Annotated in this window: 58 protein-coding genes, 1 tRNA gene and 1 other annotated feature (1 of these 60 cut by a window edge); of the genes, 19 read left to right on the forward strand and 40 right to left on the reverse strand. The window is 45.8% G+C overall.

What is annotated here, in order from left to right:
• Both pflA and abc-f read left to right on the forward strand, forming a co-directional pair.
• A protein-coding gene (gene pflA / locus EXG77_RS13050; RefSeq protein ID WP_035398794.1) for a pyruvate formate-lyase-activating protein crosses the window boundary here: on the forward strand, window positions 1–651 show its 3' portion. 69 nt of this gene lie to the left of the window's left edge; only the last 651 of its 720 coding nucleotides appear in the window; its start codon lies beyond the left edge, outside the window; its stop codon occupies window positions 649–651.
• Between the two features lie 274 nt (window positions 652–925).
• Window positions 926–2,626 carry a ribosomal protection-like ABC-F family protein gene (abc-f, locus tag EXG77_RS13055; RefSeq protein WP_052017201.1) on the forward strand — a complete coding sequence of 567 codons (1,701 nt, stop codon included), beginning with the start codon at window positions 926–928 and terminating at the stop codon, window positions 2,624–2,626.
• 72 nt (window positions 2,627–2,698) lie between these two features.
• Here the strand turns inward: abc-f and rsgA are convergent, their stop codons facing one another.
• Window positions 2,699–3,748, reverse strand: coding sequence for a ribosome small subunit-dependent GTPase A (gene rsgA, locus EXG77_RS13060; protein WP_035398795.1), 1,050 nt, complete (start codon window positions 3,746–3,748; stop codon window positions 2,699–2,701).
• A 273-nt stretch (window positions 3,749–4,021) separates the two neighbouring features.
• Between rsgA and EXG77_RS13065 the strand changes: the two genes are divergently transcribed.
• Genes EXG77_RS13065 through EXG77_RS13085 form a run of 5 tightly spaced genes read left to right on the forward strand, consistent with a single transcriptional unit; the run spans window position 4,022 to window position 7,494 of the window.
• The gene (locus EXG77_RS13065; RefSeq protein WP_023467260.1) at window positions 4,022–4,399 is read left to right on the forward strand and encodes a hypothetical protein; all 378 of its coding nucleotides are present in this window, start codon (window positions 4,022–4,024) and stop codon (window positions 4,397–4,399) included.
• Window positions 4,400–4,449: 50 nt separating this feature from the next.
• Window positions 4,450–5,067 carry a hypothetical protein gene (locus EXG77_RS13070; RefSeq protein WP_023467259.1) on the forward strand — a complete coding sequence of 206 codons (618 nt, stop codon included), beginning with the start codon at window positions 4,450–4,452 and terminating at the stop codon, window positions 5,065–5,067.
• A 59-nt stretch (window positions 5,068–5,126) separates the two neighbouring features.
• Window positions 5,127–5,846: a cell wall-active antibiotics response protein LiaF gene (liaF, locus tag EXG77_RS13075; RefSeq protein WP_023467258.1), complete on the forward strand. Its 720-nt coding sequence runs from the start codon at window positions 5,127–5,129 to the stop codon at window positions 5,844–5,846.
• Window positions 5,843–6,868 (forward strand): sensor histidine kinase, encoded by a 1,026-nt coding sequence (locus tag EXG77_RS13080; RefSeq protein WP_035398797.1) that lies wholly within the window; start codon window positions 5,843–5,845, stop codon window positions 6,866–6,868. Before liaF ends, EXG77_RS13080 begins: the two co-directional genes overlap by 4 nt.
• The gene (locus tag EXG77_RS13085; RefSeq protein ID WP_023467256.1) at window positions 6,865–7,494 is read left to right on the forward strand and encodes a response regulator transcription factor; all 630 of its coding nucleotides are present in this window, start codon (window positions 6,865–6,867) and stop codon (window positions 7,492–7,494) included. Before EXG77_RS13080 ends, EXG77_RS13085 begins: the two co-directional genes overlap by 4 nt.
• Before the next feature lie 298 nt (window positions 7,495–7,792).
• On the opposite strand, the gene EXG77_RS13090 is transcribed toward EXG77_RS13085, so the two are convergent.
• The 11 genes from EXG77_RS13090 to EXG77_RS13140 all read right to left on the reverse strand — a co-directional run bounded on the left by EXG77_RS13090 (window position 7,793) and on the right by EXG77_RS13140 (window position 18,693).
• The gene (locus tag EXG77_RS13090) at window positions 7,793–9,484 is read right to left on the reverse strand and encodes a b(o/a)3-type cytochrome-c oxidase subunit 1 (RefSeq protein ID WP_023467255.1); all 1,692 of its coding nucleotides are present in this window, start codon (window positions 9,482–9,484) and stop codon (window positions 7,793–7,795) included.
• A 1-nt stretch (window position 9,485) separates the two neighbouring features.
• Window positions 9,486–9,956: a cytochrome c oxidase subunit II gene (locus tag EXG77_RS13095; protein WP_035398799.1), complete on the reverse strand. Its 471-nt coding sequence runs from the start codon at window positions 9,954–9,956 to the stop codon at window positions 9,486–9,488.
• A gap of 12 nt (window positions 9,957–9,968) precedes the next feature.
• Window positions 9,969–10,082 (reverse strand): hypothetical protein, encoded by a 114-nt coding sequence (locus EXG77_RS13100; RefSeq protein WP_023467253.1) that lies wholly within the window; start codon window positions 10,080–10,082, stop codon window positions 9,969–9,971.
• A 221-nt stretch (window positions 10,083–10,303) separates the two neighbouring features.
• Window positions 10,304–11,017, reverse strand: a complete 714-nt coding sequence (locus EXG77_RS13105; RefSeq protein WP_023467252.1) for a Crp/Fnr family transcriptional regulator — start codon at window positions 11,015–11,017, stop codon at window positions 10,304–10,306.
• 158 nt (window positions 11,018–11,175) lie between these two features.
• Window positions 11,176–12,369, reverse strand: coding sequence for a CDP-glycerol glycerophosphotransferase family protein (locus EXG77_RS13110; RefSeq protein WP_336449562.1), 1,194 nt, complete (start codon window positions 12,367–12,369; stop codon window positions 11,176–11,178).
• A gap of 3 nt (window positions 12,370–12,372) precedes the next feature.
• Entirely contained in the window at window positions 12,373–12,762 is a 390-nt protein-coding gene (gene tagD / locus EXG77_RS13115; RefSeq protein WP_023467250.1) for a glycerol-3-phosphate cytidylyltransferase, read from the reverse strand.
• A 17-nt stretch (window positions 12,763–12,779) separates the two neighbouring features.
• Window positions 12,780–13,949: a CDP-glycerol--glycerophosphate glycerophosphotransferase gene (locus tag EXG77_RS13120; RefSeq protein ID WP_035398867.1), complete on the reverse strand. Its 1,170-nt coding sequence runs from the start codon at window positions 13,947–13,949 to the stop codon at window positions 12,780–12,782.
• A gap of 64 nt (window positions 13,950–14,013) precedes the next feature.
• Window positions 14,014–15,396 carry an aldehyde dehydrogenase gene (locus EXG77_RS13125; RefSeq protein ID WP_035398803.1) on the reverse strand — a complete coding sequence of 461 codons (1,383 nt, stop codon included), beginning with the start codon at window positions 15,394–15,396 and terminating at the stop codon, window positions 14,014–14,016.
• Between the two features lie 100 nt (window positions 15,397–15,496).
• The gene (gene deoD, locus EXG77_RS13130; RefSeq protein ID WP_023467244.1) at window positions 15,497–16,204 is read right to left on the reverse strand and encodes a purine-nucleoside phosphorylase; all 708 of its coding nucleotides are present in this window, start codon (window positions 16,202–16,204) and stop codon (window positions 15,497–15,499) included.
• A 24-nt stretch (window positions 16,205–16,228) separates the two neighbouring features.
• Window positions 16,229–16,933 carry a helix-turn-helix domain-containing protein gene (locus EXG77_RS13135; protein WP_035398805.1) on the reverse strand — a complete coding sequence of 235 codons (705 nt, stop codon included), beginning with the start codon at window positions 16,931–16,933 and terminating at the stop codon, window positions 16,229–16,231.
• On the reverse strand, window positions 16,930–18,693 hold the full coding sequence (locus EXG77_RS13140) for a sensor histidine kinase (RefSeq protein ID WP_023467241.1): 1,764 nt from the start codon (window positions 18,691–18,693) through the stop codon (window positions 16,930–16,932). The genes EXG77_RS13135 and EXG77_RS13140 overlap by 4 nt, the downstream gene beginning before the upstream one ends.
• Window positions 18,694–18,890: 197 nt before the next feature.
• Here EXG77_RS13140 and EXG77_RS13145 point away from each other — a divergent pair, with 197 nt between their 5' ends.
• A complete protein-coding gene (locus tag EXG77_RS13145) occupies window positions 18,891–20,180 on the forward strand; it encodes an NCS2 family permease (protein ID WP_035398807.1) in 1,290 nt (429 codons plus the stop codon).
• Between the two features lie 58 nt (window positions 20,181–20,238).
• Here the strand turns inward: EXG77_RS13145 and EXG77_RS13150 are convergent, their stop codons facing one another.
• Window positions 20,239–21,519 carry an ABC transporter substrate-binding protein gene (locus tag EXG77_RS13150; protein WP_023467238.1) on the reverse strand — a complete coding sequence of 427 codons (1,281 nt, stop codon included), beginning with the start codon at window positions 21,517–21,519 and terminating at the stop codon, window positions 20,239–20,241.
• A gap of 188 nt (window positions 21,520–21,707) precedes the next feature.
• Between EXG77_RS13150 and EXG77_RS13155 the strand changes: the two genes are divergently transcribed.
• A complete protein-coding gene (locus tag EXG77_RS13155; RefSeq protein WP_023467237.1) occupies window positions 21,708–23,168 on the forward strand; it encodes a potassium/proton antiporter in 1,461 nt (486 codons plus the stop codon).
• A 65-nt stretch (window positions 23,169–23,233) separates the two neighbouring features.
• On the opposite strand, the gene EXG77_RS13160 is transcribed toward EXG77_RS13155, so the two are convergent.
• The 5 genes from EXG77_RS13160 to EXG77_RS13180 form a co-directional block, all read right to left on the reverse strand.
• Entirely contained in the window at window positions 23,234–23,857 is a 624-nt protein-coding gene (locus tag EXG77_RS13160; protein ID WP_023467236.1) for a DedA family protein, read from the reverse strand.
• 16 nt (window positions 23,858–23,873) lie between these two features.
• Complete coding sequence (locus EXG77_RS13165) at window positions 23,874–24,095, reverse strand: hypothetical protein (RefSeq protein ID WP_023467235.1); 222 nt, start codon at window positions 24,093–24,095, stop codon at window positions 23,874–23,876.
• A gap of 166 nt (window positions 24,096–24,261) precedes the next feature.
• The gene (gene asnA, locus EXG77_RS13170; RefSeq protein ID WP_035398809.1) at window positions 24,262–25,236 is read right to left on the reverse strand and encodes an aspartate--ammonia ligase; all 975 of its coding nucleotides are present in this window, start codon (window positions 25,234–25,236) and stop codon (window positions 24,262–24,264) included.
• A gap of 66 nt (window positions 25,237–25,302) precedes the next feature.
• Window positions 25,303–25,550: a binding site (T-box leader), on the reverse strand.
• Between the two features lie 145 nt (window positions 25,551–25,695).
• Entirely contained in the window at window positions 25,696–26,583 is an 888-nt protein-coding gene (locus EXG77_RS13175) for a carbohydrate ABC transporter permease (RefSeq protein WP_035398812.1), read from the reverse strand.
• Window positions 26,580–27,467 (reverse strand): carbohydrate ABC transporter permease, encoded by an 888-nt coding sequence (locus tag EXG77_RS13180; RefSeq protein ID WP_023467232.1) that lies wholly within the window; start codon window positions 27,465–27,467, stop codon window positions 26,580–26,582. Before EXG77_RS13180 ends, EXG77_RS13175 begins: the two co-directional genes overlap by 4 nt.
• A 166-nt stretch (window positions 27,468–27,633) precedes the next feature.
• On the opposite strand from EXG77_RS13180, the gene EXG77_RS13185 reads away from it, so the two are divergent.
• Window positions 27,634–29,313, forward strand: coding sequence for a formate--tetrahydrofolate ligase (locus EXG77_RS13185; RefSeq protein WP_023467231.1), 1,680 nt, complete (start codon window positions 27,634–27,636; stop codon window positions 29,311–29,313).
• Between the two features lie 16 nt (window positions 29,314–29,329).
• A complete protein-coding gene (locus tag EXG77_RS13190; protein ID WP_035398814.1) occupies window positions 29,330–30,286 on the forward strand; it encodes an alpha/beta fold hydrolase in 957 nt (318 codons plus the stop codon).
• 73 nt (window positions 30,287–30,359) lie between these two features.
• Here EXG77_RS13190 and EXG77_RS13195 read toward each other — a convergent pair whose 3' ends face one another.
• Both EXG77_RS13195 and EXG77_RS13200 read right to left on the reverse strand, forming a co-directional pair.
• Window positions 30,360–30,779: a hypothetical protein gene (locus tag EXG77_RS13195; protein ID WP_023467229.1), complete on the reverse strand. Its 420-nt coding sequence runs from the start codon at window positions 30,777–30,779 to the stop codon at window positions 30,360–30,362.
• Complete coding sequence (locus EXG77_RS13200) at window positions 30,776–31,321, reverse strand: hypothetical protein (RefSeq protein ID WP_023467228.1); 546 nt, start codon at window positions 31,319–31,321, stop codon at window positions 30,776–30,778. The genes EXG77_RS13195 and EXG77_RS13200 overlap by 4 nt, the downstream gene beginning before the upstream one ends.
• Window positions 31,322–31,490: 169 nt before the next feature.
• Here EXG77_RS13200 and EXG77_RS13205 point away from each other — a divergent pair.
• Window positions 31,491–31,564: transfer RNA gene (locus EXG77_RS13205), tRNA-Gly, on the forward strand.
• 152 nt (window positions 31,565–31,716) lie between these two features.
• On the forward strand, window positions 31,717–32,526 hold the full coding sequence (locus EXG77_RS13210; protein WP_023467227.1) for an MBL fold metallo-hydrolase: 810 nt from the start codon (window positions 31,717–31,719) through the stop codon (window positions 32,524–32,526).
• A gap of 53 nt (window positions 32,527–32,579) precedes the next feature.
• Here the strand turns inward: EXG77_RS13210 and argF are convergent, their stop codons facing one another.
• From argF to argC, 7 genes are read right to left on the reverse strand one after another with little or no spacing between them, the layout of a single operon-like run.
• Window positions 32,580–33,509: an ornithine carbamoyltransferase gene (gene argF / locus EXG77_RS13215; RefSeq protein WP_035398816.1), complete on the reverse strand. Its 930-nt coding sequence runs from the start codon at window positions 33,507–33,509 to the stop codon at window positions 32,580–32,582.
• Entirely contained in the window at window positions 33,506–36,538 is a 3,033-nt protein-coding gene (gene carB, locus EXG77_RS13220) for a carbamoyl-phosphate synthase (glutamine-hydrolyzing) large subunit (protein WP_035398817.1), read from the reverse strand. The genes argF and carB overlap by 4 nt, the downstream gene beginning before the upstream one ends.
• Window positions 36,528–37,586: a carbamoyl phosphate synthase small subunit gene (locus EXG77_RS13225; RefSeq protein ID WP_035398818.1), complete on the reverse strand. Its 1,059-nt coding sequence runs from the start codon at window positions 37,584–37,586 to the stop codon at window positions 36,528–36,530. Before EXG77_RS13225 ends, carB begins: the two co-directional genes overlap by 11 nt.
• Window positions 37,583–38,728 carry an acetylornithine transaminase gene (locus EXG77_RS13230; RefSeq protein WP_035398820.1) on the reverse strand — a complete coding sequence of 382 codons (1,146 nt, stop codon included), beginning with the start codon at window positions 38,726–38,728 and terminating at the stop codon, window positions 37,583–37,585. The genes EXG77_RS13225 and EXG77_RS13230 overlap by 4 nt, the downstream gene beginning before the upstream one ends.
• Window positions 38,694–39,467, reverse strand: a complete 774-nt coding sequence (gene argB / locus EXG77_RS13235) for an acetylglutamate kinase (RefSeq protein ID WP_023467220.1) — start codon at window positions 39,465–39,467, stop codon at window positions 38,694–38,696. Before argB ends, EXG77_RS13230 begins: the two co-directional genes overlap by 35 nt.
• Window positions 39,464–40,681 carry a bifunctional glutamate N-acetyltransferase/amino-acid acetyltransferase ArgJ gene (argJ, locus tag EXG77_RS13240; protein WP_035398822.1) on the reverse strand — a complete coding sequence of 406 codons (1,218 nt, stop codon included), beginning with the start codon at window positions 40,679–40,681 and terminating at the stop codon, window positions 39,464–39,466. The genes argB and argJ overlap by 4 nt, the downstream gene beginning before the upstream one ends.
• A 30-nt stretch (window positions 40,682–40,711) precedes the next feature.
• Window positions 40,712–41,743 carry an N-acetyl-gamma-glutamyl-phosphate reductase gene (argC, locus tag EXG77_RS13245; RefSeq protein WP_023467217.1) on the reverse strand — a complete coding sequence of 344 codons (1,032 nt, stop codon included), beginning with the start codon at window positions 41,741–41,743 and terminating at the stop codon, window positions 40,712–40,714.
• Window positions 41,744–42,250: 507 nt separating this feature from the next.
• On the opposite strand from argC, the gene nhaC reads away from it, so the two are divergent.
• Window positions 42,251–43,627, forward strand: coding sequence for a Na+/H+ antiporter NhaC (gene nhaC / locus EXG77_RS13250; protein ID WP_023467215.1), 1,377 nt, complete (start codon window positions 42,251–42,253; stop codon window positions 43,625–43,627).
• 259 nt (window positions 43,628–43,886) lie between these two features.
• Entirely contained in the window at window positions 43,887–44,096 is a 210-nt protein-coding gene (locus EXG77_RS13255; protein WP_023467214.1) for a DUF3006 domain-containing protein, read from the forward strand.
• A gap of 91 nt (window positions 44,097–44,187) precedes the next feature.
• Here the strand turns inward: EXG77_RS13255 and EXG77_RS13260 are convergent, their stop codons facing one another.
• From EXG77_RS13260 to nfsA, 5 genes are all read right to left on the reverse strand, one after another.
• On the reverse strand, window positions 44,188–44,640 hold the full coding sequence (locus EXG77_RS13260; RefSeq protein WP_023467213.1) for a hypothetical protein: 453 nt from the start codon (window positions 44,638–44,640) through the stop codon (window positions 44,188–44,190).
• Window positions 44,641–44,642: 2 nt separating this feature from the next.
• Window positions 44,643–45,188, reverse strand: coding sequence for a TlpA disulfide reductase family protein (locus tag EXG77_RS13265; RefSeq protein ID WP_035398824.1), 546 nt, complete (start codon window positions 45,186–45,188; stop codon window positions 44,643–44,645).
• A gap of 148 nt (window positions 45,189–45,336) precedes the next feature.
• Window positions 45,337–46,047 (reverse strand): NAD(P)H-binding protein, encoded by a 711-nt coding sequence (locus tag EXG77_RS13270; RefSeq protein ID WP_023467211.1) that lies wholly within the window; start codon window positions 46,045–46,047, stop codon window positions 45,337–45,339.
• A gap of 156 nt (window positions 46,048–46,203) precedes the next feature.
• Entirely contained in the window at window positions 46,204–47,445 is a 1,242-nt protein-coding gene (locus EXG77_RS13275) for an LCP family protein (protein ID WP_035398826.1), read from the reverse strand.
• Window positions 47,446–47,460: 15 nt separating this feature from the next.
• Window positions 47,461–48,207: an oxygen-insensitive NADPH nitroreductase gene (gene nfsA, locus EXG77_RS13280; RefSeq protein WP_023467208.1), complete on the reverse strand. Its 747-nt coding sequence runs from the start codon at window positions 48,205–48,207 to the stop codon at window positions 47,461–47,463.
• Window positions 48,208–48,351: 144 nt separating this feature from the next.
• On the opposite strand from nfsA, the gene EXG77_RS13285 reads away from it, so the two are divergent.
• Window positions 48,352–49,263 (forward strand): hypothetical protein, encoded by a 912-nt coding sequence (locus EXG77_RS13285; RefSeq protein ID WP_035398827.1) that lies wholly within the window; start codon window positions 48,352–48,354, stop codon window positions 49,261–49,263.
• Between the two features lie 88 nt (window positions 49,264–49,351).
• Here EXG77_RS13285 and EXG77_RS13290 read toward each other — a convergent pair whose 3' ends face one another.
• Entirely contained in the window at window positions 49,352–49,615 is a 264-nt protein-coding gene (locus EXG77_RS13290; RefSeq protein WP_023467206.1) for a hypothetical protein, read from the reverse strand.
• Between the two features lie 128 nt (window positions 49,616–49,743).
• Here EXG77_RS13290 and EXG77_RS13295 point away from each other — a divergent pair, with 128 nt between their 5' ends.
• Window positions 49,744–50,583, forward strand: coding sequence for a GNAT family N-acetyltransferase (locus tag EXG77_RS13295; protein WP_035398871.1), 840 nt, complete (start codon window positions 49,744–49,746; stop codon window positions 50,581–50,583).
• Here the strand turns inward: EXG77_RS13295 and EXG77_RS13300 are convergent.
• From EXG77_RS13300 to EXG77_RS13315, 4 genes are all read right to left on the reverse strand, one after another.
• The gene (locus tag EXG77_RS13300; protein WP_035398829.1) at window positions 50,572–51,507 is read right to left on the reverse strand and encodes a hypothetical protein; all 936 of its coding nucleotides are present in this window, start codon (window positions 51,505–51,507) and stop codon (window positions 50,572–50,574) included. The genes EXG77_RS13295 and EXG77_RS13300 overlap by 12 nt on opposite strands.
• Window positions 51,508–51,619: 112 nt before the next feature.
• Window positions 51,620–51,979 carry a hypothetical protein gene (locus EXG77_RS13305; RefSeq protein ID WP_035398831.1) on the reverse strand — a complete coding sequence of 120 codons (360 nt, stop codon included), beginning with the start codon at window positions 51,977–51,979 and terminating at the stop codon, window positions 51,620–51,622.
• A 28-nt stretch (window positions 51,980–52,007) separates the two neighbouring features.
• Complete coding sequence (locus EXG77_RS13310; RefSeq protein WP_238987954.1) at window positions 52,008–52,460, reverse strand: GNAT family N-acetyltransferase; 453 nt, start codon at window positions 52,458–52,460, stop codon at window positions 52,008–52,010.
• Between the two features lie 47 nt (window positions 52,461–52,507).
• Window positions 52,508–53,023 (reverse strand): GNAT family N-acetyltransferase, encoded by a 516-nt coding sequence (locus EXG77_RS13315; RefSeq protein WP_035398833.1) that lies wholly within the window; start codon window positions 53,021–53,023, stop codon window positions 52,508–52,510.
• Window positions 53,024–53,270: 247 nt separating this feature from the next.
• Between EXG77_RS13315 and murB the strand changes: the two genes are divergently transcribed.
• Window positions 53,271–54,182, forward strand: coding sequence for a UDP-N-acetylmuramate dehydrogenase (murB, locus tag EXG77_RS13320; protein ID WP_035398835.1), 912 nt, complete (start codon window positions 53,271–53,273; stop codon window positions 54,180–54,182).
• 55 nt (window positions 54,183–54,237) lie between these two features.
• Here murB and EXG77_RS13325 read toward each other — a convergent pair whose 3' ends face one another.
• The gene (locus tag EXG77_RS13325) at window positions 54,238–55,461 is read right to left on the reverse strand and encodes an aminopeptidase (RefSeq protein ID WP_035398837.1); all 1,224 of its coding nucleotides are present in this window, start codon (window positions 55,459–55,461) and stop codon (window positions 54,238–54,240) included.
• Between the two features lie 98 nt (window positions 55,462–55,559).
• Here EXG77_RS13325 and EXG77_RS13330 point away from each other — a divergent pair, with 98 nt between their 5' ends.
• Complete coding sequence (locus tag EXG77_RS13330; RefSeq protein WP_023467198.1) at window positions 55,560–55,979, forward strand: YkvA family protein; 420 nt, start codon at window positions 55,560–55,562, stop codon at window positions 55,977–55,979.
• 36 nt (window positions 55,980–56,015) lie between these two features.
• Here EXG77_RS13330 and EXG77_RS13335 read toward each other — a convergent pair whose 3' ends face one another.
• Together EXG77_RS13335 and EXG77_RS13340 are read right to left on the reverse strand one after the other, a co-directional pair.
• Window positions 56,016–56,852 carry a formate/nitrite transporter family protein gene (locus EXG77_RS13335; RefSeq protein ID WP_035398839.1) on the reverse strand — a complete coding sequence of 279 codons (837 nt, stop codon included), beginning with the start codon at window positions 56,850–56,852 and terminating at the stop codon, window positions 56,016–56,018.
• 183 nt (window positions 56,853–57,035) lie between these two features.
• The gene (locus EXG77_RS13340) at window positions 57,036–57,638 is read right to left on the reverse strand and encodes a hypothetical protein (RefSeq protein ID WP_035398841.1); all 603 of its coding nucleotides are present in this window, start codon (window positions 57,636–57,638) and stop codon (window positions 57,036–57,038) included.
• Between the last annotated feature and the right edge of the window lie 33 nt (window positions 57,639–57,671).

Consider the following 57,671-nt stretch of genomic DNA (forward strand, 5'->3'; position numbering starts at 1 on the left):
GTCTTTACGCAAGGATGTCCACTACGATGTCAATACTGTCATAACGTGGATACATGGGAGTTCGGTTGCGGACGGCGTGTCTCAGCAGACGAAGTCGTAAAAGAAGCGATCAGCTATCGCTCCTTTTTCGAGGCCACGGGTGGCGGAATCACCTTCTCTGGAGGTGAACCGCTCGCTCAGCCAGAATTCTTGGAGGCTGCTTTAACAGAAGCAAAACGCCATGGACTGCATACGGTCATCGATACCGCGGGATCCGTCGTCCCGAAAAACATCGATGCGATTCTCGATGCGACGGATCTAGTACTACTCGATGTCAAACATATCGACGATGCCGCTTGTCGCGTCTTGACTGGACGGAGTAACGCCAATACACTCGCCTTCGCAAAACGCCTAGCCGAGCGAAACATTCCCGTCTGGATTCGCCACGTCCTCGTTCCAGGTATTACGATGTCAGAACATTTCCTCCGTCAGACCGGCGAGTTCATCCGGACGCTCGGAAACGTCGAGCGCGTCGAAGTACTCCCTTATCATCAACTCGGTGTCTATAAGTGGGAAAACCTCGGTCTCGCATATCCGTTAACTGATGTGCTTCCCCCTTCATCAGAAGAAACGGATACTGCGCAAACCTTACTTGAATCGTACTTGTTTTAACGTTTCCATTTTGTTATAATGACGGCATAGACTATGAACAGGAGGTACAACACCGAAATGAAGCAATCACTCGTACACGTCGCTTGATGAATGAAATCATCTCTTTCGCAATGCAGTTGCGGATGCCTGACGCTACGAGTCTGCTCTTTTTCGGTGTGACCAACCTCTGGCCAGCACCTTCTTTGAGTTACACTCCGGCACACCATCCGCTCGCTTCGGATGGTGTGTTTTTCATTTCATCTTATCGGAAATGAACACTAAAGGAGCTGCTTTTATGCCTACTGAAACACTTACGATCCAACACCTATCGATGGACTACGACGAACGACGTCTTTTCTCGGACGTTTCTTTTCATATTCATACCGGTGAACATGTCGCCTTAATCGGTCCGAACGGCATCGGAAAAACGACACTGTTACACTTGATCGCTGACCAACTTCAGCCGACTGACGGTTCGATCAAGCGTCATTACAAAAAACTCGGTCTACTATCACAACACTTCGTAGCGGGCGATCACACCGTTCTTGATGTCGTCGAACGAGCGGATGCGGTTCGTTATCAACTTCGCGCTAATGCCATGAATGGTGACTTGACGATCTATCAACAAGCACTCGATCAGGACGCCTTCTCGCTTGAAGCAGATGCAGCACGCGTCTTAAAAGAAGTCAAATTAGAGGAAGCACTCTGGACACACAAAGCATCCAGTTTAAGCGGTGGTGAACAGACGCGCCTCCAACTTGCCTGTCTGCTTCTATCACGACCTGATTTCATCATTCTCGATGAACCGACGAATCATCTGGATCAAGAGACACTCGAGTGGCTCACGGAATGGGTCAACATGTCACGGACCTCGATTCTCTATGTCTCACACGAACGATTCTTCATCGACGCAACGGCTGATGCCGTCATTGAATTATCCGAATCAGGGGCAACGCGATACAGCGGAAACTATCAGTCCTATAAAGAACAAAAGGAACATCAAGCTCTGTCGCAACAACGAGCGTACGAAAAACAAGAACGCACCCGTAAAGAGCTGACACGCATGATTCAAGGATACCGGCAATGGCATCAAAAAGCCTCGAATCAAGCGAGTGAACGGGATCCGTATGCGAAAAAGAAGGCTGCTAAACATGCGACGAAGGTCAAGGCAAAAGAGCAGCAACTCGAGCGTCTACTCGAGGATCGTGTAAAAAAACCACAAGTTGCACCGACTGTTCACGTCGCATTCGAACATGAAGCGATTCGTGCGAAACGACTGATTTCGTTTGAACGTGTCTCTTTCATGCATGAGACGAAACCGATCCTAAAGGATGTTTCGTTTACGGTAGAACATGGTGACCGAATTGCTGTCATCGGACCGAATGGAAGCGGAAAAACGACCTTACTGCGTCTCATCGAGGGCGAATATGCTCCTCATCAAGGGAACATAATCCGTCATCCTCGATTGAAGACCGGCTATTTTTCACAAGCCCTTTCCCACTTACCGACATCAGGTACGTTGTTAGAGGCATTACTTGAGTACGGCACGATGAGTGAAACGGACGCCCGGACGTTACTCGCCTGTTTTTTATTCCGTCGCGATGATGTTTACCGGTCGATTTCCGACGCCAGTATGGGTGAGAAATGTCGGATTGCTTTCTTACGCCTGTATTTTTCTGGTGCTCACTTGCTTATTCTCGATGAACCAACGAACTATTTGGACCTTGCGACTCGTGAACAAATCGAAGCCGCCCTCGATGTTTTCCCTGGTGAGCTCCTCTTCGTCTCCCACGATCGTTATTTTACTGATCGGCTGTCGAATCGGACGTTTGATTTAACGACTGGATTCAACGATCATCCGGTCGGAACGGCCACGGTACGAAACGCGCGCCGAAGTGACCCTGAAGCGATTCAATCCGACTTACATCGTCTTGATGCGTTGACGGGTAACGTGCCGTTCCATATAGAACCAAATGAATTCCTTTCAAAAGAATAACGAGAAAAAAGCATCTGCATAGAAAAAGAGACTCCTTTTTCCGTTGCAGATGCTTTTCATATTTCAGTCGTATTATCGCTTTTGATACTTCACTTTCGTATGCGCTTGGGCCTGCTTGTGGATTTTTTTCCACTTTTCTTTCTCCGCCGCCTGCAACGCCACATTTTGCTTGCGTTCCGCATAAGCGATTTCTCGTTTTAGCTTGACGAAGCTATTCCAGCGTTCAGCAGTTAGTGTGCCATCTTCTAAAGCTGTCCGAACGGCACAGCCCGGTTCCTTATCATGTTTACAGTCTCGGAAACGACAGTTTTCAGCAAGCTCCTCAATATCGGAAAACGTCGACGATAGTCCGTCACTTCCATCCCATAAGGCCAATTCTCGCATCCCCGGTGTATCAACGAGCAGTAGACCGTTCGATAGTCGTTTCAGTTCGCGATGCGTCGTCGTGTGACGTCCACGTTCATCGTCTTCTCGTACGCCACCCGTCTCCATTAACTGTTCTCCAGCTAAAGCATTGACGAGCGTCGACTTCCCGACGCCGGACGATCCGACTAACACGATCGTCTGCTTGATTTGTAACTGTTCACGCAACTCCTCTAATCCGTCCCCGGTCAAAGAATCAACGGCAAGGATTGGTGTTCCGAACGCGATCGCTTCGACAGCCTGCAGTTCCGTTTCAATCGACGGCATCAGACTTTTTTTCGTCAGGACGATGATTGGTGTCACCCCTGCATCCCAAGCAACCGTTAAATAACGTTCCAGTCGACGGACGTTGAAGTCATGTCCAAAAGCCATGACGAGCAAGGCAACGTCGACATTCGCGCAGATGATTTGTTCCTCGGTCTCCGTTCCTGCCGCTTTTCGGGAAAATTGAGAAGATCGTGGCAAGACACGTTCGATCCGTCCCTTCCCCGGTTCTCGCTCTGTTTGGATGATCCAGTCACCAACCGCTGGCAATTCAGCTTTCGTTCCCGATTGAAAACGCAATTTACCAGACAGTTCGCTCAGCGATTCTCCTGTTTCCGTCATGACGCGATAATGTGTTTGATAGACGGCTATGATCCGTCCTAATCGTTCTGTTCCTGTCGTTTCGTAGACAGGTGGTGTACCCCATTCGTTCAAATGGTTTCCTCCTCTGATTTAAGAGAGGGAAACCCCTCCCTGGTTTCCGACACATGTTACTTGGTTTACGTTGATTGTTGCACTCATCAACATCACTCCTCTCGATTCGATTCCCTTATAGAGTATCACATGAATCATTGGTGCTGATAGCGCTTCCCTTAAAGTCAGACCTTCTCTCCGCCTTAAGCCCGAGAGCAAATACGGTCCAAAGAGTGTCGTAGGAATAGAAGGACTCCCGTATCATAAAGGTATCAACACAAGGGAGGCTTCCTCATGAAGCAATCGAAAGGAAAACAATTGGTGATGATTCTCGCCGGACTGGCGTTACTTGCCGTCGTCATCGGAACATTACCGCATATGATCGGACTTGGCTTAGGGGCGTTACTCGCGTTCTATTCGATCAGTAAGTTCATGCAATCGAACAAATGGCCAGCGAAACTCGGCTTCGGATTCCTAGCAGCCATCGGAATCGGACTTGCCCTTTCGAACATCTGGGCAGTCATTGGAATCGCAGCAGCCATCGCATTGTATGTCGGTTACATGCGTATGAAACTACAACGTGTCAATGTTCAAGATCTCTTTAACCGTCGCCGTACATCAACGACACATTTCGAAGCAGACTGGAAAGACCTAGACGAAAAACGTTTCTAATCAAAATGTGTGACCCGATATCATTCGCCATTTCCAAGGAGGAATTTTTCATGAAAAACGTATTTGATCAACTCAACGATTTTGCGACACAAATGATGACAGAAGTCAAAAAAGCAGCCGAACAGGGTGAAGTACCTGCTAAAAAGCTCGTTCGTCATATTCGATCTACAGAAGCTGATTTAAAAGAGATTGATCGACTACTCGAGCGTCAACGGACATTGCTGCTGGAACTGACACAAAAACAGGAAGAAGCGAAGGATTTAGCCGATAAACGCTTCAAGCAAGTCGAAATCGCGAACGAAGCCGGTGAACAACAACTGGCTGAGCGTGCAGCCATCGAATCGAAGCATTACGGGGAGCAGTACCGGTTCTTTGAAGAACTCGTCGCTGAGACGAAACGCGAGCTGAACGAATTGGAACGTGAAGCCCTCGAATTGAAGTTAAAGCTCGAAGATCTACAAAACAAACGGTACGAATGGATGATGCGCGAAAACGTCTCGAACTTAAAAAACAAGATGAACCAGGTGCTAGATCGCGAACCAAATGCTACTATAAAAGAAGAAGCACATCCGTTCACGGCAGAAGAGCCTGAAGCAAAACAACCAGCCGTTGATGAAGATGATATCGATGCGCGTATCGCTGAACTCGAACGCCGCATTCACCAATAAGCAGTCAATGATGAAGGAGGCGTATGCCTCCCTTTGTCATGTTAGAAAGGAGATTGATCGTGCGACGATTAAGTACGAAACAACTGGTCGGTTACGTATCGATCCTGTTCGCCCTCGGTCTGTTCTATGACCTATTGTCCGGTGCAGGAAATGTATTGTTTGGTGTCTTATTTCCGTTCCTGCTGTATTATGTCGGGATTCATTTCCGGCGACGCAATCATGAAAAATTAGCAATCCTCTTCTACATCGTCGGTACGATCATTCTTGCTGGCGTCGTCCTTAGTTCGGCTGCCATCGGTTTTGTCATTGCTGGTATCTTGCTCTATCTTGGGATCATTCTCGTGACACGACATTCTGTCCGCGAATTTTTATTTTCACGGATTGCTCCGCATCAATATGAAGAGGAAGGGATCAAGATTCAACCCGCTTATTCCTTCTCGACTCAAGCCGATGTACCGTACGTCTTACAGGATTTGAGCGAACAGTTCATCGTCAAGGATTTAGAAATCGATTTGACGCACGCCTATGTTCCAGAAGGCGAGACCTTGATCGTCGTCAGTGGTGTCGTCGGGGACGTCCGAATTCTTTTACCGTCCGGCTACGACTATACACTCGACACGTCAATCGGCTTCGGAAGCGTCAAGACAGATATCCGCCGGATTCCGACCTTCTTTAATCGACGCATTCAATTCCGGGCACCGGAATACGGCGAAGCGACGCGGAAGGTTCGCATTCATGTCATGCTCGGTATTGGCAACGTGGAGGTGTCTTCGATATGAAGCGTGATCAATTCCCGCTTGGTGTCATTGCACTCCAAGTCATGACGGGCTTTTTGACTGCCGTCATGACGACGTTGTTATTCTTAAGTACACGACAAGTCGATTGGCATGTCCTATTCGTCCGTCAACAAGATTTCCCTGTCCTTCTACTCGTCATCGGACTCTCGTTATTACTACCGCTTGCCATCGGTAGCATGCATTACTTTTTCTTGCGACGTGACTTCAAACGTGTCACGACTGCCATCATTGAACTGGAACAAGGAAAAGATGTGACGATCGTTCCGGGTCCCTACTTTCATACGTTGACGCGCTTGTCGCGGATTGGAAAACGTATCGACGAACAAGTCGAGACCGTCCAAAAAATCAGTACACGTCCGCAACACGTTGAACAAGTAAGAGTTCAAGCCGTCACGGAGGAACGAAAGCGACTCGCACGTGATTTACACGACTCCGTTTCGCAACAGCTCTATGCCATCTCCATGATGACGACAGCAGCTAAACAGACGATTCTGTCTCAACCTGAAGCTGCAGCCAAACAGATCGAGATGGTCGAGACGATGGCGCAAACGGCGCAGTCTGAAATGCGCTCCCTCTTACTTCAGCTTCGCCCTGTCGAACTAGAAGGGATGACGTTACAACAAGGACTTTCGCAACTGCTCGAAGAATTATCTAGAAAGCAGTCCACACAGTTGAGTTGGAAGTTAGAAGAGATGACACTTCCACGACAAATCGAAAACGAGTTGTTCCGGATCGTCCAAGAAGGATTGACGAATGCATTACGTCACGCGAAAGCGTCTCATATGGATATCGAGCTCCGACAATTCAACGAAACGATCATTCTGAGCATGAATGATGATGGTGTTGGATTCGTCGTTGATGAAAAAAAACTTGCCTCTTATGGCATTAATTCGATGCGGGAACGAACGGCTGAGATGGGCGGAACGATTCGTCTCGTCAGTGTTCCAGGACAAGGAACCCAAATCGAAGTCAAACTTAGAAAAGATCGGATGGTGCAAGTATGATACGCGTATTATTAGTAGATGATCACGAGATGGTCCGGGCCGGTGTGTCTGCTTTCCTTTCCACACAACCAGACATCGAGGTCGTCGCCGAAGCGTCGGATGGTCAAGCAGGAGCCTTGCTTGCGCTTGAACACCGACCGGATGTCATCTTGATGGATTTAGTGATGGAGCCAGTCGATGGCGTCGAAGGAACGCGACTGATTCGCAAAGACTGGCCGGAAGCAAAAATTCTCGTCGTGACGAGTTTTCTTGATGATGAGAAAGTTTATCCTGTCATTGAAGCCGGTGCGATGAGTTATGTCTTAAAAACGGCTAGCGCCTTTGACATCGCAGAAGCGATTCGCAAGACGGCAAACGGTCAATCTGTCATGGCAGCACAAGTGACCGGTAAAATGATGGAACGTCTTCGTCGTCCTACGACACACTTGCATGACGATTTGACGGAACGTGAGCAGGAAGTTCTTCAATTGATGGCTCGTGGTATGGCGAACCAAGAAATCGCAGACGAATTATTCATTTCCTTAAAAACCGTTAAGACACACGTCTCGAACATCTTATCGAAACTCGATGTCGTAGACCGTACACAAGCTGTCGTCTATGCCTTCAAGCATAATCTCGTCAAATAAGATTTAGCCCTTCATTACTTATTCCTTAAGCTCACGCAAATAAGGGGCTGACTCAAAAAGTCAGTCTCTACAAAGATAAGGGAGGCAGATTGATGATCTGCCTCCCTTATCTCGTAATAAAAAGAATGACGCGTCACACGCAACTCCTACAGGAAAAGCGCATTTATGCGTTGTCAGAGACAAACAAGCCCCCCTTTCTTGCTTAAATGAAGTAGGAAAGGGGGGCTTTGTCTCGCCTGAGGAAATGGTGTGTAATGACGCGTCATTCTTTTTTTGAGTCAGTCCCCTCTTCACTGTCTTACCAGAGTCTCCATCCGGGAGCTCCTGGAGGGGCATTTTCAATCATATGCCAAATCGGTACCGTGTACGCAAACGCAATCAAAGCGAACGTCACGAAAATCCATAGCTTCCAATTTTCAAAGAAGAGTGGCGTTGCCATCGCCTCTTCTTCCGTTTCAGCAATCGGAAATTCTTCCGTTCCTTTTGGCGCTCGGAAGGCCAGTTGGAACATCGCATAGAGGAATAGCAGAATCGAGATGAATAAAATCGTTCCGCCGATCGCCATTGCGACATGATATGGAATCCAGTCAGCGACGATTGAATCCTTGAAGTAGGTGGCTGGTCCCGTCCGTCGTGGATTACCGAGTAATCCTGAGATGTGCATCGCAGTCGACATGAAGAGCATTCCGATCGTCCAGGCAGCCGTTTGAATAAGTCCAAGACGATTCATTGCCGCTGTTAACGTCCGACCACGTAAGAGCGGGACAAGCCAGTAGGCTGTTCCGAAGAACGTTAGTGCGACAGCAGCACCGACCGTGATATGAAAGTGTCCCGTAACCCATAATGTGTTATGAACGATGATGTTCAGCTGATGCGATGCATTAATGACACCACCTGCACCTGCTGGAATGAAGAACAACATCCCGATGAACGGTGCAAGGAACCGGACATCCCGATATGGCATTTTCTTCACCCAACCAAATATGCCAGTTGCTCCCTTACGGCGACCTGCTAGCTCAAATGTCGCAAACATCGAGAAGGCAGTCATCAATGATGGAATGATGACGAGGAATGTCAAGACGACTTGGACATACTTCCAAAATGCAGAAATCCCTGGCTCTAACAATTGATGGTGAAAACCTACAGGGAATGAAAAGAGTAGGAATAACAAGAACGACATGCGTGCTAACGCGTCAGAAAAAATCTTCCCACCAACGATTTTCGGAATGACCGTATACCAGACGATGTAGGCAGGTAACAACCAGAAATAGACGAGCGGATGACCAAAGTACCAAAATAGCGTCCGAGATAGCTCGATCCCGACCTTATCCGTCCAACCAAGAGATAAAGGAAGAAGTTGAAAGAGAATCGTTGCCGCTACGCCGAGTGTCGCAACCACCCATAACAAGGCAGTCATAATGCTCATGTAGGCTTGAAGCGGTGGATGAACACCAGGGTGTTCCCGCTTATAATCAGCATACATTCGGAACATGGCACCAGACGCGATCCACGTTCCGACGACGAAGATGACGAGTCCGATATAAAAAACAGGATGTGCCTTGAGTGGTGCATAGAACGTATAGAGGACGGAAGCTTCACCTGCAAGCACCATCCACGTGACGAGGACGACACCAAGAATCATGAACCAGAACCCGACCCATCCGAGACGTCGCGGAAACTCTTCGAAGCGTCCGAACGATTGACCTAAAAATGAGAACAATAATCCGAAAATGAATAACGTCGTAAAGACGATTGCAAGCATCAATCCGTGAGCAGTCAGAAGCTCATAGTATCCGATTCCAGCGATTTCTGGAATGGCACCTGTCCGTACCATCGTTTGTAGTAATCCACATAGACCACCGATCAATAAGGCGACAAGTGAAAAACTAACATGTGCAAAGGCCAGTTTCGCTTCCTTGACTCCGATGACGGTAGCGGGTAGACCACGCTCCATCTCGAACTGTCTTAGTTTATTTGATATAGCATTCATCTTATTCCACCACCTTGATTTTCGTTGCCATCATATGATGGGCATTACCACAATATTCATTACAGACGACGAGATATTCGCCTGCTTCCTTGAACGTATACTCAATCGAATTAATATGTCCGGGAACGACCATCATATTGACGTTCGTGTTAACGATTTCAAATCCATGAACGACGTCCTTCGATGTCACGAGAAAATCGACTGTCGCCCCTTTAGGTATGACCATATCTTTGGGTGTAAACTGAAAAGCTTGTGAAACGATGACCGCTTCATATCGGTTGTCATCAATTTTCTTTAGTCCTGGCTTATCAAACGGTTTCGTCTGATCGACTTTCGTCGGATCAATCAATGTCGCATCGGATGGCGGTTGATTTCCGGATGCAAAAGCGGATATACCGATGATCGTCAAGAAGATCGCGAGCATCGCTACTCCGAAGATCAGCCAGATTTTTTCTAAACGATGAATGTGCATCGTGATTCCTCCTTAACGTGATATGAACAATAGAAAGATTGAACTCCACATCCCGATGATGACACCTGCTACGATCAGGACGGCAACGAATGTTCCTTTTAGGTTCGATTCTGTCTTTTGACTCATCGTGATTACTCCTTTCCTACTCTGAACTTGTCTTTATTGTAAGAATTCAGCAAGTCTGGAAACTGTGATAAATATCACTTTAAATATGAAAATTCCGCACTTTTCATTTCAAAAACACACAGAAAGTTCACATCTAAACGAGCGTAGAAAAAACTTTTATACACAAAAATAACGCGAGACAGGAAAGTCCTGTTTCGCGTCGGGATGATTCGTACATCTTATTAAATTCGACAAACACCTGCTGGACACCCTTCACAATGACACAGATCCCGTAGATATTGCGGATCGTGAATGGTGATTTCTTTTGCTGTCATCGAAACGACCCCTTCTTTTTTCCACTGAGAAAACATACGATTAACGGTCTCACGTGGTGCACCAATCAATTGACCAAACTCACCGTCGGATGGTCGCTTCGCAAGACGATACGTTTCTCCCACTTGTTCCCCTTCCATCGCAATCAAGCGAAGTAACGTCGAAGCTAATGCCCCTGGTTTTCCAAACAGTAGTAAGTCACGTAATTTCGTTTCCGTTTGCTTCCGCATTAATGCTTGCCATCGCATGATCTCAAGCGCAAAGGCACCGTCTTTTTTCATAAGCTCTTCTAATTGGTTTTTCGATAAGAATCCGATGATGCTATCTTCCATCGTTTCAATACTGTAGGAACTCGGAAAAGCTTCTCCTACATCAAATTCGCCAAACAAATCTCCTTTGAAATATAAAAACATGAGTAATGGACTGCCTTTTTTCGTCAACTTCGATAGTTTGACGCCTCCTTGTTTCACATAAAACAACTTATCGTTCATTTCCCCTTCCCAACAGACAATGGAATCCTTTTTGAACGTCGTTTCTGTCATGAAGCTCTCAAGCAACGTTCGCGTTTCGGGTGATAAGACGAACGTATTGGCTTCAGTCGTTCCACAAGTTAGCATATCCATTTCTCCTCTCCTCTTCTTCTGCTTTTAGTATAGAACATCACAGTCGAAAAGAATGGATTTTCAAAAGATTGTCAAACTTTGTTCAATGTTTCACATTTGTTTTCGAAAATTTATCTGACGACCGCTTTCTAAAACTAAAGCAATCGTCAGATTGAGTATCATATATCTCCGTAATAATGATCAACGATGCGTTCCACTGCTTGACCAGGGGGATGATCATACCAACTCGTTTGAAATTCCTCCATGTGCTGACGGCACTCTTCTAGTATCGTCTCAGACATGATCCAATCCATCAATTGTTCCATTCGCTCCGTCTGTCGCACAGGCAATGGTTTCGGATACTGATCGACGAGACCTGGTAGTTGTCGATATGTATCGATATCCGGTGTGTACAGGAACGCCGGAATGTTGAGGAGACAGCTTTCAAATGGAATGGAGGAATAATCAGTTACGAGCACATCTGTGATCAGCAAGTAATCATTGATTGAATACGTATCGTCCACAAGATGGATATGGCTAGAACGATAGGTCGAAAGCGCTTGAATCGTCGGATGCAATTTAACGAGAATCGTCCATCCCGCTTGAGCAAGTTTTTCAAACTGTTGAATCGTATGATCTTCTGTTTCTTTGTATTCCCGGTATGTCGGTGCATACAATAAGATCCGACGATCAGTCTTTGCGTATTGTTTTCTTAATTCCACTGTTTTCTGTTTTCGTTGCTCCTCATCAAACCAATAGTCCGTTCTTGGCATGCCGAACGCTTTAAAGTGGGATCGTTCTAAATCGTGCGGCATCATGAATTGTTCAGCACACCGCATTCCTGGAACAATAAAATCTCCGTATTCTTGATAGACACGTCGAAATCGTTTCTGTGTCGACGTGGACATCGAACGAGTTTTCGATGAGGTCAGCCCAAACTGTTTTAACGTTCCAGCGGCATGCCACAATTGAATCCGCCTTGTATTTTTTCGAGTAGAGGAAACGCTGAATTCTCCAATATAATTATCTAAAAAAACATGACGAGAAGTAGCTAAATGATAAGAAATCGTAATCAATCGCATTGGATGATAAGCAATTTTGCGACTGACATTCCAACAATCTGTCGCCCGCATATAGCGTTCGTCGAAGATAAGAACTTGCTTTTGTTGGTTGTTTCGTTGATTTAAGCGAAGATGTATTGGCATAGCATTTTCACCATAGCTCATCCAAAATAACGTCTTTTCTTGAATGGGTAAAAAACAAAATAGTTGATAGACTATTCGAAAGATAAATAAATAGATCGAAATAATCATTGAACGCATATTTAGTGACTCCCTTAAAAAAGAGACCTCACTCCCGCGAGGTCTCTTCATCCATTAATTCGAGCCTAGCTCATTCTTAATTTGGCTAGTTGAAATTCCTTCAGTGCGCTCCAAGTAAACGACTTCACAATGGTCTTTTAAGAAGTCGAATTCACCTTTCCAGTCATCACCCATAACGAATACATCAACATTATGTTTTTGAACGTCTTCTACTTTTTGTTCCCAGTTGTTCTCTGGAATGACTTCATCCACATAACGAATTGCTTCTAAGATTAATTTACGATTCTCATAGTTATGGTACGCTTGTTTATGCTTAAGACGATTGAATTCATCTGTCGAAATTGCCACGATGAGGTAATCTCCCATTTCTTTAGCGCGACGTAAAATATTGATATGTCCCCAATGTAACAAATCAAATGTACCGTACGTAATGACCTTCTTCATCTAAAAACACTCCCCGTTTATTTAATATTCTCTAAGATATCCAGCGCAGCTCTTTGTGCTGCGTGACCGTCATCCCATTCGCAATAATGACGACGAAATGCTTCACTTTTCAAATCGAATCGTCGCTCCCACGACTCGATCTGTCTGATTTCTTCAAAAAGAATTTGCTCTTCTTGAATCAACGGACCCGGTGCTTCTTCCTCAAAAGAAAAATAGAATCCTCTTAGATGATCACGATAATGTTTGAGATCATAGGTGTAGAATAGCATCGGACGTTTTAAGTGCGCATAATCGAACATCACTGAGGAATAATCCGTTATCAAGATATCTGCCGCTAAGTATAGCTCAGAAATTTCCGGATATCTAGAGGCATTCTTAATCGCTGAGACAGCACTCAAATCCAATTGATCGCCAACAAGATAATGGAGTCGTACAAGCATTGTATACTCATCTCCAAATTCTTCCTCAAATCGTTCAATGGAGAAAGGTAACGTAAATGAGTAGTTTCCTTGCTCAACGTAATCATCATCTCTCCATGTTGGAGCATATAAAATAATCTTTTTATCGGTTTCTATTTGATAATGTGCCTTTACCCGCTCAATAATACTTTCATGTTTTTCATTTTGGTACAGCACATCGTTTCTAGGATATCCGATTTCTAACATTTTTCCTTCGTATCCAAACGCTCTTTTGAAAATTTCACTCGAGTATGCGTTCGGAGAGAGAAGGACATCCCATTTTGCTGATTCTTTTACAAAATCTTTTTTATATTGATCAGTTGATGTGTTCGCCATTCGGACATCCACCATATCAAGCGCTAATTTTTTGAGTGGCGTTCCGTGCCATGTTTGATAATATAGAGTACCTTTTCGTTTTACTAGCCATGAAGGAAGGCGACTATTGGACACCCAAACGCGAGAAGTAGCTAATAAAAAAATCCATTTGATCGTCATCCGATTCACAGATGTCACCTGTTCATCCGTCATAGAAACACCGCGTTGTTTGCTGATGATCAATTCTAAGTCAACGTTCATCTTTTTCAACTCATCGTAGATGGCTTTAGGACTATCATTGTACTGTTTGCCCAAAAAGCTTTCAAACATGACACGATTTTTCCGTACCGGAAATAAGGTGAAGATTCGCATCATGACCCGAAGACTTCGCTCCACCATACCTGTTTTTTTCATGAGTCGAATTAATTTCTTCTTCACAATCAAAATCCCTCTCATACCACGTATTCAATACAGCTCATCATAACAAAAAGCGCATCCATTTGGAATTGCTATTTGTTCGCATGTAGCGGAAAGGTAAATCGAACGTCGTCGTGTTTTTGACGATTCCTTTACGATGGCTGAACGTCTCGAAACTATACTTGCCATGATATCCACCCATGCCACTCGCCCCGACTCCACCAAATGGTAAGTGATGTTGTGCGACGTGCATCAATGTGTCATTGACACATCCACCACCGAATGAAATCCGTTCAAGGATACGATGTTCGACGGCTTTGTTCTCTGTAAACAGATAAAGTGCAAGCGGTTTGTCACGATTATTGACGAACGCGATGACCTCTTCGATTTCACGGTAGGTCAACACCGGCAGGATCGGTCCGAAGATTTCGTCTTGCATCACTGGAGCATCCACCGCTACATTCGTCATGACGGTCGGCGCCATCTTACGCGTTTCCGGATCGACTTGTCCACCGAATTCGATCGTCCCTTGCGACAAGTAACTGCTGAGGCGATTCAGATGATCGTCCGATACGATTTTGACGTAGGATGAGACGCCGACGCCATTCCCGTACTGTTTGAAGGCTTCTTCTTCAATCAACTGCAAGAAACGTTCTTTAACGTCCTCATGAATCAATACGTAATCCGGGGCGATACATGTCTGTCCGGCATTCAGCCATTTTCCCCATGCGATCCGCTTCGCTGCTAGACGAAGATCCGCATCCTTGTGAACGATTGTCGGTGATTTACCACCCAGTTCAAGTGTGACCGGTGTCAAATGCTTCGCTGCAGCTTGATGCACGATTTTTCCGACGCGTGTGGAACCCGTAAAGAAGATATAATCAAAGCGTTCGTTTAATAAAGCGCTACTGACTTCAGCATCTCCTTCTATGACGATTCCGAATCGTTCATGGAATGCCGTTTCAAAAACTTCTCGTAATACACGAGAGACGTTCGGTGTCAGCTCGGATGGTTTAAGGACGACCGTATTCCCCGCTGCAATCGCACCAATGACCGGAGCAAGTGCCAGCTGGAAAGGATAGTTCCATGGCGCGATGACAAGAACGTTGCCATAGGGTTCATACTGGATTTCACTTTTTGAGCCGATATGCAGAAGCGGTGTTGCGACACGCTTCGGGCGTGCCAGTCGACGGAGTTGTCGCTCCATCCGTTGAATCTCCCCATAAACGAAACCGATTTCCGTCGTAAAAGCATCATGCTGTCCTTTATTGAGATCTTGTTTTAATGCCTCATAGATCTCCGCTTCATGCGTTTCAATCGCTTGGCGTAAGAATGTCAGCATGCTTAAGCGAAAAGCTAGACTACGTGTTGCACCTGTTTGGAAAAAGTGACGCTGTGTCTCAAGGCGCTCTGAAAGCACTGTCTCTGTCATCGTTGTCTCCATCCGAGAATCTCCCCTTTAACTGATCTATAACACTGCCTTTATCTTACCATATCTCTTTTCGACTATGAAAAAAGACGGAGAGGCTTCTCCGTCTTACTTCTTATAATTGAATCGCTGTTTCAAGCGCGACTTTCATCATATCGTTGAATGTCGTTTGGCGCTCTTCCGATGTCGTTTCTTCACCTGTCAACAGATGATCTGAAATCGTCAGGATCGTCAGTGCGTTTACTTTATGTTTTGCTGCAAGTGTGTAAAGACCTGCCGCTTCCATCTCGATTGCGAGACATCCGAAATCCGCCCATTTTTTGAAATGATGGAAATCATCTTGATAGAACTGATCCGTCGTGAAGATTTGACCGACTTTTGCATCGATACCTTGTTCTTTAGCTGCTGTATATGCTTTATGCAGCAGATCAAAAGAAGCTGTCGGTGCGTAGTCTAGTCCATTAAAACGGACACGGTTCTGTGCCATGTCATGCGAAGCACTCATCGCGATGACGACGTCACGAACTTTAACGTCTGGCGTGATCCCACCGGCAGTACCGACACGGATCAAGTTCTTCGCACCGTATGACTGAACGAGTTCGTTCGCATAGATCGACATCGATGGTACACCCATACCTGTTCCTTGAACCGAAACTTTTTTCCCTTTATAAGTACCTGTGAAGCCATACATGCCTCGAACCTCGTTATAAAGAACAACATCCTCTAAAAACGTCTCAGCGATGTATTTAGCACGTAACGGATCTCCTGGAAGTAAGACCGTTTCGGCGATTTGTCCTTCAGCTGCGTTAATGTGTACACTCATGTACGATTCCTCCTCGATAGTCGTTTAAATCGACAACAATTCACGAAACTCATTCGGTGTCATACCGAATTGTTTTTTGAACACTTTCCGAAAATACTTATCGTCCTGATATCCGACTTCAAGTGCGATTTCGTAAATGCGTGCTTCCGTCTCACTCAATAATTCCTTCGCCCGATTCAAGCGAATCGTTTGGATGTAATCAGATAAGTTAACAGAAAAACGCTGTTTGAAGCGTCGTGATATATACTCTCGGCTCAAGTAAAACCGTTCGCTCATGAATTGCAGTGTCAATTCTTCCGCATAATGCGTTTCGATGTATTTGGCGATTTGATCAATCGCTTCCCCTGATTCCACTACCGGATGGATACATTCCATCGCGCGGGACAAGGCATCATTGAGTACATCTGGATCAACCGGCTTCAATAAATAATCAAAGGATTGATGCAAAATGGCACGTCGCATATACGTATAATCATCATACCCTGTCAGCACGATCGTGACGACCTTTGGATGATGATTTTTTGTCCATTCTAGTAATGTTAATCCGTCGAGTCCAGGCATTTCGACATCTGTCAGCATTAAATCGATCATTCCAGTATCCAGTAATCGTTTCGCTTCTTCCCCATGTTCCGCCTCGTAAATATGTGAGACCTGCCAACTGTCCCATTCCCCGAGCAATTTGACCGCTTCCCGTACATGTCGTTCATCGTCTACGATCAACACGTTCATGCCAAGTCCCCCTTCTCATATGGAATCCGAATCACGATTTTGAATCCGCCCTCTACAGCTGAAGAAGAGAGCGTCATATTTGCTTGTTCCCCGTAAAAAATCAAGAGCCGTTCATAAATATTATGGAGACCAATGCCGCTCGTCTCGAGATCCTCTGGGCTACGATGCATGCGCATTTTACGATCAATCTCTTCAAGTCGTCCTGTTTCGAGGACGGCACCGCTATTCTCGATTTGAATAATGAGGCGTCCGCCATCCGTCCGGACTTTGTAAGCAAGATAGTTCTCCGTCGCTGCTAATTGCTGTCGAAAGCCGTGTTTGAAGTAATTTTCAGCGAACGGTTGCAAGATCATCTTCGGCACTTCAATGTCATTGAGATGCCACGGGACGTCAACGATATAACGGAAACGTTCCGGAAAACGTTGCTGTTGCAAACGAATATACGCTTGAAGATGATCGACTTCTTGTTTTAACGTCACGATCGTCTGCTCATTATTCATCGAGTAGCGCATCATTTGTGATAATCCGGTGATAGAGCGGTACGCGATCTTCCGGTCTCCTTGTAACGTCGTCGTTCCGATCGATTGTAAGGCATTGAATAAGAAGTGCGGATTGAGCTGAGATTGTAATGCCCGTAGCTCATTCGTCCGGTTTTCGAGTGCCAGTCGATACTCCCGTTTGATTAAACGATCAATCCGTTGAATCATGCGTTGGAACTGACGGTTGAGTAATCCAATCTCGTCATTCGTCGTCGCAACGAATGGTGCTGATAAATCCCCTTGTTCGACTCGCCAGACGTTTGCTGTCAACTGTTTGATTGGCTTCGTGATCTGCATGGCAACGAGACTTGCGGCAATGATCATAACGAACAGTGAGACGAGACCAATCAAAACAAGAATCAATGCCGTTTCATTCGCCCCTTGGATGACTGACGCATACGGAATCCGTTTGACGAGTATGAGTGGAACGCCATTCGTCATCGTCTTTGAGTAGACGATGAACGATTTTCCGACACGTAAACTCCCACTCTGCCCAGTGAATCGATCGACCGGTAGTTCCATCTCTGCCCCAGTCTGTGCCAACACACGCTGTTCTGTCATCAACCATAACGACTCTTCCGGATCATTCTCGAACAGTTTTAACTGTTGTTCAAATACACGGACGGGAATATCCACCGAAAGGAAGCCGAGTGGCTCATCTGTTTCGACACGATCGATGCGATAACGAAAACTAACGACTTGTTTTTCATCAAGAATCATCGTGTGCACATTATATGGTTCAATCGTGTGCGCTTCGTCAATCAACCAGCCGTTTTTTTGTTTCATCAATCGAAAATAATCCGTTTCTTGCATCCAATCAAACTTTCCTCGACTCGTTGTTTTCATGTTATAGACCGAATACTCCGAATAACCATTTAAAATGACGAAATGTAACTGCTCGATATCCTGACGTGATAAAAACAGACCTAACATCGCCCGCGAAACGACTCCATCGGATTCGTCTAGTTCCTGATCTGCCCCGACGCGCATGATGTTCATCAACGAACGATTCGCGTACAGACTCGTCGATAGACGGCGGATATCCTCTATATAATGGGTCACCTGTGTATTTCCCCGCGTCAATACGTTCAGGCTAGAACGTTCTGCCTGTTCAATGTTTTGGTGCCGCACATACAGATAGGAAATCGATGTCGCGAGGGCAGTCGGAATCAAGATCGCCAGGACGACGAGACGAATCAAACGCGTCCGGATACTTTTCATGAAAGGCGCCCCCATCCTTTTTCTTGTAATCAATCGTATCATAACCTTGAATCCGCTTACATCATTTCCTGATATTCTCTTTCATGATTCCTATAAAAAATTCTTTTTTGTTTCGACTTGATTCCGAATGAATTTTACTATAATATCATCAATGTTCGTTTTTTAATCAATTTGTTATGAAGGTGGTCCTTTTACCCATGTTTAAACTTGCCGCACATCAAACAACCGTAAAACGTGAAATCCAAGCTGGATTCGTGACGTTCATTACGATGGCCTATATTCTGCTCGTCAACCCAACGATTTTAGCAGATGCCGGTATCCCCCAAGCCCAAGCTTTTTCTGCGACGATCATCGCGACATTGATCGGTACGCTTCTGATGGGGCTTTATGCGAATCTACCAATCGCAGTCGCACCTGGAATGGGACTCAATGCGTATTTTACTTATACACTTGTCGTTGGTGAGAAGATTCCATATCAGACAGCACTCTCAGTTGTCTTCGTCGCTGGTGTCATTTTCTTATTGTTATCACTCTCACCGATTCGTACGAAGCTGATTGAAATCATTCCGATGACATTAAAGCTTGCGATCACAGGTGGAATCGGTCTCTTCATTGCTTCACTCGGTCTCAAGATGTCAGGAATTTTAGTCGCTAGTGAAGATACACTCGTCACGATTGGCGCATTGACGTCACCAGAAACATTGATCACACTCATCGGATTATTAGTTGCAGCGATCTTGACAATCAAACGTGTACCAGGTGCTATTTTATATGCCATGATCCTCTCTGGATTGATTGCATTCCTGACAGGTGAATTGAAGTTTTCCGATTCCTTCGTTGCGTTACCGACGTTACCAGAAGGATTGATCATCACGAATCCGTTCAACGCCATTCAAGACGTGTTCCAATACGGTCTGTTCAGCGGTGTCCTCTCCTTCGTTCTCGTGACGATGTTTGATACGACAGGTACGATGGTCGCTGTCGGAGAACAGGCTGGATTGATTGAAAAAGATGGATCATTGAAAAACAGCGAACGTGCCCTATTATCTGATTCGACTGCGATGGTCGCTGGTTCATTATTCGGAACAAGTCCTACAACGGCTTACGTAGAATCTGCAGCGGGTGTCGCTGCTGGTGGACGGACTGGACTCACATCCGTGACGGTCGGGATTCTATTCGCATTATCTGCCGTCTTTGGGCCGTTCGTTCAATCGATTTCGAGCGTCCCTGCGATTACTGCGCCCGCATTGATCTTAGTCGGTGCCTTCATGATTCAAAACATCAAGCAGATTCCATGGGATGACTTCAGCGAAGCTTTCACGGCTTTCCTCGTCATCTTGATCATGCCATTATCCGGTAGCATCGCAACCGGTATCGCATTCGGTTTCATCGTCTATCCAATCATGAAAGCTATCCAAAAAGAGCGTGTCCACCCACTCATCTATGTGTTCGCGCTTCTCTTCTTCATCCAATTATTCTTCTTATAATAAAAAACATGCCTGTTCCGTCAGTTAGTCGGAACAGGCATGTTTTTTAAATCACTTCTTATTTCTTCATTTTATCCCATGTTTTTGTGAAGTCCTGCAACATCTCATCAGCTGTTTTTTGCTTACCAACGTATGCTTGCATGATCGCTCCGAACTCGTTTACAGCACCATCCGGATACTTGAACCAGTTCCATGAGATGGTTTTTCCATCTTTCGAGTACGCTTGAATATCATCTGCAAGCGGTCCTAAATCCTTCGCTTCGATTGATTTGAAGGCAGGGATGAATTTAAATTTATTGACCATGTAGTCTTTTCCTGTGTCAGACGTCGCCATCCACTCGAGGAATTTCTTCGCTTCTGCTTTGTTCTTCGAGTTCTTATTGACGACCCAGTTGTTTGGTACGCCGACAGGCAGACGATCCATTTTTTCTTTATCATCATTGATCGGCATCGGGATGAAGCCCATGTTGATGTCCGGATTGACATCCGTGATCAATTGTTGTGCCCAGTTCCCTTGTTGGATCATCGCTGTCTTACCTTCAGCAAACTGAGAGACTTGTGTATTATAGTCTGTCGTTAACGGATTTTTATTTCCATACTCAATCGTCAAATCAAATAGATTCATGAATTCCTTGAACTGTTTATTGTCCTCGAACTTCGCTTTTCCAGAGTTGAGATCTGCAATGAACTGATCTGGATCATCCTGTTGTGCGACCGGAATGTTTAAAAGGTGATTTCCAAGAACCCACCACTCCCCGTATCCGATCGAGAACGGTGTCACTCCATCTGCTTTCAGCTTCTTAGAAGCTTCCGTCAATTCCGTTAATGTTTTTGGAAGTTCCGTGATACCGGCTTTTTTGAAGATATCTTTATTGTAGATAAAGCCATATCCCTCAAGGTTCATTGGCATACCATACAATTTACCATCAATCGTCATTGGCTCTTTTGATAGATCCGTTAAATCACCGACCCACTTTTCATCTGACAAATCTTCTAACTTATCCTGCCATGTTTTTGCTTCCGTAAAGCCACCATTGTTAAAGACATCTGGTTCATTACCTGAAGCGAACTGTGATTTCAGAGCCGCGCCATAGTCCGATCCACCACCGACTGTTTGCACGACGACTTTCGTCCCAGTTTCTTTTTCATACGCTTTTGCCATCTTTTCCATGTCTTTTGCGATTTCAGCCTTGAATTGGAATACGTTGAGCGTCTTACCGTCTTTTGAACCACTATCTTTCGAGTCATCGCTATTCAATGTACCGCCACCACATGCTGCCAAAGCGACGACCATCGCCGTCGTGACGACAGGTAATGCTGCCCATCTTCTTTTACGCATTCGGATTCCCTCCCTGATTTCGTTTCATTTCGTGCTACATCTTCACAATAAATGAAAACGCTTGCAATGAAGAGAGAGAAAGTTGTCCGGTGTGGTGGAAAATATTGAACAATCGTTATCCGAGTCTTTTCATCGGAATTGTTGTATCATGAAACTAGAGATTCTTTTATGAATAGGAGTTTGATGCCATGTCCTTGCAACTCACGATTTTATTGATTGGTATATTGCTGTTTGCCGCCGTGTGGACGACGAAGTTATCAAGTCGTCTGAATATTCCTGCTCTACTGATTTTTATCGCTCTTGGTATGATTGCCGGAAGCGATATTACCGGGTTCATTCGTTTTGACGATGCGGAACTGGCTCAGCTTCTCGGAACTGTCGCCCTCATCATCATTTTATTCGAAGGTGGTCTGCAAACGGTTTGGAAGGAAGTGCGTCATGAATTAGCCCCTTCCCTCTCGCTTGCGACGTTCGGGGTCTTCATCGCTACATCCATCGTTGCCGTTGCTTCCCATTATATTCTGGGCTTTAGTTGGGCGAATGCTTTTTTACTCGGGGCAATCGTTGGTTCGACGGATGCCGCTGCCATCTTTTCTGTCTTGAGTGGTCAGCCGATTCGACGGAAAGTCGGATCAACACTTGAAGTCGAGTCCGGTACGAATGACCCGATGGCCGTCTTTTTGACTGTCTTGTTCCTTGAGTTCGTGACGAACCCTGAAGAAGCATCGCTCTTATCGGGACTTGGATCACTCGTTTGGGAAATGGCGATGGGACTTCTAATTGGTTTGTTCATCGGATGGGCAGCTTCGACATTGATCAATCGGATCGATTTGTCCTCTTCTAGCTTTTATCCGATCATGCTCATGTCGTTTGCTTTCCTGTCTTTCGGTTTAGCTGATACGTTCCATGCAAGTGGATTTTTAGCCGTTTATGTCACAGCGATCTACATCAGTAATCATGAACTCGTCTATCGACAGACACTCGTTCGTTTTACGATGAGTATGGCGCATCTTGCTCAAATCGGAATGTTCATCGTGCTCGGTCTGCTTGTCTTTCCGAAACAATTGCTCGATGTCCAGGTCATCCTATCTTCCATTGCGCTGGCGCTGATCTTAATTTTCATCGCTCGTCCTTTGTCAGTCTGGGTGAGTCTTCTTCCGTTTCGTTATTCGTGGCAAGAGAAGGTCTTCATTTCCTTTGCTGGTCTAAAAGGAGCGGTACCGATCATTCTCGCGACATACCCTCTCGTTGCGGATATCGAGAATGCATCGATGATCTTCAATATCGTGTTTTTCACAGTCTTACTATCTACGCTAATTCAAGGGAGTATGTTGACGTTTCTTTCCGAGCGATTACGACTGAACGAAACACAGACTTCTGCTATTCATACGGTCATTGAATTCATGTCGATTGGTAAACCGAACGCCGAAATTATTGAGTTAACGTTACCAATGTCCCATCCATTCATTGGAACGACGATCTCAGAGATTGATTTGCCACAAGAATTTTTGATCACTGCCATCATTCGTGATGATCAAATCATCACACCGCGTGGCGACACTGCCCTTGAAGGCAATGATCAACTGTTATTGCTGACACCAAAACATCGCATCAAAACACTGAAACGATTTTTGTTCCCACCCGCTTGAGCTTCATATAAAAAAGGGAGTAGATGCTTGCCATCTACTCCCTTTTTATATGTTCACTTATTCTATTATTTCGTCTTTGTGTCTTGCGTCTGTTCCTTCTGTTTTGCTTTAGAGCGACGATAAAGGATATACCCTCCAAGAATCACGACGATTCCACCTAAGATCCACCACAACTCTTGCTCTAATCCTTTTAGCATCGATTCCGCGCGTTCTACTCCAAACCGTTCACCAACCCAAATGTAGAAGAAGGAAACTGGGAAAAGTCCAATACTTGAAGCGAGTAGATAACGTTTGAATGATAAGCCGAACAAACCACATGGAATCGAAACGACCGAGCGCACGACTGGGAAGAAGCGTCCGAACAAAGCAGACCATGTGCCGTATTTCGCGACGATGCGCTCCCCTTGCTCAATTTCTTTTTCTTTAATCAGTAACCATTTGCCGTACCGGATAAGTATCGGACGACCAGCATAACGACCTAAAAGATAAAAGACCGTCGCGCCCATTAGACTTCCTAAAAAACCGACAAGAACAGCAACTGTCCAACTGACTGTTCCGTTCGATACATATAGACCAAGTAATGGTAAGCCGACTTCTGCTGGGATCAATTCCGTACCAAGACCAACGATCATAATTCCTAAAAACAGCCAGAGATTGGATTCTCCGGCTGAGAACAACCATTCCAACATACAAGTAACCCTCCGTTCATCCTCTCGCTGGACGGAGGAGATAATAGATGATGACGACTAGTGTCGTCCAGACGCCTGTGAAGATTCCGATGATCCCGACAATGAAGAAACCGAGTGCAACGATTGAGCCTGTCCGTTTATAATCCCGCCACATCGTTCGTAAGCCCTTAATGTTAAACCAAAGAAACGCAATGAACAAAATAGGGATGAGTATCCCAACAATTAATAGAGAAGACATGCTTTCACCTCTTTCTTATTTATTGTTATCCCCATTCTATCAGGAATCGACACGTCTTTCCTCCGCCTGAGGTCGTACGAACCTAAAAAAGGGCACGCTTCCGAATCGGAGCATGCCCTTTGCTTTATAAAACATCCTGTTTTGACGCTTTCTTACTATATATATGTCAGAGCAAGTGGATGCCTTCCGCTTGAAGACTTTTACGCGTCTCTTCTGACCAGACAGAAGCTTGGACTTCGCCGATATGACGCTTCTTCAATAAGAACATCGCCATACGAGATTGACCGATTCCTCCACCCATCGTTAACGGTAGACGCTCTTCGAGTACACCTTGATGGAATGGGAATGCCAATTTATCTTCTTCTTGAGCAATCGCTGTCTGTTTCAACAACGCTTCACGATCAACGCGAATACCCATTGAAGACAATTCGAATGCTCCGATTTCTGGGTGGTGTACTAAAATGTCACCGTTGAGCGTCCAGTCATCGTAGTCAGCCGCTCGACCATCATGCTTCTCACCTGAAGCCAGTGCGCCACCGATTTGCATGAGGAAAACAGCACCATATGCTTTCGTGACTTCTGTTTCACGTTCTTTCGTCGAAAGTGTCGGATACGCATCCTCTAACTCTTGTGTTGTCATGAAATGAATCGTTTCCGGTAAGATTGCTGAAATACCATACTCCGCTTCTACTTCTTGTTCGACTTGGCGAATCGTTGCATAAATCGCTTGTACCGTTTCTTGTAAATAAGCACTCGTCCGTTGTTCTTTCGTGATGATCCGTTCCCAGTCCCACTGATCGACGTGAATGGAGTGTGTCGCATCCAGCATCTCATCGCGACGAATCGCATGCATCAACGTGTATAATCCTTCTCCCGCTTCAAATCCGTACGTATGAAGCGCTTGACGCTTCCACTTTGCAAGAGATTGTACGATTTCAAGATCTGCTGTGTGATCCAAAGCATCGAAACGAATGATTCGCTCTACGCCGTTGAGATGATCGTTGACACCGAGTGTACTTTCTACGAACAATGGTGCTTCGACACGTGTCAATCCGAGTGTTGTCGAAAAGCGTTCTTCAAAGCGTTTCTTTACGAGTGTGATCGCTTCCTGTGTGTGTTTCATCGATACGAGTGTTGTCATGGTGGTGTTCCTCCTCAATTGTGTTTTGAAAAAGAAGCCATAAAAAAGAGCCCTTCTTTCCCAAGAATATGGGACGAAAGACTCGGTTCCGCGGTACCACCCATGTTAGCAACGATGTTGCTCACTCAAAAGACGAATCACTTCATCTTCGGCCTTATGATAACGGACAGGCAACTCCGGCTACGCCTACTGACATTCGAGTTCGGGTAGCGACTCCGGGAGGTTCTTCGCATCTTGCTTCCGACTGGGCTCTCACCATCCCCAGCTCGCTATACGGTCGTACAAGGTGTTACTCTTCCCTTCAACGTCGTTGTTACAATTGAATTGAGAACATCGTACAACAGGTCGCAAGCATTTGAAAAGACTTTTTTTCAAAAAAAAATAAAAGTTGTCAGATTAATCTGACGTGTGAATCATAAAAAAAGCGTTCTCGCAGAAGCGAGAACGCGCTTACAAAAATTATTTGATCGATCCACTCGTAATTCCTTGAATGATCTGTTTTTGCAAGGCAAAGAAGAACAACAATAACGGAATGATCCCGAGGACGAGTCCGGCAAGTGCTAAGTCCCACTGCTTCGTATATTGACCGAAGAAATAGAACGTCGCGAGTGGAATCGTCCGTAAATCGACGTCTCGTAACATCAGCGATGGCAGTAGGAAATCGTTCCAAATCCACAGCGTGTTCAAGATGATGATCGTGACCGTGATGGGCTTGAGTAATGGGAACACGATGCGCCAGAACACACCCCATTGTGAACAACCATCAATGATGGCCGCCTCCTCGATTTCTTCAGGAATCGACTTCATGAATCCATGGTATAAGAAGATTGATAATCCAGATCCAAAACCAAGATACATCAGAATCAATCCCCAATAACTGTTCTGCAATCCGAGATCACCGGACAATTTCGATAAGGGAATCATGATCGACTGGAATGGAATGATCATCGCCGCAACGAATAAGAAAAAGATGATCGTCGACAAGCGTGTTTTCGTCCGGACGAGTTTCCAGGCCGCCATCGAACAAAAGATGATGATGACCGCGTTAGCGCCGACTGTAATGATGACGGAGTTTAAAAAGACTTTTCCGAAGTTCATGGCTTCCCATGCTTCTGAATAGTTGGACGTCATCCATTCCTTTGGTAGACCCGTTGTGTTCGTAAAGATATCGCCCTGCGTCTTGAAAGAATTCGAGACAACGTAATAAAACGGGATCATGTACAGTAGCCCCATCAATAAGGCTGCCAGTTCGACTGTTCCAAGACGGAGTGAATAACGACCTCTCGTCTTTTTAGAGCGCTTCGCTTTCTCCTCTTGCGGAGTGGGTAATGGTTGTGCTGTACTCATGCTTCCACCTCCCGTTTTTTCGTCAGATAGACTTGAGTGACTGTAATCGCTGCAACAACAACGAAGAAGATGATTGCCTTCGCTGATCCGAGTCCAAGATTATTATTCGTAAACGATTCTTTGTAAATGTTTAGAGCAAGCATCTCGGTCGATTTGAATGGTCCGCCGTTCGTTAGGGATAAGTTCGTATCGAATAACTTGAAAGACCATGAAATCGTCAAGAAGAGACAGATTGTGACCGACGGCATGATCAGTGGCAACGTAATGTTCCGTAACGTCGATAGACGATTGGCACCATCGATTTTTGCCGCTTCAATCAGCTCTTGTGGCACGTTTTGCAGAGCCGCGATATAGATGACCATGATGTAACCGCCACCTTGCCAAATCGAAACAATGACGATACCCCAGAATCCTGTCCGGGCATCTCCTAACCATGGAAGTTCAAATATACTCCACCCTGTCAATTCACCGATCGATGCGAAGCCTTTGACATAGATGAACTGCCAAACGAAACCGAGGATCAACCCACCAATCAAGTTCGGCATGAAGAAAATCGTTCGTAAGAAATTACGTGTGCGAATATTTTGTGTCAATAAGAACGCCAAGATGAAACCGACGACATTCGTTAAGATGACGGCAACGACCGTATATTTCGTCGTCAACCAAAATGACTGCTGGAACTGCTCGTCACTCGTAAAGAGACGGACATAGTTATCAAAGCCGATCCAATTCAATTCTCCGGTTACACCGTTCCAATCCGTGAACGAATACATAACGCCATTGAAAAACGGTACAAGCACGATCACTGCGAATACAAGAAAGACCGGTCCGACGAAGAGCCAAAAATCAAGACCGCGTTTCCACTTCTTTTGTCCAGATGTCATTGTTTCATCCCTCCTCCACTCTACAGTACGTCTTTCTCTAACACTTGAACACGTCACCATTTGACCCATTGGGTGGAAAATATTGAACGTTTTCCTTTGGCGCGTTCGCACTAGATACGCTACTATTAGAAAAAAGAGAGATCCAATCAAAGAGGGAGTCGATACCATGGAAAAGACCATTCGTTCAGACTTAGAAATCGCACAACAAACCGTCTTACGCCCGATTCGAGAAATTGCGGACCGGATTGGTTTGCAAGAAGAGGATTTTGATACGTACGGAAAGTATAAAGCGAAGTTGACAGATGGACTGTTGAACCGATTGGCAACGAAATCTGACGGGAAATTGATCCTTGTCACAGCTATCAATCCGACAGCTGCCGGTGAAGGAAAATCAACCGTCACTGTCGGACTCGGACAGGCGTTGCATCGGGCAAACCATAAGACGATGATTTGTTTACGGGAACCCTCACTCGGTCCGACGATGGGCTTAAAAGGTGGCGCGTGTGGTGGTGGCTATAGCCAAGTTCTACCGATGGAAGAGATCAATCTGCATTTCACAGGCGATATGCATGCGATCACATCTGCTCATAATACAATCAGTGCCTTGCTCGACAATCACCTGCATCAAGGTAACATCCTTGGTATCGATCCGCGTCGTATCGTCTGGAAACGCGTTCTTGATTTGAATGACCGTGCCTTGCGCCAAGTTACGATTGGTCTTGGTGGTCCTGCGCATGGTGTGCCGCGTCAAGATGGATTCGACATCACGGTCGCTTCCGAAATCATGGCGGTCCTCTGTCTAGCAGACTCCATTTCGGATCTTGAACAGCGGTTGAGTCGCATCGTCGTCGCCTATACGTACGATCAACAGCCGGTTACAGTCAAAGATATTCAGGCATCAGGAGCTGCGACGTTACTCCTGAAAGATGCGTTCCGCCCGAACCTCGTTCAAACCGTCGAAGGAACACCAGCACTGATTCATGGTGGACCGTTCGCGAACATCGCACATGGCTGTAACTCTTTGATTGCAACGCAAACTGCACTGAAGCTAAGTGATTACGTTGTCACAGAAGCAGGATTCGGAGCCGATTTAGGTGCCGAAAAATTCTTCAACATCAAATCACGGATCGGCGGACTTCACCCGGATGCCGTCGTTATCGTCGCTACGGTTCGTGCCTTGAAGATGCACGGAGGTGTCGACAAAACGCAACTCAGCGAAGAAAATCTCGCCGCCTTAACAGATGGTCTTGCGTTACTTGAAAAACACGTCGAGACGATGAATCTGTTCGGTGTCCCTGCCGTTGTTGCCTTGAACCGTTTCTTCACCGACACGGAAGCAGAACGGAATATGATCTTGGAATGGTGTCAGGATCGTAATATTCGTGTCGCGGAAAGTGAAGTCTTCAGTAAAGGGGGAGCTGGCGGCGAAGCACTCGTCACGGAAGTCATGCAAGCTCTTGAGGAACCGAGCCAGTTCCGCCCTCTGTATCCTGACGTCTTACCGCTTCGTCAAAAGATCGAGCGTATCGCAAAGCGTGTCTACGGCGCAGCCGACGTTCATTTTGAAGACAAAGCGCTCCGCGAACTCGAACGGTGTACGGAGATGGGATTGAATGAGTTACCGATTTGTATGGCAAAAACACCCTTTTCTTTAACGGATGATCCTGCTCGTTATGGTCGTGTCGAAGACTTCACGATCACGGTCCGCGAAATCCGTCCATCGGTTGGTGCAGGGTTCATCGTTGCATTGACTGGGAATGTATTAACGATGCCAGGATTACCGGCAGTTCCTGCCGCCTTCCACATGGGCGTATCGGAAGACGGACAGGTATTTGGACTTTCTTAATGAGAGGATGAGTTACATGACGATTGATCATTCACATTGGATAGCCTCTGACGGCTATACTACGACATTGCATAGCCTCGAAGCCCACGACCCTAAAGGAGTCGTGATCGTCTTTCACGGGATGATGGAGCATGGCGCGCGGTATGAGGAATTCGCCGAATTCCTCTATGCGCATCATTACCACACAATCATCGCAGACTTACGCTGTTTCGGAACCCGAGCAGCACAGCTCGGAACACTTGGACACCTCGAGCCGAATCAAGGGTTTAAACAATTGATGCAGGATGCAGAAGAACTCGTCTCTGACATCAAAGAGCGTTATCCGACGCTACCGGTGTTCATCTTCGGTCATAGTTTTGGTTCGTTGATTGCTCGCCGAATCGGTCAAACACTCGGTCATACAGTAGCTGGAATCATCGCGAGCGGACCCCCGACAAGTACAGGTTTACTCGGTGATGTCAGCCAAAAACTCGTCGAACGTCAAATCCATCAGTTGTCAGCAGTACACCCTGCTGAACGGTTTGGACAACTCGTGTTCGGACGGTATAACTTACGCTTTTTCCCAGCACTTTCTAAAAATGCTTGGCTCTCTTCGGATCCTCAATCCGTCATGCGCTATGATGCAGATCCATTGTCCGGTCAAACAGTCACGCTTGGGTTCTTCCACGAACTCTTACATGCAACGAAACTCGTCAACGCACTTGCTTCCATCTATCAGCATCCACGTCATTTACCTCTCTTATTGCTTGCTGGTGGAGATGACGCGGTCGCGTTCGACGGAAAAGGTATCCATCATTTGTTTGATATGTATAATCGTGTCCGTGTCGATGCTGTACAGCTGACGATTTATCGAGGGTTACGTCATGAGCTCTTCCATGAGTTCGAACGCATCCGCGTTTTTGCCGATATCGCGAGCTGGTTGAATAAACAAGTCAATCCTGCAGCTAAACAGTCATCTTCCCGTTCTTCTTAAGCTACATCGATCGATATAAAAAAAGGCAGCGAATCCTTGTGATCCGTTGCCTTTTGCACTTCTATCGTATCCTTCATTGAATCCAAGTCAGTGAAGAAATCATCGCTTCGATTTCTTCGATTTCAAGCGTCTCGCGTTCTGCAGAGTACGTCAATAAGACTAACCGTTCCCCGTCCGAATACGCGTAGATCCGTAAGAAGATATCTTCTTCTTTCCCATCTACTGCAAGCAACGCTTCTTTTGTTGAATTACGACGGACTTCAAGTGCTCCTGTTAGTTCGATGCCGAACTCTTCCACCAACAGATTGATTTCTTGTTCCGCCGCCTCATACGGTGTCAATTCTTCTGAATCGGACTCATAAATGGATAATTGGAGCGTACCCATTGCATTTTCATCCGTCGAATAAAAACTGACATATGTCTCTTCTTCTTGATATTCGAATACCTTTGGATATTCTAGCGTGATCCAATGATCGACTGTGTACTGTTTCATTTGAATTCCTCCATTCGTTGTATCTCTTCAAAGCGGATACCCGTCACAGCCATACGCTCGAATTGTCGAGCGAGTTGAGCAGAGACGAACATGCGATGCGTGCGCTCATCTCGCATAAGATGATGCGGACAAATCGAATCGCTGATTCGTCGCTCTGTCAAAAAATAGACGCGTCGTCTCGGGACCGGACGGAATACATCCGTCGTATGTAGATGTTCGATCCGACTGACAGATAAGAGATTGAGAAGATAGTACGGAACCACTCCGTCCTTCGTCTCAAGATGTACCTTGAGACATTGTACAGAAAAAGGCGCGTATGCTGCAATGACGCGTTGCACACGTTCCGAGACGAGCGGCAGATCGAATGTGTTTGGAAGGACATCCGGTAGCAAATCCGCATCTTGATTGATGGAAAAAGCAAGTACACCTACGTTATGGAACCACTCTCCTATCAATAAGCGATGACGATCGAATTGATGGTGACAGATCGCCTTCCATCCTTTTCCCATCGGCTGTTCGCTCCAAACTCGCACTTCATTCACCAGACACTCTCTCCTCTACCCAACTTTACCCATATTGCAAATCAAGATTACCATTGGAAACGATTAACTAGTATTATTGTACACCGAATCTTAAAAGAAATTGTTTTTTTTCATAAAAGTTATGGAAATGCCCTCTTTGCTATGCTACTATATTTCATGTAGCCAATACGCGGGTGTAGTTTAATGGTAAAACCTCAGCCTTCCAAGCTGATGACGAGAGTTCGATTCTCTTCACCCGCTCCAATTATGACATAACATAGGTCTAGCACCATTTCCCTCTAGAGGGCAGGCGACTCGCGACGTGCGAGTCGTCTTTTTTATTGATTCTGCTGATGATTCCAACGAATTTATGGGTATACAACGATATAGATAGAGATTCGTAAAGGAGGATTCGTATGATTCAGATGAAAATGCCCGGCGTGACGATCTATCAAAGTACACTCATGAAAACGACTTCGACATTAATCGAGACGCCTGATTGTCTGATCGTCGTCGACCCTGGCTGGCTTCCCGATGAGATTGCAACGATTCGTCGAGACGTCGAAATCGTGCGTCGCGAACGACCATTATACGTCGTCTATACGCATGCCCATTTCGATCATATTTTAGGAGCCTATGCCTTTACGGATGCCATCGTCATCGCTTCTAAACCGTTCATCGATGTCGACCGACAAGAAGCGCTCCAAGCCGTACAAGATTTTAATGATGAATTCTATATCGATTCTCCCGTCCTTTTCCCAGACGTGACACATGTCATCCATGAGTCTGAGACGATTTTAACGATCGGACAAACGAAGTTAATCTTCTTTTTGACGCCCGGTCATGAAGCGACTCATCTTTCCTTCATCGTCATGCCACTTCACTTGTTAGTCTGCGGCGATTACGCTTCAGACGTTGAAATCCCCTTGATCGAACACGATTCCTCTGAGTATTTGACGACGCTCGAGTTACTCGAGTCGTTCATTTATGAATATGAAGTCAAACTCTTGATTCCCGGACACGGTCACATTTGTGATATCCGAACAGAGATGATCGAACGACTTCATCAGAGCTATGATTATATTCTTGCCCTCCGTGCCGGAAAAGAATCCGACTGGGCTCCATCTTGGCAAACGACTCCTTTTATGAAACGTCTGCATGAAAAAAATAAGCGACAAGTCAAAAAAGAACAAGAAGAACGATTAGCCCGACGCCATTATGATTAACTTCGCTCAACTAAAAGACTCGGTCGCCAAATTGGTGACCGAGTCTTTTAGGGTTATCCAAGTAATGTGACGAGCAACGCTTTTTGTGCGTGGAGGCGATTCTCAGCTTGATCGAAGATGACCGATTGCTTGCCATCGATGACGTCCGCCGTGACTTCCTCCCCGCGATGCGCCGGAAGGCAATGCAAGAAAATAGCTTCATCATTTGCTTGATTCATGATATTGGCATTAACCTGATATCCTTCAAATGCTTGCAGACGCATCGTCGCTTCTTCTTCTTGTCCCATACTCGCGAAGACATCCGTATATACGACGTCTGCACCACTCGCTGCTTCCTCAGGATCCGTCATGACGATGATGTTTCCACCCGTTTCCTTCGCAATGACTTGTGCCTCATGAACGATTTGTGGATCAGGAGCATACGCCTCCGGCGCACAGATGCGAACTTCCATTCCACTGAGCGCTCCACCAATCATCAGCGAATGGGCCATGTTATTTCCGTCCCCGATATATGTCAAAATCTTTCCAGATCGTGTTCCAAATGTCTCTTCGATTATCAGCAAGTCAGCAAGGACTTGGCACGGATGGTGTAGATCCGTCAATCCATTGATGATTGGAATCGTACCGTGTGCCGCAAGTGTGTCGACGATCTCATGACCGAACGTCCGAATCATCAGGGCATCGACGTAACGGCTCATGACTTGAATCGTATCTGAGAGCGGCTCCCCCCGCCCGATTTGCATATCTGCTCCACTTAGCACGATCGGATGTCCACCGAGTTCGACGACACCCACCTCAAACGATAGACGTGTTCGCGTCGATGCCTTTTCAAACAATAAGGCCACTTTTTTATGGCTTAATGCGTTTTGGTAGACACTCGGCTGATGCTTGATGTCTTTCGCGAGTGCCAATAGCTCCGTCAGTGCTTCCGGCGTCAGTTCCGTCATCGTCAAGAAATGCTTTAGTTGTTGCATCGTCTTCATTTTACTTCCTCCTTGATCGGCTCTGTCCATGTATGAAGTGGCTTCACAGCATAAGGGGACTTTTCTATCGCTTGTAGATGATAATGCGCTAATTCAGGTTCTGTCAGGACTTGTACCCCGGCAGCAAGCGCTGCTTCGCGACTCGCTTTTTCTTCTGTCACGTGCGAATAGAAAATCGCACATTGTGCCCAGTCAATCGTTTCATCTAATGCTACACCCGTTCTGAAAGCCTCTGTATCTGCTCCAGCAACGATGATGTCTCTCGTCGTCAAATGTCGTTTTGTCGTCTCGTCGAAAATGAAACGTTCCAGCGCCAGTCCGTCTGTCGTCCATTGCAGCGTTTCACCTGTCGAACGCATGACGGGACCTGTTTTCGGATCGACGCCTTGTAGTTTCAACGTTGAAAAAACAGGGGTCTTGACGGCATGGAAATCCAGTTGTGTCTGTTCCGTTGGTAGTGCGACCGCTTGACCGACCGCTGCTTGGACTGCCCACTGCAAGATCGGTTGACCGGTTACTTTAGCGACGATTGGTAACGTGCGGGAGGCACGTGGATTGATTTCTAGCACGTAGACTTGATCGTCATGCAAGACGAATTGGATATTGTACGCTCCTTTATAATCCATTCGTTGCCCGATCATCTGTGCAAATCGCTCGATTTCGCTCTGAACGGTAGCGCTGAGCGATACAGGTGGCAGAATCATCGTTGAATCTCCAGAGTGAACCCCTGCCCGTTCCAATTGCTCCATCAAAATCGGAACGTACGTCGTTGTGCCGTCCGTAATACAGTCGACTTCGATTTCCTTTCCTTGGAGGTAGGCATCCACGAGGACAGGGAATGCCAATTCAGACACGATCGTCTCTAATTGCTCTTGATCGTGGATGATATGCATTCCCTTACCTCCGATGACATAGGAAGGACGAATCATAACCGGATAACCGATCGTTGTTGCAACTTCTGTCATTTGTTCATGCGTCGCCACTTCTTGTCCTGGAATACGATCGATACCGATATCATCTAAAAATTGATAGAACCGCTCACGGTCTTCCATTTGGTCAATGACATCTGCCGTCGTTCCGAGAAGATGATAACCGGCGTTCTCCAAACCAGACGCCAGCGCAATTCCCGTTTGTCCTCCGAACTGGACTAGGACGTCTTGGCAATCCTCTGCTTCTAGCACATGCATGACGTCTTCAAGTGTCAACGGCTCGACATACAGGCGATCTGCGACTTCGAAGTCGGTCGAGACGGTCTCTGGGTTATTGTTAATCATGATCGTTTCATAACCGGATGCTTGCAATGCACGTACCGCGTGAACGGAGCAATAATCAAATTCGATTCCTTGACCGATTCGAATGGGTCCCGCACCGATGACAGCAACTTTCTTTTTCGTCGATGCTGTGACTTCCGTTTGACCACTCCAGTTTCCGTAGAAATAAGGTGTCGCACTCTTGAACTCTCCTGCACATGTATCAATCATATGATAGACAGGGAGGATGCCTTTTTCTTTACGTAAGTGCTCGATCTCTACAGCACTAACACCTGTCAGAAGCGCAATTTGTTCGTCCGTGAAGCCCATCATTTTGGTTTGCTTTAGAGAACTTTCATTCGATACATCGATGTTTTGTTGCTGATCGACAAGGCGTTGAAGTACTTTGACGAATAAAGCTTGTACTTTCGTCTGTTCGACGAGTGATTCGACGGTCGTCTCCTTGCGATCGAGTAGCGCGAGCATCGCAAGCAAGCGACGATCCGTCGGCGCCATCACTTCCTTCCACAACGCATCCGATTCCGCTGTTTTCATCCATGTCGGATAAAGAGGCGATTGCTCGACTCCTGCACCGCGCCACGCCTTTTGTAACGCTTCTTCTAACGTCTTCCCCATCGCCATGCTCTCACCCGTCGCCTTCATTTGTGTTCCAAGCGTCCGGTTACTGCCAGTAAATAGATCGAACGGGAAACACGGCACTTTTGCCGTAATATAATCCATCGTCGGTTCAAAACTTGCCATCGTTTCTTTCGTGACAGGATTGATGCAATCGTCGAGTCGCTCACCGAGCGCAAGACGTGTCGCTAATTTTGCGATCGGATATCCCGTCGCCTTGGAAGCAAGTGCCGAAGAACGACTGACACGCGGATTGACTTCAATGACGAAATAGCGTTCTTCCGTCGGATGGATTGCGAATTGAATGTTGCATCCACCGATGACACCGAGATGCGATACGATTTTACGCGCTTCCGTACGCAATTGTTGATTCATTCGATCCGAAATCGACTGAATCGGTGCAAAGACGACCGAGTCTCCAGTGTGGACACCGACAGGATCGATGTTTTCCATGTTACAGACGATGATCGTCGTATCTGCGCTATCACGCATGACTTCATATTCGACTTCTTTATAGCCAGCGATACTCACTTCAACCAAACACTGTGAAATCGGACTTGCTTGTAGACCGTTCTGCGCCAACAGACGTGCCTCGTCCTTCGTTACTGCGATTCCGCCGCCCGTTCCACCGAGCGTAAAGGCTGGTCGGATGACGAGTGGTACCCCGTGTACTGCCATGAATTCCTCAAGCTCTGCTAACGATTCGATCGTTTGACTTTCCGGGAGCGGTTGCGCGAGTTCGATCATCTTTTGCTTGAATCGTTCACGATCTTCTCCGTCTCGGATCGTCTCAAGCGAAGTCCCTAGAAGTTCGACACCGTATTGTTCAAGTACGCCTGCTTCTTCGAGTGACATCGCAAGATTGAGTGCCGTTTGACCGCCGACCGTCGCTAGGAGATGGGATGGTCGATCTTGTTCGATGATGGCTGTTGCTTTTTCAAGAGTCATCGCCTCAATATAGACATGATCTGCCGTGCTCGGATCCGTCATGATAGTAGCCGGATTCGAATTCATTAAGATGACCTCGCATCCCGCTTCTCGAAGCGCCTGACAGGCTTGTGTGCCGGAATAATCAAATTCTGCTGCTTGCCCGATGACGATCGGACCCGAACCGATGACGAGTACTTTCTGTTTATCCCACATATGCTACCTCCTGATGTAATACGCTATTTACGAATTGATCGAAGACGACCATCGCCTCTGTCGGTCCTGGACTCGCTTCTGGGTGAAATTGGACTGTCATGATCGGTAGTACCGGATGAATCAATCCTTCAACGGATCCATCATTGATGTGTTCGTACGCAAGTTCCATCTCAGACGCTTCGATACTTTTTACATCAACGGCATAACCATGATTTTGAGACGTCATGAACACTTGTCCGGATGCTAGATGACGTACAGGATGATTCGCTCCTCGGTGTCCGTGATGTTGTTTTAATAAGGTACAGCCGAAGGCATGAGCGAGAACCTGATGTCCCATACAAATACCAAGTGTCGGATAGCTCGTCGCCAGTTCACGGATTCCTGAAAGGAACGGGTCTAATTGTGTTGGATCACCAGGTCCGTTGGAAAACAGTAGACCATTTGGAGCCAGCGCTTGAATCCGTTCCGGTGTCGTATCATATGGCACGACCGTTACACGCATATGGCGTTCAAGCAAAGCATCGATCATCGATTGTTTCACACCGTAATCGATACAGACGATGTGCCCCTGTTCGACTTCCGGTACGTATTCGATGTTTGAAGTCGTTGATACGGAAGCGATGTATGCTGTGTCGATTGACGCAGCGACAGTCATATCTACTTGCATCATGTCACCGAATTGATCGCCTTCCGTCCGTAATAGATGCACAAGAGAACGCGTATCGACTCCCGACAAAATCGGCACATTTGCTTCACCCAACCAACTCGCGAGCGATGTTCCTTCCCCGTCCTCAGCCAAAGTTTGGACGATGACACCAGCGACTTGAATCTGGTTGCTTTCTGACGCTTCCGCTTGAATACCGTATTGACCGATCAACGGGTATGTGAAGACAAGAATTTGTCCTTGATAAGATGGATCCGTCAAGACTTCCTGATATCCTGTCATTCCTGTAAAAAAGACGACCTCTCCTTTGACTGGAGCTGTTCCTTGCCACGAACCGGTAAACGTCGTTCCGTTCGCAAGCGTTAATTTTCCGGATTGTTTCATACGATGACCTCCTGTTGACAAACAAGTTGTATTTTTTCGATGGCGTGCATGAGTTCCTGTTCTGTCACGAATAATGATGGCAACAAGCGAATGACATGAGGACCAGCCGAGACGACGAGAAGACCATTCTCACGCAAAGCGTCAATCAGCGGTGCAACAGGCATCACACACTCGATACCAATCATCAAGCCACGTCCGCGAACAGAGCGAACGATGGATTTAGGTAGCTTTTGCTCTAATTGCTGTCTCAAAAATTCGCCTTTTCTTTGAACTTCTGCCATGACAGTGTCATTTAACAAAAGGTCAAGTGTGGCTTCCGCAGCTGTCATCGCGAGTGGATTTCCACCAAAGGTCGAACCATGCGATCCAGGTGTAAATACTTCTGCCGCTTCTGCCGTCGCGAGTAGCGCACCGACCGCGAGTCCACTCCCAAGTCCTTTCGCAAGAGTGATGATATCCGGTACGAGTGGTGTCTGCTCAAACGCAAAACGAGAGCCCGTCCGACCGATGCCAGTCTGTACTTCGTCGACGATGATTTTGACATCGTATTGTTGCGCCTTCTTCATCAACGCTTCGAGCCACGCATCGTCGGCGACGACGACTCCGCCCTCTCCTTGAATGATTTCGAGCCATACGGCAGCTGTTTGCTCCGTAATCGCTGATAAGCTCTCCATCTCGTTAAACGATAGATGTTTGAAGCCATTCACCATCTCCCCGTATCCCGCTTTGATTTTCTCCTGTCCTGTTGCGCCCATCATCGCAAATGTCCGTCCGTGGAAAGATTGTTTAAACGTGACGACTTCCGTTTTCCCTGTCCATTTTCGAACGAGTTTGTACGCCGCCTCGTTTGCTTCCGCACCACTGTTACAAAAGAAGGCATGACTGAGATGACTGTTTTCCGTCAGTCGCTCGGCGACCCGCTCTTGTGCCGCGATTTGAAACAGATTCGACGTATGCCAAATTTGATTCAATTGTTCCTCTAGCCGTTGCTGAATATAAGGATGACGGTGTCCTGTGTTGCATACAGCGATTCCCATGATGAAATCCAGATACGTCTTGCCTGTCGCATCTTCTACGATCGACCCTTGTCCTTTGACCAATTCCACATCAGTACGTTGATAAGTGGGTAGTAGTGCACTCATGTAATTCCTCCTTGATTCGTGTCCCTGCAGCTAACGCATTTTTCCCAGACCGAATGACGACCTCTGGAATACCATGCTGAGTGGCCTGCATCATCGCTTCGACCTTCGGAATCATTCCCCCGTAGATTTCTCCCGACGCTATCGCAGCTTCGATGGCTGCAGACGTGATTTCTGATTGATAGTCACCGTTTACTTTTACACCCTCAACATCCGTCAACAATTCAAATCGGTCGACAGACCAAGCCTTCGCGACAGCAATCGCACACGCGTCCCCGTTACTGTTCAATACACCTTGTTCCCCTGTGACAAGGGATGTGACGACAGGCACATAACCATTCGTACTCAACACCGTGAATAATCGTGGATGAATGTGCGTGATCTGACCGACTGCCCCGAGTCCTTTGATCGTTTTACCATGGACGCTTGCGCCGTCTAACCCGCTCATCCCGACGGCAGGAATCCCCGCTTGATTCAACTGCTGGACGATACCGGATTGGACTTCCCCTGCTAAGATTCGTCGCGCCCCGAGTAAGACACCATCCGTCGTTACACGGACACCGTTTCGAAACACGGGTTTGATTCCCTCTTGTTCACAGTAACTCGATAGAAGAGGACCACCTCCATGGACGATCAATAATTCGTTACCGGTTTCGACCCACGCTTTCCATTCCTCGAAATACCGCGCATCCAGTTGCTCCCACACACTACCACCTAGTTTGATGACTTTTCGTTTCGTCATGTCCGGTAACTCGCATTGATTTTGACGTAATCGTACGTCAGGTCACAGCCGTAAGCGTGTCCTTGTCCTACTCCATCATGCAAATCGATATGAATATGGACATCCTGCTTTGCCAGTTCCTGCGATGCAACTGCTTCATCGAATAAGACAGGCATGCTCTGTTGCAACACCCACTGCGAACCAATTTTGATGTCAACGTTTGATACATCGAGTGGCTCCTTAATACTTCCGACAGCAGCGATGATTCGTCCCCAGTTCGCATCTTCCCCAAAGATGGCTGTTTTGACGAGAGACGATCCGACGACTTGTTTGGCGATCATTCGTGCTACTTCATCGGTTTGTGTTCCCGCTACCGTCACCTCAATCAACTTCGTCGCGCCTTCCCCGTCCCGCGCAATCTGTTTCGCTAAATCTTGGCAAACCGTTTCGATCGCCTGTTCGAATGCCAACGCTTCGTCCGTGCCTTCAACGATCGTTGCGCCCCCTGCAGCTCCGCTCGCTAAAATCATGACCATGTCATTTGTCGAACTGTCTCCATCTACGGTAATGCAGTTGAACGTCCGATGAATCGTCCGACGCAACACCGTCTGTAAGACATCCGGTTCAATCGTTGCATCGGTCGTCAAGAAACCAAGCATCGTCGCCATGTTCGGATGAATCATCCCTGATCCTTTCGCCACGCCACATACTGAAATTTGGACATCCCCTTGCATGTATTGTTGACCAGCTGTTTTCGTACCAGTATCGGTCGTCAGGATCGCATGAGCAAAATCATCCGCGGCATCCTTGTCATTTGTAGGCATCAGCTGTGGAATACCTGCCAGTAACGTATCAATGGCTAACGGTTGACCGATGATCCCTGTTGAAGCAATCGCGACTTGTTCTGGAGCAACATTTAAACTTTTCGCCATCGCTTGTTGCGACATATACGCATGGGATAACCCTAGTTCCCCTGTACACGCATTCGCGTTCCCGCTGTTAACGAGGACGGCATGAATACGACCTTGTGACGCCTGAATCGCTTGTTTCGTCACGGTGATTGGTGCTGCTTGCACCTGATTCGTCGTATAGACAGCTGCAGCGCTTGCTCCTACTTCACACCAGATCAGACCTAAATCCTTCCGCTTTCGTTTCAGACCCACATGTATTCCCGATGCTTGAAATCCCTTCGGTGTCGTGATCGTCAATGGGGTCTTTACTTGTACTTGCCACACAGGCGTTCCTCCTCTTTCTTTTTCTCTTGATTAAATGTAGATCGGCTGTTGCGTTAAACCGGATGTCTCATCAAAACCAGCTAGAATGTTGGCATTTTGAACGGCTTGTCCGGCAGCTCCTTTTTGCATGTTATCGATGACTGAAACGATGGTCACTCGCCCTGTCCGATCATCCTTATAAACGGTCAAATCACAGTGATTACTCCCGACGACGGATTTGATTTCCGGATCAGCCTGTTGGATTCGGACGAATGGTTCCGTTGCATACTGGTCCGTCAACCAAGATCGCCACTCCGTTTCCGATAAATCGATCAACGGCTGAACCGTCATAATCGCCATGATGCCTCGATTGATCGGTAGTAGTTGGGTCGAGAACGTAATCGGATGCGATGATCCGGTCCATTCGAAAAGCGCCTGCTCAATTTCCGGGATGTGCTGATGCTGATTCACTTTATACAAGCGAACGTTTTCGCTTGAATGGACATGATGCGTTTGTGCCGTCAACGTTTTCCCTGCTCCCGTCAGACCAGAAGAAGCCTGAATGATGATTTGAGATGGATCGATTTTTTTCTCTTTTAAGAATGGTGTTAGTCCAAGCAAAACTGCTGTCGCGTAACAGCCTGGATTCGCAATCCATTTGCTCGCAGTAACAGCTTGACGATTCCATTCTGGTAATCCATAAGTTGCTCTTTGTTGCAACTGGGCATCAATGGGTTCCTTGTCATACCACATTGCATATGCTTCAGCTGGAAGTCTCAAATCGCCACTTAAATCAATGACGTAACCGGACCAGTTTTGAAGTTGTTCTAAGTAATGCTTTGAAATCCCACTCGGTGTCGCTAAGAACACCATGTCCGTATCGGTTTCCATCAAATGATCCACCGAAAAGGAAGATAACGAGGAATATGTTTTTTTATTCATAAATGGGAATACGTCATGCATGGATTCCCCCGCCATCGAGTCACTCATCAAGCATATGATCTCAAATGAAGGATGTGATTCTAGTAGGCGAATCAGTTCAATTCCGGTGTATCCTGTTGCTCCGATGATGGTACATTTCATATCAGTACGCTCCCCTTCAAAGAATGTTATATCGATTTAAACATATGTATATTTATACTGTCAATTGAATTTTTATTAGTTTTTATACAAAAAAAGAAGCGTTGAAGCGATTGTCTTCTATAAGACAGTCCCTTCAACGCTTCTTTTACACGCATCTACTTAACGCTTTTCCGCACGTTGCGCTACGAGATGATCAATCCCAAATACGCCTGCACCCATGATCGCGACGACTACTACAAAAATCAATGTAAACATATGTATCCTCCTCATCGTTCACAAAAATGTCATTTGATACTTCTTATTGTGCAAGATTTGAACAAAAAAAGAAAGCGTTTACGACAAAAAATCGTCACATTTCTATTTTTTTATATTTTTTATCGACACTCTTATGGTTGACGTCCTCCATAATATTCGTTAGTATTACGTTTGTTCAATGCTTTTGTGCATAAAAGCGTGTTAGCAACAGAGCGTTATCATACTCTCATATTCATATAAGGAGGTGGAAGCATGCGCATGTCATTCCGTGAATCCGCAGCTATCCTAGGAATCAGTATCATCATCTTATTGTCCGCGTTATTCGGTGCTAAAGCCGAACCGCATCTTGCCATCTTGTCTAGTCTTATTTTCGTCTCAGGATATGCCGTTTACCGCGGTTTTAAGTTCGAGGACGTCGAACACCATATGATTCAAGGTATTCGTGAAGCGATTAAACCGATCTTGATCATGTTGCTCGTTGGTATGACAATCGCGGTCTGGATGATGAGTGGCGCAGTGCCGACCCTTCTCCATTTCGGGTTATCGACCCTTTCAGCGACTTGGTTCGCACCGAGCGCTCTTCTGATTGCGATGGTCGTCTCGACCTTTACAGGTAGTTCGTTTACAACGATCGGTACGGTCGGTGTTGCCTTGATGGGTATCGCAATCGCACTGGGCGTCAATCCTGCACTTGCAGCAGGCGCCATCATCAGTGGAGCTTGTTTCGGAGATAAGATGTCACCTTTATCAGATACGACGAATTTCGCGCCCGGAATCGTCAATGTGTCTGTGTTCGATCATATTCGTTTCATGATGGGAACGACGATTCCCGCTATCACGATCACATTCATCTTATTCTTCATTTTCGGACGTAGTAGTGGAAATGTTGATTCATCCGTTGTTCAAACGACACAGCAGGAGTTAGCTCGTTTGTTCGACTTGTCACCTTGGACGTTGCTTTCACCGTTGCTCGTCATGGTGTTAGCATTACGTAAGATGCCCGTCATCCCAACACTTGTTGCTGGTGTTTTAAGTGGATTGTTGTTAACAGGTCTTGTACAAGGAAACTGGAATATCTCGAACTGGATGGCAGTCATTCAGAACGGATTAAAACTAGAATCTTCTAGTGAGACGGTTACATCCATCATTAGTAAAGGTGGATTGCAATCGATGATGTGGTCCGTTTCACTCGTCATGCTCGCGCTCGCTTTCGGTGGCGTCTTGCGTGGTATCGGTGTCATCGATGTCGTCATTGAACGAACGGTTTCCCGATTGAAGCGCGATGGCAGCATCATTTCATCGGTTGCCTTATCATCGATCGGTGTTAACTTCATGGCTGGAGAGCAATACTTGTCCATCTTGCTTCCGGGTCAAGCATTCAAGAAAATCTTTGAAGAGCGTCAGATTGATCCGCGTTTCCTTTCTCGTTCACTCGAAGATGGAGGAACACTCGTCAACCCACTCATTCCGTGGGGAGTTTCTGGAGCATTCTTTGCTTCTACTCTTGGTGTCCCGGTAACTGAATACATCCCGTTCGCATTCTTTTTACTCCTTTCACCATTGTTTACGTTTTTACTCGCATTTCTTCGTCCAACGAAAATCGAAACAAAACAATCTCTCGCTTCTTGAGTCTATTTCATATTAAAGATCCGATATGTCCTATCGGGTCTTTTTTTCTTACCAGTATCTCCTTTATTTCCTGTTAAATACGTCAGATTTAAGACGAAAACGGCTTGGAATCACGTTTTTTTAAAGAATCATGTGTAAAGATGAAATGAACTGGGAATATACCAAACATAAGATTAAAAATTACAAAGAATGATAGAGAGAGAGTACGTTCCTGATCGACCAAGGGATGACTTCGATGTAATTTGTGGGAGGAGTTAATATGATCAAACGTGGTACGCTGGAGCGACTTGACGGCAAATATGCTGTCCTGCTATGGGAAAATGGTTCAAGTTTCATTCCACGACGTTATTTACCACCTGAAGCAAGGTTAGGCGATACGATTATTTTTGACGGTACAACCTATACGTTAGATGTCAGTAATTCATCACCCTCTTCCTTTCAAACATTTTCGTTTCGGCAAATGGGTTGATGATCGATAAAAAGCCATTCAGTACCATGAATTGACTATAGAGAAGGAGTTTCTCTCATCAGTCTTTCATGAAATGAATGGCTTTTTCGCTTTATCTACGCACATATAGGGAGTGACCATGACACGATGGGCAGGAAAAGTGATCGATATCGGATATTTCGATTCGCTCTAGTATCGTCTGATCATGTGGGCATTCGTAAAGTGGTTGAACGACATCTAGTTGTAAAAATAGGGCACACCAAAACCGATTCGAAAATCGGTGACAAGTCGGACAGTGGTATAAATCCAATTGATACGGTACCCAACCATCCGCTAATTCCTCCTGATAAAGCTGATAGTGCTGAATTAATCGAAATCGATTCCAGTCGTCTACATACGTTCGCTGTAAAATCGGTTCATGCATCGACGGAACGAACCAAAGCGGGAGACCTGTCATGAACGCTTCGACCCCTTGCGTCAAGACAGCAGGAAATGTCGGCCAACCATCTAGTTGACCGAGTTGGAATGTTTGTTGAAAGGAGCAGTTGTGGCATAGGAGTTCCATTGTCATCCTCCTGTTCGTTTCACCATCTCTTTTAACACCTGTTCCGTTACAGGACCGATGTGCTTCGAAAGAATCTTTCCTTTCCGGTCTAATACATAAGTCGCTGGCATTGCTACGAGACGATAAGCATCTTCTGACGTTCCCTTTCGATCATACAACACAGGATATTCAACAGGTGTCTGCTTCAGAAAATCGGCAACATCCGAAACACGTCGTTCTGATGTCGTGACATTGATCCCGTAAACGGGTACATCTGTATGTCGTGCAAAGGCATTTAGTTCTGGAATCTCTTGTTTACAAGGTGGACACCACGTTGCCCAAAAATTAATGACAAAGACATCATGATTGATTTCGTCTAGATCGATGGTTTTTCCTTCTTGATGTAAGGATAGGTTCGGGGCTTTCATCCCTACTTCGAGACCACCTTGTGATACTTGTTTTTGTTGTTGCTCCACTTTTTTTTGTTTTGCATCATATGTTTGATAACCTTGATAGGCAATGCCGATAATAGCAATCGCTAGGATCAGATAGATCAACGGTTTTTTCACATCTAACCCCCTCCTTCTTTGTTCAGTGTAGCAGACTTCCTCTTTTCGACTATCTACTTTTATCAACAAAAAAGCGAACTCTTCCGTCTTATACGCGGAAATGAGTTCGCTTCATTTTAGAGAATTCACGTTTTAACGAGACAAACAGTTAGTTAAAACGTGGTAATTGTTTTTTGACTTGACGGTTATCTTTAACGCTACCGACAGCTTCCGCTCCCCCTAAGGCCTCATTCAAGGAAGTCTTCCCTTCCTTGACTTCTAGACGTCGATTGAATACCGATCGATTATCGACAGAAGCAACGAGGATCGATGCGACATCCGTTTCCGAAATCGTCGCGTCCTTCGTGTCCTTCAAATCTTCATCGGCTTCAATCAAGCCACGCCCTTCACCTGTTGTGATGGCAACCGGACAAATGATCGTATACGTCAAACCACTATGTTCAATCTGTTCCTCTGCTGCATTCTTAGCAGCGTAGAACGGATAGACATCTTTCTTGAATTGCTCAGGTCGATCTGCACCATAAGCGCTCAGTAGCACGAAATGACGTACTCGCGCTTTTTTAGCTGCATCAATTGTTTTCAAAGCGACTGTTCGATCCAGCAGTTCTATTTCAGTTGCTTCGCCGTCTACTCCTGCGGTCGCCGCACAAATGACTGCATCCTGCCCTGCGACTCCGTGCTCAATGACTTTTTCGAGTTCTGTTTCGATATCGACGTAATGCGCCTTGACACCGAGTTTTTCGAATCGTTCCACCAGATGTTCATGACGAACGATGACCGTGACCTGATGACCCTTGGCAAGCGATTTGACGACGCGCGCTCCAATCGTACCGGATGCACCTACGACTAGTACTTTCATATGGGGGGTCCCTCCTCGATAAGTTAGTCACCTTCGTGGAATGTCATGATGTCATGTCCAAAAATCGTCGATTTCAGAGATAACCTAAAACAATCCACCAAAGGAGCAACGTACATCAATTTATACCCGCAATGAACGGAAGGAAACCCCTCCCCATTAGTTCTTCAATGTGCCATAAAACGTCGTATCGAGCTGATCACGTAGTTCTTGCAGTGCCTTCTCATTCGGTAAGTCATAGAAAATCCCGTTCAGTCGTTGGCTGACGGCTTCGATTTCATAATGTTTTCGTTCTGACATCAAGGCAATCGATAACCCTGCCGTCGCCATCTCGCGGACACTTAAATCAAGGTTCATCTCTTCTTTCATATACGAGTGCGCTGCTGGAATTTTCGACCATCCAGTCGGCTTCATCAAGTGTGTCGCGACGGCTTGGATGACTTCCGACTGACGATTCGCGCGCGCTCCGTCATTATCCGTTTTTCGATGTCTCGAATAGGCAAGTGCCATCGCGCCATCCATATGATATTCCTTCCCTTTTTGGAATGAATACTGATTTGCTTTCCCACTCGCATCCTGCTCGGAGAATGTTCCTGTCGAGACAAGGTCGATTCCGCCGATTTGATCCACTAATCCGATGAAACTATCGAAGGAGATGACGATCTTTCCATCGATCTCTTCATCGAGTAGACCCGAAACAGCATCTTGCGTACATTCTTCTCCACCGAAGGCAAAGGCATGTGTGATTTTATCCTTCTTTCCATTCTCACAGGAAATCGGTGTATACGTATCTCGAGGAATCGACGTCAGTTGAATCGTTCGAGAAAGTGGAATGAATTGCATGACCGACAGGGAGTCTGAACGTGATCCACGCAACGACTCTCCAGGTCGTGCATCACTACCGATCAATAAGAACGTGAATGGTTGTGAAGCAAAAAGAACGAATGCGATGAGCAACAATAAAAATAGTCCAAGAAGCTTTCGTTTAAAACGACGTTTTTTCTTGATTTTTTTAGGATGAGCTTCGCGTGAAGAGACGTCAGGATTCTGCTGTACCGATTGCTCTGATCGCCCCGCCTTCCTCGGGCGTCTCGAGCGTTCCCGATTAGCAAACAACCGTGATCCGGCACCCCCGATCATCTGTGCGACCTGTTTAAGCATGCCGCTCCCGGAACGACGCGATGTACTTTTTCGATCTCGCGGTTGCTCTTCGACATATCGATGATACGTAGCCGGTTCTTGCTGCTTCTCAAAGGATTGTTGAGAAAATGATTCGTCCGGCGCGTACGCTTTCGAAAAAGCTTCTTCTTGCCTAGCCTGCTCTTCTTCTTGTCTAGCTTGCTCTTCTAACTGCATACGTCGTCGCTCCAAGCGAGAGCGGTGTGGTTGATGTTCTGCCATTCAGATACCTCCGTATCAATCTTTTGCGATCTGTTTCTCTTTCAAGAACTCGCGGAGATACGTCCGTTTCGGTTCGTGCATCGAGGCAGCCATCTGTTTGACCCACCCTTCTGTCCGTTGACCACCGGTCCGTTCTCCGTAATACGATGACGTTGACTCTTCGTATCCTGTCAGTAACTCACGCATCGTATCGTCATCAGTATACGTATTCCGGTGGAAGACCGCATCCATCGGAAGGCGGGGTTTTTTACCCGGTTGTTGATCCGGAAGACCGACCGCGACTCCGAATAATGGTACGACGTGATCTGGAAGTTGTAAGAGTTCGCTGACACGACGAGCATCATTTCGTAGTGAACCGATGTAGACCGTTCCGTAGCCGAGCGACTCGGCAGCTACGACTAAATTTTGAGCGGCAAGTCCCGCATCGACAGCCCCTACGACAAGCGCTTCCGTCGTCTCGATCGTCCGGCTCACGTCGCCTCCTGCTAGTTCTGCCGCTAACGTATGTTTGTGGTAATCCATACAAAAGACGAAGAAGTAACTGTTTTCTGCCACATATCGTTGACCACTTGCAACGTCGACTAATTGTCGTTTCAATCCTTCGTCTTCGACACCGATGATCGCATAGGCTTGCTGATAAGAGGATGTCGAGGCAGCTTGTGCGGCTTTTATGAGTGTTTCAATCGTCTCTTCGTCTAATTGATGTTGTTTGAATTTCCGGATTGACCGGTGGTTGAGTAAATGTTGAATGGTTTCATTCATGTGTAATCGTCCCCTTCTGTAATGAGTCTTCTTATTTAAGATAGTCGTCTCTGACTAAAAAGCGCAAATGAAGAGGTTCGGTTTATGAAAAAAGCGGGAATTGAATAGTGTTGTACTGTGCTTTTCTTGCGAAGGAGGGCGATCATGAGAATACGGAAACTGCGACTCTTACTAGAACAATATGGCGATACGACCCTTCGCGATATCATCGTCGAAATCTATCGTCAACTCCCGAGACAAGTCATCGAAGAGAAAGAGTTCGACGCCATGTTGACACAGTTCGTGAAGTATAAGGATTTGCAAAAAGAACAGGAACAACCGACCGTCGAACAGACGATTGCTCAGACGGAACGGTTTATTCAATTAGCATACGATCTCCAGTACCTTGAGCCAAATCCGATCGTACCGCTTCGCGAACAAAAGAATTGGTATATCACCGCAAAACGCCTGTTGAAGCATTTACGCCATTACGCTCATCGTAAAAACGGAACCCGGATTGCCTTTGAGGAATTTTTCTTTCTTCTTTCGTCGGCTGCCGGGGAAGAACCTTTATTTTTAAGTAATGATCCGTTTCGATTATTGAAAGTCTCGCAAGTCGATTTTTTTCAAGAATTAGTCGGCTATTATAAAAATGATAGTCATGGTGTCGAGTGGATGGAACGCGCCCTCTATACAGCGTTGAAGGTTCCGATGGACGTCGATACCGAGCGCAGTGACCTTTTGCTTGCCGTACTTGCCCATTGCGAGAAACCCGAACATCAAGAAGCATATATCCATTGCTTGAATGCGCATGCTAAAAAACTACAGTCGCATGTTCGGATTGATGCAGACGCTTTATCCACCTATCAAGAAATTCGTTTCGCAGAGCTACATGCTCTCATTTCCCTACGCGCGTTAGATCGAGCGGAGACGATGCTTTTCACTGAATATATCCCATATTTTTCGCATCGCTCGACTCCGTTTCGCTATTACCTCGATCTCCTCGAACGTGCTGGACTCGAACAAGAACACGAACGAATGGCACGCGTTGGTCGAAAAAAACGAATTCATTTCTAAGAGTAGATTCTTCTTATTCACACGTAGTAGACAATAAAAGGCAAGTGACGATGGAGTCGTCACTTGCCTTTTATTAGTCAGATTCATTTCAATCGGAGGCATTGACGATGCCAAGTCCAACTGTTGCGAGTAATGCAATACAAGCAAATAGGAATGCCATGTCGTTCGGTGAATCGAATCCTTCATAGATCGGTTCTTTTCGATCGACGATAATATGACTTTGTGCTCCATAATCGCCGTATGTCGTAGACATACTGATATCAGGCTCGTCATAATCCTTTGCTTCTCCTACTGTCGCATCAGCGAGAAGTAAAAAGAGTGTTAATCCAATCACGCCCCAAAGATATTTCATAATCAATTAACCTCATTTTCTTAAATAATCCATCTACTTTCCGTTTCAAAAACAATATATAAATACCTTTAATTTACTGTAAAATAATAGGTGAATAAACTTCATATAATTAAAGGAGGACTATGATTTTGTCTATCGTACATTATAATCAACTGTCACGGAATCAAAAACGACATGTTCACCAACTATTACAACATAATCAATGGGCACACGACATTCCTTTTTTTCAATTACTTGAAGGTCATCAATTCGTTTATCTCAAACATGATCTAGTCTATGCGACTCTTGGTTATCGTATTTCAAATGAAATGACTTGTCTGATGAACGGTGCCTACTCAAATATCTCCGCATTTCACCTTCTTGCGAAACACTTACATGAGTATCTTGTTCGTCAAGGTGCCCAACAAATTAAAGTACAGGTCGTTCCGCCTCAAGATGGTGCGCTATCATCGGTTTGGAAAACACTCGGATATACACTTTCTGCTGAACAATTTCGCTTAATCGGAATTTCAAATGACCGTGTATCATCTTTACGCTTTCAACCTATACATGCCCGTAATCAAGAATTATACCTCACTCTTCGAAATCACTCTATAAAAGGATGTGATCATCTTTTTCCATATCATCAAGAACATTATGAACAATTCAGCCATTCAAACACATCACCTTATTTAATATACGACCAACAATTAGTGATCGGTACACTGCTCTATCAAAAATATGGTCGTACGATTCGTCTCCTTGAAATCACGTGTTTGCCCGAGTTGAAATATCAAGGTTACGGTCGGCGAATTCTAGATACCTTTCAAGCCAAATTGTGTAAAGCAAACATCAAGACGTTCGAAACCATTTTTCATTCCACAAACTTAGATGTGTTGAGACTATACCAAAAAAGTACATTTTGCGATATCCAACTTTTTTCTCATTGGCATACGTTTCAAGTTCAAAATAAATCGTTAACCACGTAATCGTTCAATCACTTCATCGTATTCAGGTAACACATACTCCGCATCCATTTCCCGAAAATCAACATGACCCGTTTTACGAAGCACTAGCCCCATCTCGTACAACTGTTCGATATAGGCATCTCCCCATGTCAAGGCAAGTCCAGGTTGGTGATTATGAAAAGCAAGCAAGGCATCTTCAATCATTTCAGAAGCAATGGACGCTTGCATCACACGGTTCAATAAAGATTGGAACAGTACGGTTTGTCGTCCGATCAGCGCATAAAACGGGAAATAATGTTTAGCATAAACAAACGTCGCTAGATAGGCATCCGCCTCAATCGTCTTTAGTAACAATGGTGAAGCGGGACGTTGTAATCGTTCTGCAAGTCCAACGGTCGCCTTGCATTCGCACAGCTGATCCAGCACTCGAACCGTCAACTCCTCTTCGATATCGAGCAATAAGACGAGATCAAGTAGATTCAATTCATGCGTCTCCATGAATTGATCACTGCGTTGAAGATGCATCGTATAAGTAAAGTCCAGCTTTTCAGCAACAAGTGCCCACAACTCGGAATGGCGCGCCGCATATAGACCTACCGGAAAGTGAAGGGGTTGGCGGACGATCGAGCGATGCCCTTCAAGTGTATAGACTTGATTGACGTCTAGACCGTATGCTAGCAGCATTTCGAGTAACTGCTGACGATTTTGACACGTGACGAGTGTTTGGAACAGACGATCGACTTCGACGAGTGGTTGTTTCATTTCAAGCGCTATTTTTAAATGAGCAGGTGAATCCTGCTCTAGCGCCCGCTTAATGAATTGTAAGGCCTGTTGTTCCGCATCGTTCAGTTGGGCAACATGTGTCCGAAACATTTCGATGTCAAGTTCCCGGAAGGCTTGTAACGCCGGTGCAATTGATTGATTTTTTATAAAGGGTTTCCACATGATTCCCTCGACCTCCTCATTCCAGTATCTCTTCGTAGTGTACGCAATATCCTATCGTCTTGAAAGCAAAAAATGGAGAATCTTCCGTCGTTTCAGGAAGATTCTCCATTTTTTATTTTTTACCGACTTTTAAATGAGCGTTTCGAAAGACGGCATCTTGTTTTCCTGTCTTTTCAACACTTGTTCCGACAGACCCCAGGTATTCGATTTCATCCTTTGGCTGAATGAACTCATATGTGATGGCAGGTTCACCCCGAAGTCGAACGTGTATGATTTGTCGATGTCGTAAAGAGAATGATGCGCTCACTTCAAGAAAGGAGGAAGCTGATAAATCATGTTGCCGCTCTAAAATCGTCATCAACTCTTTTTCAGAGTCACGATAGTTCCCCTGCAATTGAGCATACGAAATACCGACTCCTAAAGATAGGATACCAATTAGACTAAGAGCGAAAATGACCAGCACTTTCTTCATGACTGATCCACCTCCGAAAAAGTTCATTCTACTTATTCATCGGTTCATCGATCGTCGACGTGAAGTCTTTTTTTGAATCCTTTGCGTGAAACTGCATGTCCACATGTGGAATATCATCTTCTAAATAAGGGTCGGATACGGTTTCGAAACCAAACGATCCGTAAAACCCTTCTAGGTGTGCTTGTGCCTGTAAGTAGATCGCAGCTTCTTTCTGCAAATGCACCATCGCTCTCTCCATCATTTGTCTCGCTAACCCAACCGATCGGTGAGCATGGTGAACAGCTACCCGTCCAATCGCGACTCCTTTTGTCGGGTGATCGTACATCCGAAGACATCCGACGATTTGACCACTCTCACTCCGGACGATTAGGTGTGTCGCTTGTTGATCTTGATCATCTAGCTCCGGATACGCGCACTCCTGCTCGACGACGAAGATATCCGTCCGTAATTTCAAAAGTGCATATAAGGTATCAGGTGTCATGGAGTGAAAAGACGCGAAGTTAAATTCGTACATAAAAACTCTCCTCTTTAGTTACGACAAAGTCGTGATAGTTGTCCAGCGTAAATCGTGACAGGAATGCCTCTAAACACCGTATCTTTTTCCCAGTTCAGTCCGTTGGCACGAGCGACGTTTTGCGAAGCATGATTATCGGGATGAATGATCGAGATGATTCGATCATGCCCTCGATTGAACGCCTCCATCATTAATTGTTTTGCTGCTTCACGACCATAACCGACTTTCCAGTGCTTTGGTTCGAGCCAATAACCGACCTCTAACTCTTCTTTCCCATCGACTTCCTGCATCAATAATCCGGCGAAGCCAATCGGTTCATTCGTTTCTTTTATGAACAACAGTAAAAAACCAGTTTGTCGCTCATCCGAGTATCGCTCCAATTGCCGTTCGAACCACTCTCGTGCCTCATCTTCACTCAAGGCAATGCCTCCATTGATATAACGCATGACTTGCTCATTTTGAACAAGTGACTTATAAAAACTGAAATCCTCTTCTTCAAACGGTCGCATCCATAAACGTTCACTTTCCATCGTCATCGCCTCCTTCTATACTTCTCTTTTCCCGAGTTCTTTTCGCTTCATTCCTCTTCCTGCCCCTGCTTTCCTTGTGACATTTTTCATTACTAATCGATGACATTCACTCCCTAGTGCTTGCAATTCCCGGCATAAGTCGGTATTTTGGGAACAGTATGTTGAACAACGACCGCACGATTAATGTTAAAATATATTTTGAGCGCATGAGCGCTGGTAGGAATTCATGAAAAGGACTGAGACCATAATGACTGAACAAGTAATGACGGGACTGTATGAAGGCATTTCAAAAGAGTCCGTACTAATCAATGAACCTTTAAAATATCATACGTATACAAAAATGGGAGGAATCGCGGATTTATTCATCATTCCAACCTCTTATGAAGAAACGGCTTTTGTCGTCCGATATGCTTACGAACAAGGTATTCCCTTGACGTTGCTTGGAAACGGATCGAATCTTGTCGTACGTGACGGCGGCATCCGCGGCATTGTCCTCTCCTTTGAGAAGTTAACCGATATCTCGGTTGAAGGACATGAACTCGTTGCTCAAAGTGGTGCAGCAATCATCGAAGCGTCTCGTGTAGCTTACGCGCATCAGCTCAGCGGTCTTGAATTCGCTTGTGGGATTCCAGGAACGATTGGTGGCGCATTGATCATGAATGCGGGAGCATACGGTGGTGAAGTCAAGGATTGCCTCCATAGCGCTACTGTATTGACACGACAAGGAGAACTGTTGAACATTTCGCATGATGAACTCGAACTGGGATACCGGACAAGTTGCTTCTCGAAGAAAGAATACATCATCCTCGAAGGTCGATTTGCCTTAACAGAGGGTGACCCAGCACTAATCAAGGAAGTCATGGATGATTTGACGCATAAGCGAGAAACGAAACAACCACTCGAGTACCCTTCTTGTGGTAGCGTCTTTAAACGTCCAGAAGGCTATTTTGCAGGGAAGCTGATTCAAGATAGCAACTTACAGGGAACACGCATCGGTGGCGCTGAAGTGTCCAAGAAACACGCTGGTTTCATCGTCAACGTCGAGAATGCGTCAGCATCCGACTATATCGCGCTCATTCGTCATGTCCAAGAAACGGTTCAAGAAAAATTCGGTATCTTACTTGAGACAGAAGTGAAAATTATCGGTGAAGAAGCATAACAAGAATCTTACAAGAAAAGGTGAGCTCCGTATTCGGACTCACCTTTTTGTTCGTTTAGATTGACCAGTTTCCGTCACGCATGACTGATTCACGCGTTCCGTCTGCAAGTTCTCCTTCAATCGATAGATCCGCTGATCCAATCATGAAGTCGACATGCGTCATCGAGTCGTTCGCGCCTTGTGCTTCTAGTTCTTCTGCTGAAAGGCTAGGACCATTTTCGAGACACGTCGAGTACGCACGACCAATCGCTAAGTGGCATGAAGCATTTTCATCAAACAATGTATTATAGAATAGGATACCCGAGTCAGAAATCGGCGAACGGTGTGGCACGAGCGCAACTTCTCCAAGATAACGTGCACCTTCATCAAGTGAAATCAAGTCATCTAATGCTTCTTGACCCTGTTTCGCTTCCGCTTTAACGATTTTTCCGTTCTCGAACCAGAGTGTGAACTCATCAATCAAGTTCCCACTATAGCTAAGCGGTTTTGTGCTCGAGACGTGTCCGTTGACTCCTGTCTTTTTCGGTAACGTGAACACTTCTTCTGTCGGCAGATTCGCGATGAAATCAACACCATCTGCATTCGGACCACCGCCACCTAACCAAACATGACGTTCTGGTAATTCGATTGATAATTCTGTTCCTGGAGCTGTGTAGTGCAATGTTTTGTATTTCTTCTCTGTCAGGAATTTTGCTTTTGAACGCAGATTATGATCATGATCCGCCCATGCAGCGACCGGATCCGCTTGATCGGCACGTGTAGCCTTTAAAATAGCTGACCAGAGCTCTTCAACAGCATTCTCTGAATCAGGGAATACTTTCTTCGCCCAGCTTTCAGAAGGTGCTGCTACGACACACCAGCTGACATTGTCACTCATGACGAACTTCCGCCAATTAGCAAGAGCGACACCGGCTGCTTTATTCGCACGTGCGATTCGGCTCGAGTCCACGCCATTCAATAAATCCGGATCTTCACTGACGACCGATAAGAACGCTGTCTTTTCTTCTGCCAGTTGGTCGTAACGTGCTTTTAACCAATCCGGGAACGTATCAAACGACTCTTCCGGTGCATCGAAATAACGGATTTTCGTCATCTCATCATCTGACCATTGTACATATACTTGCGTAGCTCCTACTTCGTAGGCGACACGCGTGATTTCACGAACGAGCGGCAAATTTTCGATTCCTGCACGCACCTCGAGTTGTTGTCCTGGTTGTAGATTAATTCCCGTACGCACGGCTAAAGACGCGTATTGTTGTAATTCTGCTTGTGTCGGCATTATGTAATCCCCTTTCTTGTATCTTTATTTTCACGAAATAGTTGCAATTTTGCAAGAAATAAGGCGAAACTAGAAAGAGAAGAGAAGGAGGCATCACCATGGAATTCACACCCGGCGATTTTAAATCGGCTTATACGTATTTTCACCGACAGGCACTCGACCTCGTTGGTGATGAAAAAGCACAGCAAGAATTGTTAGTTCGAGCAGAAATCGGACTTGCGCACTTGACGCAAGATATCGCGTCTACAGAAAGCTCGGACATCGAACGCGAGGCAGAACTCGTCCTTTATTTTCAATTAAAACAACTGCTTGAAATGCTTCGTGCTCTCTATCAGAAAAAATTCGAAATGCATGCGGAGCAGGAACAATTGTTATTGACGGCCGTTCTGTACTTTACGTCTCCTGTTGACGCCTTACCGGACGATAACGTCCTCGGGCTCTTCGATGATGCACAAATCGTCGAGACGATTTACGAAGAACTGGCTGCAGACGTCGATCGCTTTCAACATATGGAATGAATGAAAAAAGCAGCTGTCGCGACAGCTGCTTTTTGATTATGCATTTTGTTTCGAAGCAATATGAACAGGTGTCGTGGATTGACGTGATTCATCTACTTCTAATTTTTCTTTATTCAGCCACGTATAGATCATTCCCATGAAGACTGCTCCACCAATGATGTTTCCAGCTAAAGCTGGCAACAGGTTATGCATCGCTCCGGCAAATGTGATCGTATCCGGATGTGGTACGACTAACGCAATGGAGAACAAGGCCATATTGGCGATGACGTGATCAAATCCAGATGCGAAGAAGACTGCGACCAGTACCATCATCATCATGATCTGCGCCAACTCATTCTTCATGTTCTTTGGAATGAAAATCGCTAAACAGACCATCCAGTTACAGAAGATAGCTCGTGTGAAGATTTCCCACGTCGTATGGTGGATCTTCGTTTCTGAGACAGAAAATAACCAGTTGTTCATACCAAGCTCTTGGATGATTCCTGTTTGAGAAAAGAGTAGCGCAAATGCTAATCCTCCAAGTCCATTTCCAATCAGACAGATCAACCAGACCTTCATCGTATCCATCTTCGTCGTATAGCCGCGCATCGTCGCCGTCGTGAAATACATCGTATTTCCTGTGAACAGCTCTGCCCCACCGTAAACGATCAGGACGAGTGCCACTCCGAAGGTCAGTCCACCAACAAGTGTCGCAGCAGGTGACTCCGCCATATATAGACCGTTAATTGCTTTTAAGGTAAAAATAATTGCAAATCCAATGAAAATCCCTGCTAGCATGGCACGAACTAAGTACTCGAGAGGACGCATTTGTAGCATGCGCGTCGACTTGATTGCTTTATTCCGTAATCCTTCTAATGCTTCTACCTCGTTCATCGTAGAAACCTCTCTTTCTTTTGTTCAACACTTCACAATGTTTGTTCATTTATTATCATACTTCCATCTTAAAAGATGTTCAAGTATTGAATAGACCTGTTTTATCGTTTTTATAAAAGAACGAGATGTAAACGATATCATTGTGTCGAGATTGTGAAAAATGCCTTTTCTTGCTTTATACAACTAATTAGTTTGAATTCGTAGTCGTGATGCGAAGCGTTCAAAGAAAGTATTTCGCCTTGATGCATCGAGCACATAACCATCAATGACAACCCGATTAAAGCGTCTAGAAGAGGAAGTAGCTCGTTCAATATCGGTCGGAGTGTAGGCGTCGAATGTTTTCCGGTCCATCGTAAAATCTGCACCTGAATACGGATCCGTGTAGTAAATTTCGAGATCGGTCAAATCAGGAATCGTTGAAAATAAAACAAGTGTATGATGCATCAGCACTTTAGATAACCGAGCTTTCAAAAAATCCTGATTCACTTGTAGTGTTCCAGTATCGGTACCAATCCAGGCTTGTCGCTCTTTTCCTGTAACCTCATAAACAAGCCGCAACGATTCCCCTTCGACATCTACCTGTTTTAATTCTGATGAGAACGGAAGTTGTTCGGCTAATTGACGAACCGCTACCGTATTCATCATCGAAGCACCCACTTGTCTCGCTACGAGATCTCCATCATGCCAAATAGACGTTCGATTTTCTTCATCCGATGGTTGAAAAATGCGAATACCAATTAGTATTACTAAACAAATACAACCAATAAGCAAGAACGTTTTTTTCATTTTCATCACCTTCCTAAAAAAACGTACCCTTTT

The organism is Exiguobacterium sp. OS-77 (assembly GCF_000414195.2).
GTDB lineage: Bacteria > Bacillota > Bacilli > Exiguobacteriales > Exiguobacteriaceae > Exiguobacterium_A > Exiguobacterium_A indicum.

Bases quoted from the DNA above. Each gene is read 5' to 3' on its own strand.
- EXG77_RS13210 (WP_023467227.1), top strand. From the start codon at position 31,717: ATGATTCAGATGAAAATGCCCGGCGTGACGATCTATCAAAGTACACTC.
- EXG77_RS13335 (WP_035398839.1), bottom strand. From the start codon at position 56,852: ATGAACGAGGTAGAAGCATTAGAAGGATTACGGAATAAAGCAATCAAG.
- nhaC (WP_023467215.1), top strand. From the start codon at position 42,251: ATGCGCATGTCATTCCGTGAATCCGCAGCTATCCTAGGAATCAGTATC.
- EXG77_RS13325 (WP_035398837.1), bottom strand. From the start codon at position 55,461: ATGCCGACACAAGCAGAATTACAACAATACGCGTCTTTAGCCGTGCGT.
- murB (WP_035398835.1), top strand. From the start codon at position 53,271: ATGACTGAACAAGTAATGACGGGACTGTATGAAGGCATTTCAAAAGAG.
- EXG77_RS13135 (WP_035398805.1), bottom strand. From the start codon at position 16,933: ATGAACGTGTTGATCGTAGACGATGAACGACATGTACGGGAAGCGGTC.
- nfsA (WP_023467208.1), bottom strand. From the start codon at position 48,207: ATGAATGAAACCATTCAACATTTACTCAACCACCGGTCAATCCGGAAA.
- abc-f (WP_052017201.1), top strand. From the start codon at position 926: ATGCCTACTGAAACACTTACGATCCAACACCTATCGATGGACTACGAC.
- EXG77_RS13070 (WP_023467259.1), top strand. From the start codon at position 4,450: ATGAAAAACGTATTTGATCAACTCAACGATTTTGCGACACAAATGATG.
- EXG77_RS13310 (WP_238987954.1), bottom strand. From the start codon at position 52,460: ATGACACCTGATACCTTATATGCACTTTTGAAATTACGGACGGATATC.
- EXG77_RS13120 (WP_035398867.1), bottom strand. From the start codon at position 13,949: ATGAAAAAAACAGGTATGGTGGAGCGAAGTCTTCGGGTCATGATGCGA.
- EXG77_RS13315 (WP_035398833.1), bottom strand. From the start codon at position 53,023: ATGGAAAGTGAACGTTTATGGATGCGACCGTTTGAAGAAGAGGATTTC.
- EXG77_RS13300 (WP_035398829.1), bottom strand. From the start codon at position 51,507: ATGTGGAAACCCTTTATAAAAAATCAATCAATTGCACCGGCGTTACAA.
- asnA (WP_035398809.1), bottom strand. From the start codon at position 25,236: ATGACAACACTCGTATCGATGAAACACACACAGGAAGCGATCACACTC.
- EXG77_RS13270 (WP_023467211.1), bottom strand. From the start codon at position 46,047: ATGAAAGTACTAGTCGTAGGTGCATCCGGTACGATTGGAGCGCGCGTC.
- EXG77_RS13160 (WP_023467236.1), bottom strand. From the start codon at position 23,857: ATGTTGGAATGGTTGTTCTCAGCCGGAGAATCCAATCTCTGGCTGTTT.
- EXG77_RS13100 (WP_023467253.1), bottom strand. From the start codon at position 10,082: ATGAGTCAAAAGACAGAATCGAACCTAAAAGGAACATTCGTTGCCGTC.
- EXG77_RS13105 (WP_023467252.1), bottom strand. From the start codon at position 11,017: ATGGATATGCTAACTTGTGGAACGACTGAAGCCAATACGTTCGTCTTA.
- tagD (WP_023467250.1), bottom strand. From the start codon at position 12,762: ATGAAGAAGGTCATTACGTACGGTACATTTGATTTGTTACATTGGGGA.
- EXG77_RS13085 (WP_023467256.1), top strand. From the start codon at position 6,865: ATGATACGCGTATTATTAGTAGATGATCACGAGATGGTCCGGGCCGGT.
- EXG77_RS13145 (WP_035398807.1), top strand. From the start codon at position 18,891: ATGTTTAAACTTGCCGCACATCAAACAACCGTAAAACGTGAAATCCAA.
- EXG77_RS13140 (WP_023467241.1), bottom strand. From the start codon at position 18,693: ATGAAAAGTATCCGGACGCGTTTGATTCGTCTCGTCGTCCTGGCGATC.
- EXG77_RS13065 (WP_023467260.1), top strand. From the start codon at position 4,022: ATGAAGCAATCGAAAGGAAAACAATTGGTGATGATTCTCGCCGGACTG.
- EXG77_RS13185 (WP_023467231.1), top strand. From the start codon at position 27,634: ATGGAAAAGACCATTCGTTCAGACTTAGAAATCGCACAACAAACCGTC.
- EXG77_RS13125 (WP_035398803.1), bottom strand. From the start codon at position 15,396: ATGGAGACAACGATGACAGAGACAGTGCTTTCAGAGCGCCTTGAGACA.
- EXG77_RS13290 (WP_023467206.1), bottom strand. From the start codon at position 49,615: ATGAAATATCTTTGGGGCGTGATTGGATTAACACTCTTTTTACTTCTC.
- EXG77_RS13190 (WP_035398814.1), top strand. From the start codon at position 29,330: ATGACGATTGATCATTCACATTGGATAGCCTCTGACGGCTATACTACG.
- EXG77_RS13255 (WP_023467214.1), top strand. From the start codon at position 43,887: ATGATCAAACGTGGTACGCTGGAGCGACTTGACGGCAAATATGCTGTC.
- EXG77_RS13225 (WP_035398818.1), bottom strand. From the start codon at position 37,586: ATGAAACAATCCGGAAAATTAACGCTTGCGAACGGAACGACGTTTACC.
- deoD (WP_023467244.1), bottom strand. From the start codon at position 16,204: ATGAGTGTACACATTAACGCAGCTGAAGGACAAATCGCCGAAACGGTC.
- argC (WP_023467217.1), bottom strand. From the start codon at position 41,743: ATGAAATGTACCATCATCGGAGCAACAGGATACACCGGAATTGAACTG.
- EXG77_RS13330 (WP_023467198.1), top strand. From the start codon at position 55,560: ATGGAATTCACACCCGGCGATTTTAAATCGGCTTATACGTATTTTCAC.
- EXG77_RS13260 (WP_023467213.1), bottom strand. From the start codon at position 44,640: ATGGAACTCCTATGCCACAACTGCTCCTTTCAACAAACATTCCAACTC.
- EXG77_RS13175 (WP_035398812.1), bottom strand. From the start codon at position 26,583: ATGAGTACAGCACAACCATTACCCACTCCGCAAGAGGAGAAAGCGAAG.
- EXG77_RS13155 (WP_023467237.1), top strand. From the start codon at position 21,708: ATGTCCTTGCAACTCACGATTTTATTGATTGGTATATTGCTGTTTGCC.
- EXG77_RS13340 (WP_035398841.1), bottom strand. From the start codon at position 57,638: ATGAAAAAAACGTTCTTGCTTATTGGTTGTATTTGTTTAGTAATACTA.
- EXG77_RS13110 (WP_336449562.1), bottom strand. From the start codon at position 12,369: ATGAAGAGACCTCGCGGGAGTGAGGTCTCTTTTTTAAGGGAGTCACTA.
- EXG77_RS13095 (WP_035398799.1), bottom strand. From the start codon at position 9,956: ATGCACATTCATCGTTTAGAAAAAATCTGGCTGATCTTCGGAGTAGCG.
- argF (WP_035398816.1), bottom strand. From the start codon at position 33,509: ATGAAGACGATGCAACAACTAAAGCATTTCTTGACGATGACGGAACTG.
- EXG77_RS13305 (WP_035398831.1), bottom strand. From the start codon at position 51,979: ATGAAGAAAGTGCTGGTCATTTTCGCTCTTAGTCTAATTGGTATCCTA.
- EXG77_RS13195 (WP_023467229.1), bottom strand. From the start codon at position 30,779: ATGAAACAGTACACAGTCGATCATTGGATCACGCTAGAATATCCAAAG.
- EXG77_RS13150 (WP_023467238.1), bottom strand. From the start codon at position 21,519: ATGCGTAAAAGAAGATGGGCAGCATTACCTGTCGTCACGACGGCGATG.
- EXG77_RS13090 (WP_023467255.1), bottom strand. From the start codon at position 9,484: ATGAATGCTATATCAAATAAACTAAGACAGTTCGAGATGGAGCGTGGT.
- EXG77_RS13080 (WP_035398797.1), top strand. From the start codon at position 5,843: ATGAAGCGTGATCAATTCCCGCTTGGTGTCATTGCACTCCAAGTCATG.
- EXG77_RS13165 (WP_023467235.1), bottom strand. From the start codon at position 24,095: ATGTCTTCTCTATTAATTGTTGGGATACTCATCCCTATTTTGTTCATT.
- EXG77_RS13230 (WP_035398820.1), bottom strand. From the start codon at position 38,728: ATGAGTGCACTACTACCCACTTATCAACGTACTGATGTGGAATTGGTC.
- carB (WP_035398817.1), bottom strand. From the start codon at position 36,538: ATGTGGGATAAACAGAAAGTACTCGTCATCGGTTCGGGTCCGATCGTC.
- EXG77_RS13180 (WP_023467232.1), bottom strand. From the start codon at position 27,467: ATGACATCTGGACAAAAGAAGTGGAAACGCGGTCTTGATTTTTGGCTC.
- EXG77_RS13285 (WP_035398827.1), top strand. From the start codon at position 48,352: ATGAGAATACGGAAACTGCGACTCTTACTAGAACAATATGGCGATACG.
- EXG77_RS13275 (WP_035398826.1), bottom strand. From the start codon at position 47,445: ATGGCAGAACATCAACCACACCGCTCTCGCTTGGAGCGACGACGTATG.
- argB (WP_023467220.1), bottom strand. From the start codon at position 39,467: ATGACGAAACGAAAAGTCATCAAACTAGGTGGTAGTGTGTGGGAGCAA.